This is a genomic window from Mycobacterium sp. GA-1199 (genome assembly GCF_001500045.1).
Taxonomy (GTDB): Bacteria; Actinomycetota; Actinomycetes; order Mycobacteriales; family Mycobacteriaceae; genus Mycobacterium.
Genome location: NZ_LQIX01000013.1, coordinates 1 through 57,671, shown reverse-complemented (window position 1 = coordinate 57,671; position 57,671 = coordinate 1). Strand labels below are relative to the sequence as shown.

At 66.8% G+C, this 57,671-nt stretch carries 57 protein-coding genes (1 of these 57 running past the window's edge); 31 read left to right on the top strand and 26 right to left on the bottom strand.

Features of this window, described 5'->3' with window-relative positions:
* Window positions 1-175, bottom strand: partial view of a hypothetical protein gene (locus tag AU198_RS11650; protein ID WP_064348287.1) — the beginning only. Its footprint begins 425 nt before the window's first position; the window shows 175 of its 600 coding nt (coding positions 1-175); it begins with the start codon at window positions 173-175; the stop codon falls past the left edge of the window.
* Between the two features lie 93 nt (window positions 176-268).
* On the opposite strand from AU198_RS11650, the gene AU198_RS11645 reads away from it, so the two are divergent.
* The 3 genes from AU198_RS11645 to AU198_RS11635 all read left to right on the top strand — a co-directional run bounded on the left by AU198_RS11645 (window position 269) and on the right by AU198_RS11635 (window position 2,926).
* Window positions 269-1,564, top strand: coding sequence for an adenylosuccinate synthase (locus AU198_RS11645; RefSeq protein WP_064348286.1), 1,296 nt, complete (start codon window positions 269-271; stop codon window positions 1,562-1,564).
* A complete protein-coding gene (locus tag AU198_RS11640; RefSeq protein WP_064348285.1) occupies window positions 1,561-2,193 on the top strand; it encodes a PaaI family thioesterase in 633 nt (210 codons plus the stop codon). Before AU198_RS11645 ends, AU198_RS11640 begins: the two co-directional genes overlap by 4 nt.
* 91 nt (window positions 2,194-2,284) lie before the next feature.
* Window positions 2,285-2,926: a hypothetical protein gene (locus AU198_RS11635; protein WP_502689284.1), complete on the top strand. Its 642-nt coding sequence runs from the start codon at window positions 2,285-2,287 to the stop codon at window positions 2,924-2,926.
* On the opposite strand, the gene AU198_RS11630 is transcribed toward AU198_RS11635, so the two are convergent.
* The 3 genes from AU198_RS11630 to AU198_RS11620 are packed head-to-tail and all read right to left on the bottom strand — an operon-like array spanning window position 2,923 to window position 6,402.
* The gene (locus tag AU198_RS11630) at window positions 2,923-3,114 is read right to left on the bottom strand and encodes a ferredoxin (protein WP_064348334.1); all 192 of its coding nucleotides are present in this window, start codon (window positions 3,112-3,114) and stop codon (window positions 2,923-2,925) included. The genes AU198_RS11635 and AU198_RS11630 overlap by 4 nt on opposite strands.
* 5 nt (window positions 3,115-3,119) lie before the next feature.
* On the bottom strand, window positions 3,120-4,328 hold the full coding sequence (locus AU198_RS11625) for a cytochrome P450 (protein WP_064348284.1): 1,209 nt from the start codon (window positions 4,326-4,328) through the stop codon (window positions 3,120-3,122).
* A 55-nt stretch (window positions 4,329-4,383) separates the two neighbouring features.
* Complete coding sequence (locus AU198_RS11620; protein ID WP_064348283.1) at window positions 4,384-6,402, bottom strand: MMPL family transporter; 2,019 nt, start codon at window positions 6,400-6,402, stop codon at window positions 4,384-4,386.
* Between the two features lie 123 nt (window positions 6,403-6,525).
* Here AU198_RS11620 and AU198_RS11615 point away from each other — a divergent pair, with 123 nt between their 5' ends.
* From AU198_RS11615 to AU198_RS11590, 6 genes are read left to right on the top strand one after another with little or no spacing between them, the layout of a single operon-like run.
* The gene (locus AU198_RS11615; protein WP_064348333.1) at window positions 6,526-6,957 is read left to right on the top strand and encodes a MarR family winged helix-turn-helix transcriptional regulator; all 432 of its coding nucleotides are present in this window, start codon (window positions 6,526-6,528) and stop codon (window positions 6,955-6,957) included.
* 60 nt (window positions 6,958-7,017) lie between these two features.
* Window positions 7,018-8,271 (top strand): formate-dependent phosphoribosylglycinamide formyltransferase, encoded by a 1,254-nt coding sequence (purT, locus tag AU198_RS11610; protein WP_064348282.1) that lies wholly within the window; start codon window positions 7,018-7,020, stop codon window positions 8,269-8,271.
* Between the two features lie 2 nt (window positions 8,272-8,273).
* Window positions 8,274-8,732, top strand: coding sequence for an Rv0361 family membrane protein (locus AU198_RS11605; protein WP_064348281.1), 459 nt, complete (start codon window positions 8,274-8,276; stop codon window positions 8,730-8,732).
* 20 nt (window positions 8,733-8,752) lie between these two features.
* Window positions 8,753-9,172 carry a rhodanese-like domain-containing protein gene (locus tag AU198_RS11600; RefSeq protein WP_064348280.1) on the top strand — a complete coding sequence of 140 codons (420 nt, stop codon included), beginning with the start codon at window positions 8,753-8,755 and terminating at the stop codon, window positions 9,170-9,172.
* Window positions 9,169-10,395, top strand: a complete 1,227-nt coding sequence (locus AU198_RS11595) for an O-succinylhomoserine sulfhydrylase (RefSeq protein WP_064348279.1) — start codon at window positions 9,169-9,171, stop codon at window positions 10,393-10,395. The genes AU198_RS11600 and AU198_RS11595 overlap by 4 nt, the downstream gene beginning before the upstream one ends.
* Window positions 10,396-10,812 (top strand): hypothetical protein, encoded by a 417-nt coding sequence (locus AU198_RS11590; protein WP_064348278.1) that lies wholly within the window; start codon window positions 10,396-10,398, stop codon window positions 10,810-10,812.
* A gap of 75 nt (window positions 10,813-10,887) precedes the next feature.
* On the opposite strand, the gene AU198_RS11585 is transcribed toward AU198_RS11590, so the two are convergent.
* Entirely contained in the window at window positions 10,888-11,739 is an 852-nt protein-coding gene (locus AU198_RS11585; protein ID WP_064348277.1) for an SDR family oxidoreductase, read from the bottom strand.
* A 114-nt stretch (window positions 11,740-11,853) separates the two neighbouring features.
* Here AU198_RS11585 and AU198_RS11580 point away from each other — a divergent pair, with 114 nt between their 5' ends.
* The 3 genes from AU198_RS11580 to AU198_RS11570 all read left to right on the top strand — a co-directional run bounded on the left by AU198_RS11580 (window position 11,854) and on the right by AU198_RS11570 (window position 13,410).
* Entirely contained in the window at window positions 11,854-12,342 is a 489-nt protein-coding gene (locus AU198_RS11580; protein ID WP_064348332.1) for a GNAT family N-acetyltransferase, read from the top strand.
* A 91-nt stretch (window positions 12,343-12,433) separates the two neighbouring features.
* Complete coding sequence (locus tag AU198_RS11575; protein WP_064348331.1) at window positions 12,434-12,712, top strand: hypothetical protein; 279 nt, start codon at window positions 12,434-12,436, stop codon at window positions 12,710-12,712.
* Between the two features lie 35 nt (window positions 12,713-12,747).
* Window positions 12,748-13,410 carry a GntR family transcriptional regulator gene (locus AU198_RS11570; protein WP_064348276.1) on the top strand — a complete coding sequence of 221 codons (663 nt, stop codon included), beginning with the start codon at window positions 12,748-12,750 and terminating at the stop codon, window positions 13,408-13,410.
* A 59-nt stretch (window positions 13,411-13,469) separates the two neighbouring features.
* Here the strand turns inward: AU198_RS11570 and AU198_RS26165 are convergent, their stop codons facing one another.
* Entirely contained in the window at window positions 13,470-13,904 is a 435-nt protein-coding gene (locus tag AU198_RS26165) for a hypothetical protein (protein WP_156431570.1), read from the bottom strand.
* 284 nt (window positions 13,905-14,188) lie between these two features.
* Between AU198_RS26165 and AU198_RS11555 the strand changes: the two genes are divergently transcribed.
* The 3 genes from AU198_RS11555 to AU198_RS11545 all read left to right on the top strand — a co-directional run bounded on the left by AU198_RS11555 (window position 14,189) and on the right by AU198_RS11545 (window position 17,128).
* The gene (locus tag AU198_RS11555; protein WP_231744651.1) at window positions 14,189-14,869 is read left to right on the top strand and encodes an RNA polymerase sigma factor; all 681 of its coding nucleotides are present in this window, start codon (window positions 14,189-14,191) and stop codon (window positions 14,867-14,869) included.
* Between the two features lie 32 nt (window positions 14,870-14,901).
* The gene (locus AU198_RS11550) at window positions 14,902-15,771 is read left to right on the top strand and encodes a helix-turn-helix transcriptional regulator (RefSeq protein WP_064348273.1); all 870 of its coding nucleotides are present in this window, start codon (window positions 14,902-14,904) and stop codon (window positions 15,769-15,771) included.
* A 103-nt stretch (window positions 15,772-15,874) separates the two neighbouring features.
* A complete protein-coding gene (locus tag AU198_RS11545) occupies window positions 15,875-17,128 on the top strand; it encodes a condensation domain-containing protein (RefSeq protein WP_231744650.1) in 1,254 nt (417 codons plus the stop codon).
* A gap of 20 nt (window positions 17,129-17,148) precedes the next feature.
* Here AU198_RS11545 and AU198_RS11540 read toward each other — a convergent pair whose 3' ends face one another.
* A complete protein-coding gene (locus tag AU198_RS11540) occupies window positions 17,149-18,303 on the bottom strand; it encodes an acyl-CoA dehydrogenase family protein (protein WP_064348330.1) in 1,155 nt (384 codons plus the stop codon).
* Window positions 18,304-18,462: 159 nt separating this feature from the next.
* Window positions 18,463-19,200 carry an MBL fold metallo-hydrolase gene (locus tag AU198_RS11535; RefSeq protein WP_064348271.1) on the bottom strand — a complete coding sequence of 246 codons (738 nt, stop codon included), beginning with the start codon at window positions 19,198-19,200 and terminating at the stop codon, window positions 18,463-18,465.
* A 55-nt stretch (window positions 19,201-19,255) separates the two neighbouring features.
* Here AU198_RS11535 and fgd point away from each other — a divergent pair, with 55 nt between their 5' ends.
* From fgd to AU198_RS11520, 3 genes are all read left to right on the top strand, one after another.
* Window positions 19,256-20,257, top strand: coding sequence for a glucose-6-phosphate dehydrogenase (coenzyme-F420) (gene fgd, locus AU198_RS11530; RefSeq protein WP_064348270.1), 1,002 nt, complete (start codon window positions 19,256-19,258; stop codon window positions 20,255-20,257).
* 27 nt (window positions 20,258-20,284) lie between these two features.
* Window positions 20,285-21,265, top strand: a complete 981-nt coding sequence (locus AU198_RS11525) for an endonuclease/exonuclease/phosphatase family protein (protein WP_064348269.1) — start codon at window positions 20,285-20,287, stop codon at window positions 21,263-21,265.
* A gap of 174 nt (window positions 21,266-21,439) precedes the next feature.
* Window positions 21,440-22,699, top strand: coding sequence for a glycosyltransferase (locus tag AU198_RS11520; protein ID WP_064348268.1), 1,260 nt, complete (start codon window positions 21,440-21,442; stop codon window positions 22,697-22,699).
* A gap of 13 nt (window positions 22,700-22,712) precedes the next feature.
* Here the strand turns inward: AU198_RS11520 and AU198_RS11515 are convergent, their stop codons facing one another.
* The 7 genes from AU198_RS11515 to AU198_RS11485 all read right to left on the bottom strand — a co-directional run bounded on the left by AU198_RS11515 (window position 22,713) and on the right by AU198_RS11485 (window position 32,432).
* Window positions 22,713-25,058 (bottom strand): glycosyltransferase, encoded by a 2,346-nt coding sequence (locus AU198_RS11515; RefSeq protein ID WP_231744648.1) that lies wholly within the window; start codon window positions 25,056-25,058, stop codon window positions 22,713-22,715.
* Complete coding sequence (locus AU198_RS11510; RefSeq protein ID WP_231744647.1) at window positions 25,048-26,190, bottom strand: glycosyltransferase; 1,143 nt, start codon at window positions 26,188-26,190, stop codon at window positions 25,048-25,050. The genes AU198_RS11515 and AU198_RS11510 overlap by 11 nt, the downstream gene beginning before the upstream one ends.
* A 43-nt stretch (window positions 26,191-26,233) precedes the next feature.
* Window positions 26,234-27,181 (bottom strand): hypothetical protein, encoded by a 948-nt coding sequence (locus tag AU198_RS11505; RefSeq protein WP_064348328.1) that lies wholly within the window; start codon window positions 27,179-27,181, stop codon window positions 26,234-26,236.
* Between the two features lie 76 nt (window positions 27,182-27,257).
* Window positions 27,258-29,291 (bottom strand): O-antigen ligase family protein, encoded by a 2,034-nt coding sequence (locus tag AU198_RS11500; protein WP_064348266.1) that lies wholly within the window; start codon window positions 29,289-29,291, stop codon window positions 27,258-27,260.
* On the bottom strand, window positions 29,288-29,977 hold the full coding sequence (locus AU198_RS11495) for a YveK family protein (RefSeq protein WP_064348265.1): 690 nt from the start codon (window positions 29,975-29,977) through the stop codon (window positions 29,288-29,290). Before AU198_RS11495 ends, AU198_RS11500 begins: the two co-directional genes overlap by 4 nt.
* Window positions 29,978-31,504, bottom strand: coding sequence for a lipopolysaccharide biosynthesis protein (locus AU198_RS11490; RefSeq protein WP_064348264.1), 1,527 nt, complete (start codon window positions 31,502-31,504; stop codon window positions 29,978-29,980).
* Between the two features lie 109 nt (window positions 31,505-31,613).
* Entirely contained in the window at window positions 31,614-32,432 is an 819-nt protein-coding gene (locus tag AU198_RS11485; protein ID WP_156431569.1) for an FkbM family methyltransferase, read from the bottom strand.
* Window positions 32,433-32,517: 85 nt separating this feature from the next.
* On the opposite strand from AU198_RS11485, the gene galE reads away from it, so the two are divergent.
* The 4 genes from galE to AU198_RS11465 all read left to right on the top strand — a co-directional run bounded on the left by galE (window position 32,518) and on the right by AU198_RS11465 (window position 39,122).
* Complete coding sequence (gene galE, locus AU198_RS11480) at window positions 32,518-33,513, top strand: UDP-glucose 4-epimerase GalE (protein ID WP_353612087.1); 996 nt, start codon at window positions 32,518-32,520, stop codon at window positions 33,511-33,513.
* A gap of 240 nt (window positions 33,514-33,753) precedes the next feature.
* The gene (locus AU198_RS11475; RefSeq protein ID WP_064348261.1) at window positions 33,754-35,700 is read left to right on the top strand and encodes a hypothetical protein; all 1,947 of its coding nucleotides are present in this window, start codon (window positions 33,754-33,756) and stop codon (window positions 35,698-35,700) included.
* A gap of 195 nt (window positions 35,701-35,895) precedes the next feature.
* Window positions 35,896-37,980, top strand: a complete 2,085-nt coding sequence (pta, locus tag AU198_RS11470; protein ID WP_064348260.1) for a phosphate acetyltransferase — start codon at window positions 35,896-35,898, stop codon at window positions 37,978-37,980.
* Window positions 37,980-39,122 (top strand): acetate kinase, encoded by a 1,143-nt coding sequence (locus tag AU198_RS11465; RefSeq protein ID WP_064348259.1) that lies wholly within the window; start codon window positions 37,980-37,982, stop codon window positions 39,120-39,122. The genes pta and AU198_RS11465 overlap by 1 nt, the downstream gene beginning before the upstream one ends.
* Here the strand turns inward: AU198_RS11465 and AU198_RS11460 are convergent.
* Window positions 39,057-39,479, bottom strand: coding sequence for an STAS domain-containing protein (locus tag AU198_RS11460; protein ID WP_197416098.1), 423 nt, complete (start codon window positions 39,477-39,479; stop codon window positions 39,057-39,059). The two genes, AU198_RS11465 and AU198_RS11460, sit on opposite strands and share 66 nt — an antisense overlap.
* 388 nt (window positions 39,480-39,867) lie before the next feature.
* On the opposite strand from AU198_RS11460, the gene AU198_RS11455 reads away from it, so the two are divergent.
* The gene (locus AU198_RS11455) at window positions 39,868-40,233 is read left to right on the top strand and encodes a group I truncated hemoglobin (RefSeq protein ID WP_064348257.1); all 366 of its coding nucleotides are present in this window, start codon (window positions 39,868-39,870) and stop codon (window positions 40,231-40,233) included.
* A 3-nt stretch (window positions 40,234-40,236) separates the two neighbouring features.
* Here AU198_RS11455 and AU198_RS11450 read toward each other — a convergent pair whose 3' ends face one another.
* Genes AU198_RS11450 through glnX form a run of 3 tightly spaced genes read right to left on the bottom strand, consistent with a single transcriptional unit; the run spans window position 40,237 to window position 44,779 of the window.
* Window positions 40,237-42,498 carry a serine/threonine-protein kinase PknG gene (locus tag AU198_RS11450; protein ID WP_064348256.1) on the bottom strand — a complete coding sequence of 754 codons (2,262 nt, stop codon included), beginning with the start codon at window positions 42,496-42,498 and terminating at the stop codon, window positions 40,237-40,239.
* Window positions 42,498-43,460 carry a glutamate ABC transporter substrate-binding protein gene (locus tag AU198_RS11445; RefSeq protein WP_064348255.1) on the bottom strand — a complete coding sequence of 321 codons (963 nt, stop codon included), beginning with the start codon at window positions 43,458-43,460 and terminating at the stop codon, window positions 42,498-42,500. Before AU198_RS11445 ends, AU198_RS11450 begins: the two co-directional genes overlap by 1 nt.
* Complete coding sequence (glnX, locus tag AU198_RS11440; RefSeq protein ID WP_064348254.1) at window positions 43,460-44,779, bottom strand: protein kinase G-activating protein GlnX; 1,320 nt, start codon at window positions 44,777-44,779, stop codon at window positions 43,460-43,462. Before glnX ends, AU198_RS11445 begins: the two co-directional genes overlap by 1 nt.
* Before the next feature lie 111 nt (window positions 44,780-44,890).
* Here glnX and AU198_RS11435 point away from each other — a divergent pair, with 111 nt between their 5' ends.
* Window positions 44,891-45,391, top strand: a complete 501-nt coding sequence (locus AU198_RS11435; protein WP_064348253.1) for an NUDIX hydrolase — start codon at window positions 44,891-44,893, stop codon at window positions 45,389-45,391.
* Here the strand turns inward: AU198_RS11435 and thiE are convergent.
* A complete protein-coding gene (gene thiE / locus AU198_RS11430; protein WP_064348252.1) occupies window positions 45,375-46,058 on the bottom strand; it encodes a thiamine phosphate synthase in 684 nt (227 codons plus the stop codon). The two genes, AU198_RS11435 and thiE, sit on opposite strands and share 17 nt — an antisense overlap.
* Before the next feature lie 155 nt (window positions 46,059-46,213).
* Between thiE and thiO the strand changes: the two genes are divergently transcribed.
* From thiO to AU198_RS11400, 6 genes are all read left to right on the top strand, one after another.
* Window positions 46,214-47,224 carry a glycine oxidase ThiO gene (gene thiO / locus AU198_RS11425; protein ID WP_502689283.1) on the top strand — a complete coding sequence of 337 codons (1,011 nt, stop codon included), beginning with the start codon at window positions 46,214-46,216 and terminating at the stop codon, window positions 47,222-47,224.
* Window positions 47,225-47,298: 74 nt separating this feature from the next.
* Window positions 47,299-47,496, top strand: coding sequence for a sulfur carrier protein ThiS (gene thiS / locus AU198_RS11420; RefSeq protein WP_064348250.1), 198 nt, complete (start codon window positions 47,299-47,301; stop codon window positions 47,494-47,496).
* A 10-nt stretch (window positions 47,497-47,506) separates the two neighbouring features.
* Window positions 47,507-48,280 carry a thiazole synthase gene (locus AU198_RS11415; RefSeq protein ID WP_156431575.1) on the top strand — a complete coding sequence of 258 codons (774 nt, stop codon included), beginning with the start codon at window positions 47,507-47,509 and terminating at the stop codon, window positions 48,278-48,280.
* A complete protein-coding gene (locus AU198_RS11410; RefSeq protein ID WP_156431568.1) occupies window positions 48,277-49,041 on the top strand; it encodes an SGNH/GDSL hydrolase family protein in 765 nt (254 codons plus the stop codon). Before AU198_RS11415 ends, AU198_RS11410 begins: the two co-directional genes overlap by 4 nt.
* Before the next feature lie 28 nt (window positions 49,042-49,069).
* Window positions 49,070-50,584: a M28 family metallopeptidase gene (locus AU198_RS11405; protein ID WP_064348247.1), complete on the top strand. Its 1,515-nt coding sequence runs from the start codon at window positions 49,070-49,072 to the stop codon at window positions 50,582-50,584.
* Window positions 50,581-52,053, top strand: a complete 1,473-nt coding sequence (locus tag AU198_RS11400) for a M28 family peptidase (RefSeq protein WP_082690978.1) — start codon at window positions 50,581-50,583, stop codon at window positions 52,051-52,053. The genes AU198_RS11405 and AU198_RS11400 overlap by 4 nt, the downstream gene beginning before the upstream one ends.
* Here AU198_RS11400 and AU198_RS11395 read toward each other — a convergent pair.
* From AU198_RS11395 to AU198_RS11380, 4 genes are read right to left on the bottom strand one after another with little or no spacing between them, the layout of a single operon-like run.
* On the bottom strand, window positions 52,007-53,296 hold the full coding sequence (locus tag AU198_RS11395; RefSeq protein WP_064348246.1) for a uracil-xanthine permease family protein: 1,290 nt from the start codon (window positions 53,294-53,296) through the stop codon (window positions 52,007-52,009). The genes AU198_RS11400 and AU198_RS11395 overlap by 47 nt on opposite strands.
* Entirely contained in the window at window positions 53,293-54,513 is a 1,221-nt protein-coding gene (locus tag AU198_RS11390) for an APC family permease (RefSeq protein ID WP_156431567.1), read from the bottom strand. The genes AU198_RS11395 and AU198_RS11390 overlap by 4 nt, the downstream gene beginning before the upstream one ends.
* 14 nt (window positions 54,514-54,527) lie before the next feature.
* Complete coding sequence (locus AU198_RS11385; protein ID WP_064348245.1) at window positions 54,528-54,869, bottom strand: hypothetical protein; 342 nt, start codon at window positions 54,867-54,869, stop codon at window positions 54,528-54,530.
* Between the two features lie 13 nt (window positions 54,870-54,882).
* Window positions 54,883-55,107, bottom strand: a complete 225-nt coding sequence (locus AU198_RS11380) for a hypothetical protein (protein ID WP_064348244.1) — start codon at window positions 55,105-55,107, stop codon at window positions 54,883-54,885.
* A gap of 104 nt (window positions 55,108-55,211) precedes the next feature.
* On the opposite strand from AU198_RS11380, the gene AU198_RS11375 reads away from it, so the two are divergent.
* A complete protein-coding gene (locus AU198_RS11375) occupies window positions 55,212-56,453 on the top strand; it encodes a TetR/AcrR family transcriptional regulator (RefSeq protein WP_064348243.1) in 1,242 nt (413 codons plus the stop codon).
* Here AU198_RS11375 and AU198_RS11370 read toward each other — a convergent pair.
* On the bottom strand, window positions 56,420-56,698 hold the full coding sequence (locus AU198_RS11370) for a DoxX-related protein (protein ID WP_064348242.1): 279 nt from the start codon (window positions 56,696-56,698) through the stop codon (window positions 56,420-56,422). The two genes, AU198_RS11375 and AU198_RS11370, sit on opposite strands and share 34 nt — an antisense overlap.
* Window positions 56,699-56,718: 20 nt before the next feature.
* The coding region (locus AU198_RS11365) for a flavin-containing monooxygenase (protein ID WP_064348241.1) at window positions 56,719-57,671 on the bottom strand (953 nt) is incomplete at its 5' end.

Genomic DNA, 57,671 nt, shown 5'->3' with positions numbered 1-57,671 from the left:
CGAGCCGATCGGTGCGCAGCAGCCGGGTGAGCACCGTGGCCACATCGGCCTCGGAGCCAACGACGATCAGGCGACGACAGGGGGTGTCCGGTGTCTCGGCGACCGGGAGCCCGCGCAGCGCGGTCGGTATCCGACGTCGGCCGAACCGCAACACCACGACGTCAGCGGTGCTCAAGTTCGGCTCCTCGCAAGTTGCTGGGATAGGGTGTCTCACCGGCTGCAACAAGGTTTTGGGTGCAAGAGTAGCCGGAATTGCGAGGACCAAGTCATGCCGGCAATCGTGCTCATCGGCGCGCAATGGGGCGACGAGGGCAAGGGTAAGGCCACCGACCTGCTCGGTGGACGCGTCCAGTGGGTGGTGCGGTATCAGGGCGGCAACAACGCCGGCCACACCGTCGTACTGCCGACGGGTGAGAACTTCGCCCTCCACCTGATTCCGTCGGGGATTCTCACCCCGGGGGTGACGAACGTCATCGGCAACGGCGTGGTGGTCGACCCGGGGGTGCTGCTCACCGAGCTGAAGGGGCTCGTCGATCGCGGCGTGGACACCGAGCGGTTGCTGATCTCCGCGGACGCGCATCTGCTGATGCCTTATCACGTCGCGATCGACAAGGTCGTCGAGCGGTATGCGGGCAGCAAGAAGATCGGCACCACCGGCCGCGGTATCGGCCCCTGCTACCAGGACAAGATCGCCCGGATCGGCATCCGCATGGCCGACGTGCTGGACCCGGTGTTGCTGGCCGAGAAGATCGAGGCCGCACTGGAATTCAAGAACCAGGTGCTGGTCAAGGTCTACAACCGCAAGGCGCTCGACGCCGCCGAGGTGGTCGACAGCCTGCTGCACCAGGCCGAGGGTTTCAAGCACCGCATCGCCGATGTTCGGTACCTGCTCAACGCGGCGCTGGAGAAGGGTGAGACGGTGCTGTTGGAGGGCTCCCAGGGAACTCTGCTCGACGTGGACCACGGCACGTATCCCTATGTGACGTCGTCGAATCCGACGGCGGGTGGCGCCGCGGTGGGATCGGGGATCGGGCCGACGCGGATCACCACGGTGCTCGGAATCCTCAAGGCCTACACGACGCGCGTCGGCTCGGGTCCGTTTCCCACCGAACTGTTCGACGACAAGGGCGAGTACCTGTCCAAGACCGGCGGCGAGTTCGGCGTGACGACCGGCAGGCGACGCAGGTGCGGTTGGTTCGACGCCGTCATCGCCCGCTATGCCACCAGGGTCAACGGCATCACCGACTACTTCCTCACCAAACTCGACGTGCTGTCCAGCCTGGAGACCGTGCCGGTGTGTGTCGGGTACCGGGTGCACGGCCGGCGTCTTGACGACATGCCGATGACCCAGTCCGAGATCGCGCTTGCCGAGCCGATTTACGAAGAACTGCCCGGCTGGTGGGAGGACATCTCCGGGGCGCGCGAGTTCGACGACCTGCCCGCCAAGGCGCGAGATTACGTGCTGCGAGTGGAAGAGCTTGCCGGAGCTCATGTTTCGTGTATCGGCGTCGGTCCCGGCCGAGACCAGACGATCGTGCGCCGAGATATCCTGGCGCAGTCGTGACGGATCCGCACCGCGAAGATCCCGACTACGACAAGCACGGCGGATTCCCCAACTATCAACGGGCCGAACCCGGCCCGGGATTCGGCCGCTTCCTGGCGGCGATGCGTCGCGCCCAAGACCTCGCGGTGTCGGCCGACCCCGACGGTGACACCTGGGAGCGAGCCGCCGACCAGGCCGAGGCTCTGGTGGCACTGCTCGACCCCTTCCGGGCCGCCGAGGGCGTCGGCCCGGCCAACCGGGTGCCCTCGCTGCCCGGCGCCGGCAGCCTGCTCATGCCCCCGTACCGGGAGGTCGAGCTCGACCCGACCGGGGTCACGCTCAAGGTCCAGTTCAGCCGGTATCACGTCGGAGGCAACTCCGCCGTGCACGGCGGAGTGCTGCCGCTGCTGTTCGACTCGGTGTTCGGCATGGTGATCCACGCCGTCGGGCGCCCGATCAGCCGCACCGGTTTCCTGCACGTCGACTACCGCAAGGTGACCCCGATCGACACCGACTTGACCGCCCGCGGCTGGCTGCGGGAAGCGCAGGGACGCAAGGCGTTCGTCAACGCCGAACTGCGCGACCCCGACGACAGCCTGCTCGCCGAGGCGAACGGGTTGATGATCCAGCTGCTGGCCGGACAGCCGTGACACTGGCGCGCCGGAACTGCTGACGAACCGTCACCAGCGAGAATCGGCGATCCGCCCGCACCTTCGTGCACCCGATGTCACGATCACGGACGTGACAAGCGACCGAACCAGTCAGCGGCCCCGAAGCCTGACCGCGCCCCGCTCGGCCGCCCTGGCCGGTGTCGCGTTCGCGCTGCTGTTCGCGACGGCGCTCGTGCTGATCCGCATCGCCCTGCCCGAGGGCGGGGAGCCGGGTTCGCAGTGGGTGGGTGAGCACAGCGTCAACATGCGGATCGCGGCGATCCTCATGCCGTTCGCGGGGATCGCGTTCCTATGGTTCATGGGTGTGCTGCGGGACGGCATGGGCCGGTACGAGGACAAGTTCTTCGCGACCGTCTTCCTCGGAAGCGGCCTGCTGTTCCTGGCGATGATGTTCGCCGCCGTCGCCGTGGGTGTGGGACTCGAACGCAGCGGTGCCGCAGCGCATCCCGATGTCGCTGCGTTCGGACAGATGACGCTGCTGACGTTATCGAAGACCTACGCTCTGCGCATGGCGGCGGTGTTCATGATCTCGCTGGCCACGATCTGGGTGAGGACGCGGCTGATGCCGCGGTGGTTGGGCATCGCCACCTACGTGGTGGCCGTCGCGGTACTGCTGGCCGCCGACCTCAGCATGTGGTCGGTGCTGATCTTCCCGGCGTGGGTCGCAGTGGTCAGCGTGCAACTGCTCGCGCACCGACCCGGCCCCGGCTAGTCGACGAGCCGCAGAGCCTGTGCCGGACAGAGCTTCACGGCCTCGCGGGCGTGGTCGAGCTCATCGTCGGGCACCTCATCCACCAGCACCACGACGATGCCGTCGTCGTCCTGGTCGAAAACGGCGTCGGCCGACATCACGCAGTTGCCGGCCTGGATGCAGACGTCGCGGTCGGCATGTACCTTCACAACCGTCACCTCCAATCCACTGACAGCGACTTGAGACCGTAGATGAAGTGGAACGACCGGAACTGCACATCGACGAAGTCCTCGGCCAGTCGCAGGGCCGGGAAACGTTGCAGCAGAGCGGGAAACGCGATGCGCATCTCCATCCGCGCCAGCGGCGCCCCGAGGCAGTGGTGTACGCCGTGACCGAACGCGAGATGCCCGGCGGCGCCGCGGCCGATGTCGAGCACGTCCGGGGCGTCGATGAACCCGGGATCGCGGTTACCCGACGGCAGCGACGCGAACACCAGCTGTCCGGCCGGGATCGCCACACCCGCGATCTCGACGTCGGTGGTGGTGATTCGCGGTATCGCGGTGTGCACGATGGACAACCAGCGCAGCAGCTCCTCGACCGCGGGTCCGATGGCGTCGGGATCGTCGCGGACGACGGCGAGCTGCTCGGGATGGCGTAGCAGGGCCAACGTGCCCAGGCCGAGCATGTTCGAGGTGGTCTCATGGCCGGCCAGAAGCAGCAGCCCGGCGGTGCCGACCAGTTCGTCGTCGCTGAGCTCGGTGCCGTGTTCGCGGACCAGCATGCCGAGGATGTCGTCGCCGGGCCGCCGCCGTGCGCGTTCGACCAGCGACCGCATGTACACCCGCCCCGCCCGCTGCAGCTCCAGCCGCTCGGTGATCGGCAGCGACAAGTCGAGCTGGCGCGCGCTGCGGTGCTGGAAGTCGTCCCGGTCCTCGTAGGGCACCCCGAGTAGCTCGCAGATGACCAGCGACGGGATCGGCAGTGCGAAGTGTTCGACGAGATCGACGGGGGCACCGGCGGTTTCCATCATGTCGAGGTGGGTTTGAACGATCTCGACGATGCGGGGCTCGAGCCGTTTGATCCGGCGGATCGTGAACTCCGGGGTGAGCATGCGGCGTAGCCGCTGGTGCTCCGGCGGGTCCAGACCGAGCAGGTTGCCGGCCCGAGCAGTGGCGAGCTCCTCCTCCGACAGCGTCGGCGCCCCGGGCACGACGAAACCCGGGGGACGGCCGTTGGAGAACCTCTCGTGATCGGACAGCACCAGCTTCACGTCGTCATGGCGGGTGATGAGGTACACCGTCATACCGAAGGAATTGACCACCGTGCGGACGCCGGTGGTGTCGCGGATCTCGGCCAGCGCGGGGGTCGGGTCGAAGGCGTCGCGACGCATGTGCAGAGGCGGCAGCTCCGGTGCTTGCGTCATGACCCGACGCTACCCGCGGAGCGCGAACTCCTCGAGATCGACGCTTTGGTCGCTTCTACTCGCGCTGATCGACCGAAACGTCCCGCTCGGCGTCGCGGTCCTTGAGTGCCGGCCACCAGATCCGCGGCCCGATGAGCGTGAACAACGCCGGGATGATCACGGTGCGCACGATGAACGTGTCGAGCAGGATGCCGAGGCCGACGATGATGCCGATCTGGGTGAGCACGATCAACGGCAGCACGCCGAGCACGCAGAACACCGAGGCCAACACGATTCCCGCGCTGGTGATCACCGCTCCGGTCGCGGACACGGCGCGCACGATCCCGCCGCGCGTGCCGTGTTCGGGCGTCTCCTCACGCGCGCGGGTGACCAGGAAGATGGTGTAGTCCACCCCGAGCGCGACGAGGAACAGGAACGCGAACAGCGGTGTGGTGTTGTCGAGGGCGGGAAAGCCGAAGACGTGCACGCTGGCCCAGCCGCCGAGGCCTAGGGCGGCCAACGCGCTCAACACCGTGACCGCGACCAGGATCAGTGGTGCCAGCGCAGCGCGGAGCAACACGTACAGCACCGCGAGCACCACGACGAGGATGGCCGGGATCACGACCGCCCGGTCGCGCGACGCGGCGGCGCTGGCGTCGCGGGCGGTGGCGTCGGAACCGCCGACCAACGCCTCCGGATCGGCGGATCGTACCGAATCACGCAGCGCGTCAACGGCTTCGAAGGCCTCATCGGAGGCGGGTTCGGCGGCGAGGACCACCGACCACTGCGTCAGACCTTCGGGGGTCTGCCCCGCGGGGTCGGCCGACACCACGCCGGGGGTTTCGGTGATCGCACGCTGCACGTCTGCGGCGCGGTCGGTGGACGCGATGACGCGGGTGGGGTCGGTCAGGCCGCTCGGGAAGTGGTCGGCCAACCGTGAGTATCCGCTGACCGACTCGGCCTGCACCCGGAACTGTTCGGTCTGCGACAGCCCGATCGGGGTGGCGACCAACCCGATGCACAGCACCGCAAGGCCGCCGATCGAGATCGTCGCGACGGAACCGGGCCTGCGGGCCACCGCTTCGGCGATGCGGTGCCAGATGCCGCTGTCGGTGAGCGCCCGGTCGCCGAGCTTGGGGATGAACGGCCAGAACAAGCGCTTACCGAACAGGCCGAGCAGCGGTGGCAACACCAGCAGCACGAACACCGCGGCGACGATGAGGCCCGCTGCGGCCTGCACGCCGAGGCTGCGCACGCTCGGCGACGACGCGAACAGCAGCGTGAGCAGCGCCAGCACCACCGTCGCATTGCTGGCGATGATCGCCGGCGCGGCCCGTCGCACCGCCGTGTCCAGTGCGTCGTGATAATTTTCGGTGCGGCCCAACTCTTCCCGGTACCGCGAGATGAGCAGCAGCGCGTAGTTGGTACCGGCGCCGAACACGAGCACGCTGGTGATGCCCGAGGTCGAGCCGTCCGGGCTCATGCCGGCCGCCTGGGCCACGGCGGTGCCGAGCACGGCGGCCACCCGGTCGGCGAATCCGATCACCGCCAGCGGCACCAGCCACAGCACGGGGGAGCGGTAGGTGATGATCAGCAGCAGTGCGACCACCGTGGCGGTGACCGCGAGCAGCGTGAAGTTGGCGCCGGAGAACGAGTTCGCGATGTCGGCGCCGAACGCGGGGCCGCCGGTGACCTCGCTGCGCAGGTCGGCGGGCAACCCCTCGGCGGCCTCCGCGCGCACCTTCTCGACCGCGTCGGTCAGGTCGAACCCGGAGAGGTCGGCGTCCATCGGCACCACGGCCAGACCGGCCGCGCCGTCCTCGGACAACTGGGCCGCAGGCCATTTCTGCTTGACGACGTCGACGTCGGCCGGGCTCAGCGGCGCTTCGTCGGTACGGGTGATCACGACGATCGCGGGAACGCGGTCACCGCCGGGGAACTCGGCGCGCAGGGCGTCGAGGCGCGCGGACTCGGCGGATGCGGGCACGGGCACCGGCGAGCGCGCGCTCGAGTCGTCGCTGCCGACGAGGCCCATCAGGGCGCCCGACACGAGCACCACGAGCACCGCGAGGATCCAGGAGAGGCGGCGGGACATGCCTACGAATATTTCAAAAACTTAACTAACAATCAAACCACTCCCGCCGACTCGGCCTATGCTTTCGGCGTGTCAGAGGACCGTGAGGCGCTGGAGTCGACGATCGCCGCAGACGTGCGCGCGATGAACGCCGAGTCCGATGAGATCGGCAGGCTCTTCGCGAGCCGACATGATGTCGCGGCCAACGACTTTCGTGCCTTGCTGCATGTGATGGTGGCCGAGACGGAGGGTGTGCCGTTGACGGCGGGGGACCTGCGCAGACGGATGGGTATGTCGGCCGCGGCGATCACCTACCTGGTCGAGCGGATGATCGCTTCGGGGCACTTCCGTCGCGAGTCGGATCCTCGGGATCGCCGAAAAGTGATCCTGCGTGTGGCAGATCACGGAGTGGACGTCGCCCGAGGGTTTTTCACCCCGCTCAGTGAACGCACCCGCGCCGCGTTGGCGGGTTTGTCGGATGACGAATTGGCTGCCGCGCATCGCACGTTCGCCGCGCTCATCGAATCCATGCGCGAATTCCGCGGCCAACTGGAGCAGTCCGCCATCCCGAATTGAGGTTCGCTTACCCGACGGCGGTGGCCGGTCGGCGAAGACGTCTGGCAGGCTGGAGCCCCGATGACTGATACCCCGCAGACAGCGGTCGATCCCGGCGATCCGGTGACCGACCCCGAACCGGTCGCCGGCACCCCCGGCGCCTCATCGGTGATGCTGCTCGGCTCGGGCGAACTGAGCCGGGAGCTGGCATTGGCGTTCCAGCGGCTGGGCGCCGAGGTCATCGCCGTCGACCGCTACGCCGACGCGCCGGCGCACGGTGTCGCCGACCGCCCCGTCGTCGCGAAGATGAACGACGCAGAGGAACTCACCGCGCTCATCGAGAAGGAGAATCCGCGCTTTGTGGTGGCCGAGGGCGGCGTCATCGCCGCCGACGCGCTGATCGCCGTGGCCGAGCGCGGTGTCGCCGACGTGTTCCCGACCCCGCGCAGCACCCGGCTGTCGCTGGATCGGGAGGGCCTGCGCCGGTTGGCCGCCGACGAGCTGGGCCTGCCCACCGCACCGTTCTGGTTCGCCGGATCGACCGAGGAACTCGGTGCGGTCGCCCAGCACGCCGGTTTTCCGTTGGTGGTCAAACCGATCGCTTCGGCCGCGGGTGAGGGCGAGTCGGTGCTGGTGCGCGCCGAGGACGTCGAGCCCGCGTGGCAGCGCGCGGTCGCCGCGGGCCGGATACCGCACAACCGTGTGATGGTCGAGTCGGTGGTCGAGGTCGATTTCGAGGTCACGCTGCTGACGATCCGCACGGTCGGGCCGACGGGACCCGCGGTGCACTTCTGCGAACCGATCGGACACCGCCAGGCCGACAGCGATGTGCTCGAGTCGTGGCAGCCGCAGCGGTTGGCGCCGGCCGCGCTGGATGCCGCGAAATCGATCGCCGCACGCATCGTGAACTCGCTCGGCGGTCGCGGCGTGTTCGGCGTCGAACTGTTGGTGCGTGGCGACGAGGTGTACTTCGACCATGTGCGCCCCCGGCCGCATGACAGCGGCCTGGTCACGCTGCGCTCGCAGCGGCTCTCGGAGTTCGAGTTGCACGCCCGCGCGATCCTGGGACTGCCCGTCGACACGATCATGATCTCGCCTGCCGCCGCGGAGATCGTCTACGCCGGCGCGGAGGCGAGGCCCGCGACCGGACAGGATCCGCAGGCGGTGCTCGCCGAGGCGCTCGCCGTGGCCGAGAGCGACGTCGCCCTGTTCAACCGCCCCGACGAGACCGAGGACAGGCGACGGCTCGCGGTGGCGTTGGCGACCGCACCCGATCCGATCGTGGCCCGTGACCGCGCACGCCGTGTCACCGCCGCGCTGCGCAGGCTCTGGTAGCGGTGGCCGAATCCCAATCCGAATCCGGAGCCACACCCGGGGACCGGCCCACGGCCGCGCCGTTTCTGATCGGGCTCACAATCTTTGTGCTCGTGGTGATCGTAATCGGGCTGTTGAACCTGTTCGGCGGTGAGCAGGAGCCCGCCGACCAGCAGGTGGCCCGGGCCGCGGTGGGGCAGAACGACGCGCTGCAACGGCAGAACTATTCCGACTACCGCGGCTACACCTGCCCGGAGCAAGCCGGCACCGAGGCGCAAGTTCTTGCCGCGCAACGGGATTCCGTCGCTCAACGCGGTGAGCGGTTCGTCGATGACGTCACCGATGTCGCGGTCGCCGGCGCCCGTGCCACGGCCAAGGTGACCTACCACTTCGACGAGGCGCCCGACGACAAGAAGACCGTCGAGATGACGTTCGTACGCGACGGCGACGCCTGGAAGGTCTGTTCCCCCGGTCCCAGGTAGCTGTGGGACACTCAACGACCGTGAGTTACGCCGGAGACATCACGCCCGAAGAGGCTTGGAAGCTGCTGACCGGCACCCCGAACGCGGTGCTGGTGGATTGCCGCACCGACGCCGAGTGGCGCTTCGTCGGCGTACCCGACCTGTCGTCACTGCAGCGCGAGGCCGTGTTCATCGAGTGGAACCGCGTCGACGGTACGCACAACGACGCGTTCGTCGCCGATCTCCGGCGCGCGATCGGCGACGCCGGTTCCGACGTAGGGCCGGTGGTCTTTCTGTGTCGCTCCGGCAACCGGTCGATCGGCGCGGCCGAGGCCGCCACCGAGGCCGGGATAGGGCCGTCGTACAACGTGCTCGACGGCTTCGAAGGTCACCTCGACGAGAACGGACACCGCGGCGGCACCGGGTGGAAGGCTGTCGGGCTTCCCTGGAAGCAATCATGAGTACGGGTCCCGACGAAACCGTCCCGTCTGTCCGCATACCCGCCGAACTGCCGGAGGGAGTCAGCCAGGCGACCATCGGGGTGCGCGGCGGGTTGTTGCGATCGGAATTCGAGGAGACCGCCGAGGGACTGTTCCTCACCTCCGGCTACGTGTACGCGTCGGCCGCCGACGCCGAGAGGGCGTTCACCGGTGAGATCGACCGCTATGTGTACTCGCGCTACGGCAATCCGACCATCTCGATGTTCGAGGAGCGGCTGCGACTGATCGAGGGTGCGCCCGCCTGCTTCGCCACCGCCACGGGCATGGCGGCGGTGTTCACATCGCTGGGGGCGCTGCTGGGCGCCGGTGATCGGCTGGTCGCCGCGCGCAGCCTTTTCGGCTCGTGCTTCGTGGTGTGCAACGAGATCCTGCCGCGGTGGGGTGTGGAGACGGTGTTCGTCGACGGCGACGACCTCTCACAGTGGGAAGAGGCACTCTCGGTTCCGACGCAGGCGGTGTTCTTCGAAACCCCGTCCAACCCGATGCAGTCGCTGGTGGACATCGCCGCGGTCTCTGAACTCGCGCATGCCGCTGGCGCAAAAGTGGTGCTGGACAACGTGTTCGCGACGCCGATCCTGCAGCAGGGCTTCCCGCTCGGCGCGGACGTCGTCGTCTACTCGGGGACCAAGCACCTCGACGGACAGGGCCGTGTGCTCGGCGGCGCGATCCTCGGCGACAAGCAGTACATCGACGAGCCGGTGCAGAAGTTGATGCGCCACACCGGGCCCGCACTGAGCCCGTTCAACGCGTGGACACTGCTCAAAGGACTGGAGACGCTCGCGGTGCGGGTCGACTACCAGAACACGTCGGCGCAGCGGATCGCCGAGTTCCTTCAGGACCACCCCGCGGTGAGCTGGGTGCGCTATCCCTTCCTCGAGTCGCACCCGCAGTACGACCTGGCCAAGCGCCAGATGACCGGCGGCGGAACGGTTGTCACGTTCGAGGTCGTCGGCGGTACCAAGGAGCGCGCGTTCGAGGTGCTCGACAAGCTGCGCATCGTCGACATCTCCAACAACCTCGGCGATGCCAAGTCGTTGGTCACCCACCCGGCGACCACCACCCACCGCGCGATGGGTCCGGAGGGCCGCGCCGCGATCGGACTCGGTGACGGCGTGGTGCGAATCTCGGTGGGCCTGGAGGGAACCGACGACCTGCTGGCCGATCTCGATCAGGCGTTGCGCTAAGTGTCCAAGCGCAGTGACGCGAAGAAGGCCCGCCGCCGCAAGCGGCAGGCGGCCCGCAACGAGCGCTGGATCCCCGACACGGTGATGGACGCGCTGACCGAACAGACCGCGACGGCGGCGGTGCTCGAGGCCTTCGACGAGCGAATCACCGAGCGCGGCTGGGTGTTCGACGACGAACTCTCCGACGAGGAGTCCGCGCTGTGGTTCTACCCACCGTCGCAGGCCGAGGTGGCCGATGAGGATCTGGTGTCCGTCACCACGGTCGTGCTCACCGCTGACGACGCCGCGGACGTCGCGCATGTGGTGTTCGTCGGCACGGCCGACGACTACCAGTTCAACTTCGACGAGCTGTTCGAGTGCCTCGACGTCGTCGAGGCCTACCGGCTGGGTGATCCGGCACCGACGTTCCCCGTCTGAGAACCCGCCGAGCGCTCGCCCCTGTACGGTCTGCTGCACATCTTCTGTACAAGGCTGCGCTCGGCAGGAGAGGAGTCAGTCCTCGACGACGCCCTGCGCGGTCCGCGCGCGGTCCTCGTACTTCTTGCGGGCGGTCGTGTCGAAGTCGAGGAACACCCGGTCCAGTCCGAGCTTGTTGTTGAGCCACCGGCGCCCGCGCGGGCCGAGCATCTGTGCGGCCTGAGCGGTGAAGCGGAGTGGGGGTGGCACCGACACATGGGTTTTCGGCTTGTCGAGCGTCTTGACGATCGCCGCCGCGATGTCCTCGGGTTCCACCGGCTTGATCGCACCGCTGCTCTTGGTGCCCGAGATCAACTCGGTGTTGGTGAACGGCGGCATGATCACCGAGACGTCGACGTTGTGTGGCGCGACCTCGTCGGCGAGCGCTGCGGTCAAGCCCACCACACCGAACTTCGCGCCCACGTACACGACCTGACCCGGCACCGGGATCAGCCCGGACAGCGAGGCGATGTTGATGATGTGTCCGCTGCGCCGCGCGATCATGTCCGGCAGCACCAGCTGACAGCCGGTGATCACGCCGTAGAGGTTGACCTCGAGCGTGGACCGGATCGACTGCTCGGTCTCGTCGACGAACGGTCCGATGGGCATCACGCCGGCGTTGTTGATCAACACGTCGATGCGTCCGCCGCCCTCGGTGCGGGCCTTGTCGAGGAACGACGCGAACGACTCGCGGTCGGTGACGTCGAGCGGATAGCCTGACGCCTGCCCCAGGTTGCCCAACTGGGCGACGGCCGATTCCTGAAGCGCCACGTCGCGGTCGCCGATCACCACGCGGGCACCGCGCGCCAGCAGCGCCTTGGCGGTCGCAAAACCGATACCGCGGGCGGCGCCGGTGATCACGATGGTCTTGCCGCTGATGTTGTCCATGCGGCCGAACTTTACACGTGTCAAGTTTGGCGGGGAAGTGGCGATCGCCGGATCAGGTCGAGCCGGCGTGCGGCGCCGGAATGCATGGGCCCGGTTGGCGTTGACAGTTAGATGATGCCCGTGTCGACGCCGCTGAAATTCGTCGCCGTCCGCCAGGACGACCCCCTGGTGGAGCCGCTGCTGGCCGAGTTGACGGTCGAGTATTCGCAGCGCTACGGCCCGCCCCAGGACACCGTGAGCCGGTGGCTGCGCGGGCATCCGGCCGACGCGTTCGCCCCGCCGCACGGCGACCTGGTCGTCGGCCTGCTCGGCGACCGGCCGGTGACGGGCGGGGCGTTCTGCCGGTTCGACGACACCACCGCCGAGCTGAAGCGGATCTGGACCGACAGTCGGCACCGTCAACAAGGGCTGGCCAAGGCACTGCTCGTCGAACTCGAGGCCCGGATCGTCGGGCGTGGCTATCGACGGGTCTACCTGACCACCGGCGACCGCCAACCCGAAGCCGAGGCGCTGTACGTCTCCGCGGGCTACGAGAGGCTGGCCGACCCGCTGCCCGCCGAGGGCGATGTGTTCCCGGTGGCGTTCGCCAAGGAGCTCGGATGAGCTTCGCACCGCGCCGGCGGCTCATGACCGGCGATAGGCTGTGCTTCAGGTGTCGCGGACACCGGGGGTGAAGGTGGCGTTATCGCAGACGATGGTCGGCTGGCTGCTGGTCGCGGCCGGCCTGCTGACGTTCTTGTTCGGGGTGGCGTCGCGGGTGTTCATCGGCCGGCGTCGGGAGAAGAAGGCCGTCCGGGTCATGGTCCACACGTTCCGCCGGACGGGCGTGGCGCGGGTGTTGTTCGGCCGTTTCGAGAGCGACGTGCTCGACGACGACGAGCTCGACGCCATGATCCTGATGCCGACCGTCGTGATCGCGTCCGGGCTGTGCCTGACGGCGGTCTTTCTGCTCGGCTACCAGAACCTGGTGTGAACGAACACGCGCCCTAACGACATACAATATTCCGCATGCCGGTTCCCGCCGAAAGCGGAAAGCACAAGCGATCCCTACTGCGAGAGCAGGCCTACGAGTCGCTGCGGGACGCCATCATCAACGGGACCTTCCTGCCGGGCGAGAAGCTCCGCGACGCCGAGCTCGAAGAGTGGCTCGGCGTCAGCCGTACACCCATCCGCGAGGCGATCGGGCGACTCGAGGCCGCCGGCCTGGTGCACACCACACCGGGCCGATCCACCGTCGTCTCGACGATTGAACGAAAAGCCGTGCTCGACGCCCAGGCCGTCGCCGCTGCGATGCACGCGCTCGCCGTCCGCACCGCGGTGCCGCTGATGGGAAGTGCGGAAATCAAGGCGATGACGAAGGCCAACAAGGATTTCGCCGCCGCGTTGGCAGCCGGTGACGCCGAAGCCGCCGTGCGAAGCGACGATGAGTTCCACGGGGTAGCCGTCGAGGCGAGCCGCAACGAGACCATCAAATCGGTGCTCGAACAGGTGACGCCCGTGCTGCGAAGGCTGGAATTCCTACGCTTCTCGTCGCTGACCGGCAGGCAGTCGATCTCACAGCACAAACGGATCATCGAGCACTGCCGACGTGGCGATGCCACCGCGGCAGCCGAGGCGACACAACGGAATTGGGAGACCCTGTCGTCGGTGGTCGATATCGATACTCCGTGATGTCCTTGGCGGCACGGTTGTCCACCGGCGCGGAACCCCACGCAGATGTCCCGCCACGGTCACAGCGCAGCGAGTGCTGCCGCGAGGCGGCCGACGAGATCACCCGCGTTCCCGTGATAGAGCGGACCCCTTCCATCAAAGAGGATTCGCCGCAGTCGAGCCATACCCATGGCGTCGACGCTGTGCGGCGCATGTAATCGCAGGGTGATCGCGTCGATCAGTTCGGCCGACGCCCTGACCTTTCGGCGGTGAACCGGGATCCTCGCACCGCCCGGTGCGCGATCCGACCGAGCCTGCTCGACAATTCGCCGCAATGCGCGGGCCACCGCATAACGCTCGCGATCGGACCGGATGCGCGCGGAATGGATGGCAAGAGCGCTGCGGGCATGAGGAATCGCCCCAACCGCGAGCTGGTGATCCAGCTCAACGGCGTACAGGCGCGCTACGAGGTGAGCCGTGACCGTCGGACCCTCGGTGACTGGTTGAGGATTCATGTGATCTCCGTGCATTCGACTTCCAGGAACACTTCGAAGACGGTCGAAATCGCGAAGCCGTTCGCATCTGTGGGGCGCGTCACCTAGGGGCTCGCGCGTTTGGCGGATCCCAGGCACTCGGAGGTCCTGGCTGGGCGCTGTGTGCCTTGCGACTATTGCGCCGGGACACCTGTCGGACACTCCGCGAAGATTCCTTTGTGCAATGTGCAATATATTGGATGTTGCAAGTGTTGCGTTGGTGCAGACGTCAACCACGTCGCATGCCCCCCGATCGAGGACTCGCGATGAACCCGACACCCGATGAGGACGCTGAGCGGCGATTCGTCCGCGACGTCATGCCCCACTTCGACTACTTGCGCAACAAGGCACGGGCGATGACACGCTGCCGCGCGGACGCCGAAGACCTCGTGCAGGAGACGATGCTCAAGGCATATGTCGGCCTGAGGACATTCGAACCCGGCGGGAACATGCGCGCCTGGCTGCACCGCATCATGTCCAACGTCTTCGTCGACAACTACCGAGGCGCACTGCGTCGCCCCCAGACGTGGTTGATCGGTGACCTTGCGTTCGAGGTCACGCAATCCGAAACCGTGACAGAACACCCCGAGGTGCGATCGGCCGAAACGCGCGCGCTGGAATCACTGCCCGGCGAGGTCGCTTGCGCGGTACGAGCGCTTCCCGAGGACCTGAAGTTGACCGTGTTCTACGCCCATGTGCTGGAGTACCGCAATGTCGAGATCGCCGCGATCCTCGGTATCCCGGTCGGGACGGTGGCGTCACGCCTGCACCGTGCACGAAAACGGATACGGGAGCTGCTGGCACGCCGGCCCTTCGGACACGTGTCGGCCGCGGAACCGATCCCGTGTGGCGGCACAGGTGGTGCGCGACTACGCAGTCGCGTTCCAAGTGATCAGTCGCACGTGGGAGACAGTCGGTCGCCAGAAACGCGATGCGGACGATGGTGAACCCAAACGGCCCCGGTGTCGTTGGAAGACTCGTGTCGTCCTCGTCCGCGAATCCGCTCGGGCAGTTCCTCCGTCATCAGCGCGCTCGGCGGCGACCCGAGGAGGTCGGCATCAGCAGCGCGGGCATGCGCCGCGTTCCAGGGCTTCGGCGCGATGAGGTCGCCGCTCGCGCCGGTATCAGCATCGAGTATTACAGCCGCCTCGAGCAGGGCCGGGTCACCAACCCGTCACTCGTCGTGTGCGAAGCCCTCGCCCGTGCGCTCGCTTTCGATCACAGCGAGATGCGGCACCTGCTCGAGTTGGTCAACCCAAGCAGGTGTTGCTTCGGCGAGGGAGACCCCACCGTGCCCGACGGCGTCCGCATCCTGGTGAACAGCCTCTCGGTGCCGGCGGTCGTCCAGAACAGGTACACCGACGTGATGTGGACGAATCACCCTGCCCAGCAGTTGTTCCCGAACCTCCATGTTGGTGTGAACCGTATCCGCGCGATCTCCACCGATCCTCACGACCGCGCGATGTTCGTCGACTGGGACCGGGCAGCGGCAAACTCCGTCGCGCAATTTCGGCTGGCGATCGGGGGCGACGTGACGGCCGAGCGATCGGCGCAGCTGATCTCGGAATTGTCGGCGGAGAGTGAGCAATTCCGCCAGCTGTGGTCGCGCGTCGAAGTCGACGACGCGTCGATGAGCCCGGTCCGGTTGCACCATCCCGATGTGGGGTTGCTCGAGCTCTTCACCGAGAAACTGCACATCGCAGCCGCTTGCGGTCTCACTCTTGTCGTGTACCACGCCCCGCCCGGTACGACGTCATGGTCGGCGCTGCATCGGTTGCTCATTGATGGCGCCGAAGGAGTTGACGGCGGGAGTGTTTCGACTTCAGCACGGTGTTGCGTCGGAGCGTAAGTGATCGCTGTGATGTGAAGCTCACAATCGAACGCTCGGCTTCAGATGGACGTAATGCTTTGTGTCCGAACAAGTGAAGCGACCTGGAGATGTGATGTCGAGTATGAGAACAACTGAGACCCCGGCGTCATCCGCCGCCGCACTCGTCCGGCCGATTGGCACGACCGAGCGGCTCTTCTACCGCTATAGCGAGGCCAATCCGACGCACTTTTTGCTCGTCGCGGAGTTCGACAAGAGTCTGGCAGAGGACCGACTGCGCATTGCACTGCACGCACTTCAAAGGCGCCACCCCCTGCTTGCCGTACACGTGCAGGACCACCCCGTGTCGCGCCTCGGGTTCTATCGGCGCGCCGTGGTCGCGCCCATCCCCCTGGCCGTCCGGCACGCGACTGACGTCTCGTGGCAGACGGTCACCGCCGACGAGTTGAGCAAGCCGTTCGACCGGTCGACCGCACCGCTGATCCGCGCCACGTTGCTGCGGAGTCCGTCGGCATCGACATTGCTGCTTACCTTCGATCACACGATCGCCGACGGGATTTCGTCCGTGCGAGTGCTGGAGGACCTGGTGGCTGCGCTCAACGACAAGCCGTTGCTGCCACGCCCCATTCCGCAGCCACTGGAGGATCTTCTCATCCAGAACGTGCGATCGTCCGATCTGGGATCGGGCGCCGACCGCGATGCCAGAATGGCGGAGCCCTCGACGCTTCGGACGTTCGACGGGACGCGTCCTCGCGTGTACGCCGTCAGCCTTCCACGAGACGACACCGCGCGATTGGTACGGCGCTGCCGCGACGAATTGACCACCGTGCACGCGGCGCTGCTGGTCGCAGGCTCCTCGGTGCGCGGCCGCATGCACGGTGAGTCGTTCGTGCGCTCGCTAAGCCCCATCGATGTCCGCAAACTGATAGGCGAGCCAGATGACTGCGCCATCCGTTTCAGCTGTACCACAACGGGTTTGGCGACCACCGACACCCAGCCCTTCTGGAGCCGCGCCCGCACGATGACCCGTGAACTCACCGCGTCCCGCTCTGCAGCCGGCGTGCTCGCGGCATCGGCCGCACTGGCCCAGGCCATCGGCACCGACGCCGATCGAGCCGACGCGGAAGACGTGTTCACCCGGCAGTTGCCCTGGGAGCTCTTGATGACGAACCTTGGGCGGCAACAAATCGCACGTACCGGACCGCTCCACCCGACCGCGCTGTGGGGACCGATCGTGCAATCACAGACCGCGGGCGAGTATGTCACCGGAATCGTGACCTATGAGCGGCGGATGCGGTTGGTCGCCGTCGGATATCAGCCGACCGGCTTTTTCCTCGACGGCATCGTCGCGGCACTGGCGGAGGCCGTCCGGGAGTAGGGTGCACCTCGATCGCCTGCTCACATCCTCGCGACGTTGGCCGGGCGGTGCACCAGGATACGACCGGTCGACTCGAAGGACGTATCACTGACCTGGAAATGCGCCGAGGCGGTGAACGCATCACGCAGCTGTCGTTGTAGGGGAGCGTCGTCGTAGATCGCGCTGGCCCCCGCCAGGTCGTATACCGTACGCACGACATCGGTGGCTGTCCGGACGCTGTGGGTGGCTGCAAGCCGGAGCTGAACCCGATCATCGGCCGTGAGCGCATCGGCTTGACTTGCCGCCCAAGCGTTCTCGATCGCCTGATAGAACAGTGCGCGGGCCGACCGCACGGACGCCTCCACGGCGGCGACGGCACCCTGTACGGTCTGGCGCTCGGCGAGTGTGCGTGACGATCCGCCGGCCTTCTTCGTAGCCGCCAAACCGATGAAGCCGTCGATCGCTGCGCGCGCGTTGCCCAGCGCCGCCGCGGCGATACTGCACGCGAAGTACCCGAAGATCGGGAAGCGGTACAGCGCACGGTTGATCAGCGGCCCTTCGGTCAGGGAAATCACCCGGTCGTGGGGCACGAACACATCGGTGGCAACGACGTCGTCGCTGCCGGTTCCGCGCAAGCCCAGAGTGTGCCAGGTATCGATGATCTCGAGATCCGCGACGGGGATGGCCACCACCGAGTGCTCGGGACCCTCATCGACGATGCATCCACCGAAGAACATGCCGGAGTGGTTGACTCCGCTGCAGAACTGCCACCGGCCGGTTACTTGGATCCCTCCGGGCACGCGGCGTGCCCTGCCTCGCGGTGCCCAGACACCGGCGGCGACGCCGATTCCGTTGCCGAAGAATGTGGTTCGGCTGCTCTCGGGCATATATGCCTGCAAGAGGCTGCTTGCGGTCGCGATCGACACGCACCATCCGACCGACGCATTGCCGCGAGCGATCGTTTCCGCGCACCGCAGCGACGTGCCGGGGTCGAGTTCGAGCCCGTCGGTCTCGATCGGTGCGCCCGCGCGCAGCAATCCGGACACGGCGAGTTCGGTGAGCACCGGGTTGGGTAGTCGCCGGTGGCGGTCGATGACGGCGGCCATGCTCGCGGCCGTGTCGGCGATGCGTGTCGCGGTCGCTTGCAGGTGCTCCGTCCCGTTGGTGGGCAGCACTGCGGCATGGGTGTAGGTCATCAGGGCCTCGCTGATCAGAAATATCGAGAACCACCGGGGGCGGCGGTTCGCCAACTGGTTCATCTGGTGAACCACCAAACGCGCTTTCTCATCACTGGGCGGTCGGGTGGCTCTGAGGACAACGACGACTGCCGACGCCGAATGGTTCGACCGAGTTGTTCAGCTTTTTGCGGCGGCCCGGTCGGCCGCGTCGCGAATCGACCCGCGCCATACCGGGCCGTGCCCGGGCAGCAGCACCTCGGCATCCAGTAGGCCGAGCGCGGACAGGCTGCGCACGCAGCCGTCCTGGTCGTGATTGAAGAGCCCCGGCAGAAGCTGCGGCCCTCCGCGTGTCGACAGCGGGTGCCCGGTGACCAGCGCATCGCCGCTCACCAGCACGCCGTCGACCAGAAACGAACAGTGTCCGCCGGTGTGACCCGGCGTCGGGATGGCCATCGGCTTGCCGGGCAGGGTTGCCGCCACCTGCTCGGTCAGGGCCTGCGCGGTGGGTATGCCGTCACGCACCATGGCGCCCTTGCGGGTGATCGCCACCGACCACGTGAGATAGCGCGGCCGCCAGATGTGCTTGGCGATGTCGGCCGGAGAGGCTTGTTCGAGGTACTCCCGCTTGGCGTGACCCACTTCGGCGGCGTGGCAGTAGACCGGGATGCCGTAGGTCGTGGCGAACCAGATCGCCGAGCCGAAGTGGTCGATGTGGGCGTGGGTCAATAGGATTGCGCGCAGATCCTCGACCCCGAAGCCGAGCTCGCGCAGCGATGCGAGTACGTCGTCGCGGCTGCCGGGAAACCCCGCGTCGATCAACATGACGCCCGTGCCGTCGGTTACGAGCGTCCAGTTGACGAGGTCGGTGAACGCGAAATGGACGGCGTCGGAGATGGCGCTCAAGCGTGCTGCCATGTCGCGAGTCTAGGCAAGGGAGTAGAAACGAGTCGTGGCTGAACTCAAACCTGGATTGAAACTGGGCTACAAGGCGTCGGCGGAGCAGTTCGCGCCGCGGGAACTGGTCGAGCTGGCCGTGGCGGCCGAAGAGCACGGCATGGACAGCGCGACCGTCAGCGATCACTTCCAGCCGTGGCGCCATGAGGGTGGCCACGCGCCGTTCTCGCTGGCGTGGATCACCGCGGTGGGCGAGCGCACCAAGAACCTCCTCCTCGGGACATCGGTGCTGACACCGACGTTCCGGTACAACCCCGCGGTGATCGCACAGGCGTTCGCCACCATGAGCTGCCTGTATCCGGACCGGATCTTCCTCGGCGTGGGCACCGGGGAGGCGCTCAACGAGATCGCCACCGGTTACGAGGGCGACTGGCCCGAGTTCAAGGAGCGCTTCGCTCGGCTGCGGGAGTCGGTCAAGCTGATGCGCGAGTTGTGGCTGGGCGACCGGGTCGACTTCGACGGCGAGTACTACCGCACGAAGGGCGCCTCGATCTACGACGTGCCCGAGGGCGGTGTCCCGGTGTACATCGCCGCGGGCGGGCCGGTTGTGGCCAAGTACGCCGGCCGTGCCGGTGACGGCTTCATCTGCACCAGCGGCAAGGGCGAGGAACTCTACAAGGACAAGCTCATTCCTGCGGTGCGTGAGGGCGCGGAGGCCGCCGGGCGCGACCCCGACAGCATCGACCGGATGATCGAGATCAAGATCTCCTACGACACCGATCCCGAGTTGGCGTTGGAGAACACCAGGTTCTGGGCGCCGCTGTCGTTGACCGCCGAACAGAAGCACTCCATCGACGATCCGATCGAGATGGAGAAGGCCGCCGACGAGCTGCCCATCGAGCAGGTCGCCAAGCGTTGGATCGTGGCGTCGGATCCGGATGAAGCCGTCGAGAAGGTGAAGGACTACGTCGACTGGGGTCTCAACCACCTGGTGTTCCACGCCCCGGGTCACGATCAGCGCCGGTTCCTCGAACTGTTCCAGCGCGACCTCGAGCCGCGTCTGCGCCGCCTCGGCTGACTCTGTCGATAATCACTTCGACACAACATGATTCGAGTACCGGCGACGATCGTCGGTGCGCTGGCATTCGTGTTGGCATTCGCAGGGCTGGTGTCTCGCTATCTGCCGGTCGACAACGAGGTCGTGCTGGTGCTCGCGGCGGCGTCGCCGTATCTGACGATCACGGCGATCGCGTCGATGGTGCTGTTCGCGGTGGCGCGGCGGTGGGCGGCGACTATCGTGGCCGCGGCGCTGTGTGTGGTGATGCTCGCGGTTCTCGCCCCGCGCTACCTCGGTCCCGAGGAGACCGGTGTGCCCACGGTCGCGCTGCGGGTGCTCACTGCAAATCTCGGAATGGGAGGCGCGGAGCCGCGCGCGGTGGTAGCGTTGGCGGCCTCAGCGGCCGACGTCCTCGTCGTCCAGGAGATGACTCCACAAGCGGCCGAGGCCATGTCGGCCGCCGGACTTGACACGGTGTTCGGCCACCGGGTGATCGACCCGCGCCCGTTGGCCGACGGGATCGGGGTGTGGAGCCGACATCCGATCGTGACGTCGGGCGCCGTCGCCGGCTACCGGATGCCGATGCTGAACACCCGGATACGCGTGCCGGGGGTCAGATTCGACGTCAGCGTGCTCGCCGTGCATCTGGCCGCACCGTTGGTCCAGCCGTTACGCAGTTTCGCCGACGACATTGCGCGGCTCCCCGAGACGCTGCGGGCGTTGGCCCACAGCGCCGGCTCCGGTGCGGTCATCGTGGCGGGCGACCTCAACGCGACCTACGACATGAAACCCTTCCGTCAGCTGCTGGACGAGGGTTACCGCGACGCGGCCGAACAGGCCGGGGCGGGCCTGACCCGCAGTTACCCGAGCAGGCGTTGGCTACCGTCGGTGGTCGGCATCGACCATGTCCTGCTGCGCAATTGCGCGGCCTCGTCGGCGTACACCGTGGAGGTGCGCGGGTCCGATCACCGCGGGCTCGCCGCCGTCGTCGACATTCCCGCGGATCCGACCGCGAGCTATCCGGTCTAGACGTTTCTCCAACGTAGTTGAGAGAGGCAGCGTCAGCGGTCGCGTCGGCGCGAATCTGAGGCCGGTACCGAGCTCAGGTCAGAGCCGGTTACTGTTCGGCTATTGTGCGCTGAGCGTCTACTGGGTAAGGCAGAGTCATTACCTGAGAGAATCTCTCGAGAGCATCGGAGCGTCATGCCCGCGTCTGTCGCATTGATCAGCCCGGTGAATCCGTACCCCACCGATGCCGGCAAGAAGATCGTTCTAGCCGGATTCGTGGACTATCTGACGGATCGGGTCGGCGCGAACAACGTGTACTACATGATGGTCGGCGGTGAGTTCCATGGTCACTTTCCGGCGGTGCTTCGCCGACTGGAAAAGCCGCGTGGCCGCGCGGCGATCGCCACCCTGATGACACGGACGCTCACTGGGCGGTCCAGTATGCAGGAGTCCCTCTTGAACACCCCGCGGCTTCGCGGTGCCATCCACCGCACTCTGCGGGACATCAAGCCGGACCTCGAGATTTACGACACTGTCCGGATGGCGCAACACGCGTCCGACACGAACGGTCGTGCGGTCTGCTATCTCGACGACCTGTTCTCAGAGCGGTACCGCGGGATGCTTGAAGCGGCCGCACGGTATCCCGACGTCAAACTCCAAGCGATCGGAAATTTCGGGGTTCACGTACCAAGGGGACTGCGCCCTTTAACTTCGTGGCAGCTCAGCCAGCGTGCGCTGCTTCGCCTGGAACAGCGACTCGTGCGACGAAGCGAGGACAGGGTCGCCCACCGCTTCGACACCACGCTGTTGATCAGCGAGCAGGAGGCGGCGCTGCTCCGCACACGCGCTGGCGTCGACGACACTCGCATCCACGGGATACCGCCGCTGCTGAGCGATCGCCCGTCGCCGGTGCGCAAATATCGGGGCGCACCGGGCTTCGTTTTCCTGGGGCAGCTCTCGCTGACGCACAATGACGACGGTCTCAGACACTTCCTCACCGCGATATGGCCGCTCGTGCTCAAGCAGCGGCCCGACGCCAGGTTGACCGTTATCGGCCGCGACCCTCTCCCGAATCTGACTCCGCTGGCAGTGCAGTACCGGCACAGCGTGACCCTCGAAGGCTATGTGCCGGAGTTGGCGAGCATCCTTTCGCGCAGCGCTGCGCTGGTGAATCCACTTCGATTCGGTTCGGGCGTCAAGCTGAAGGTCATCGAGGCGCTCGGTGCGGGCATACCGGTGGTTTCAACGTCAATCGGCGCCGAGGGTGTGGCGACAGGCGCCGATCATGGTGTCCTAGTGAGTGATTCGGTAGCCGATTTTGCGCAGCTCATGCTCGAGACAACGGGTACTGCCTATAACGCCGATCTGTCAGCGGCGGCGCGGGAGCACTTCGACAACACCTACTCCCGCCGAGCGGTCTTCGCTCGATACGACACGGTGTTCGGTCTGGGGTGACGTCGACGTAGCGTCACCGTCGGCGGTCAGGCAGCGCCTCTAGGAAACGGGCGGCGACTTCGTCCCAGGACGCTCGCGTCGAAAGCGCCTCCGCCCCCGCATCCCCCATCCGCCTCGCCTCCGCGGGATCGGAGAGCAGGCGGACCAGAGCGTCGGCCAGCGCCTCTGGATCCTCCGGAGGCACCAGCAATCCGGAAACACCGTCGTCAACCGCGGACGGGATGTCACCGACGCGCGAAGCCACCACCGGCCGAGCAAAGGTGTGCGCCAGATGTGCCACACCGGACTGACTGCTGCGCTTGTAGGGCAACACCACACAGCGGGCCACTGCGAAGTAGGACGCCACGTCGGGGGTCGGCACATAGCCGAGGTCCAGTCGTACCCGCTCGAGGCGCGAAACCCTCGCCCGCAGTTCGTGTTTGTCGATGTCGGTGTCGGCCGCACCAGCGATGACAAGCTCTGCTTCGGGCAGGGTTCGCAACACCAACGGCCAAGAGTCACACAGCGTATCGGTTCCCTTGTAGCGTGTGATGACCCCGAACGCCAGGGCCACCGGCTTCGTGGTGTCGGCAGGCGGGACCGATGCGGCGAGCAGTCCTTCGTCGCCATGCGGGATGATATGCACCGGAGCGCTGACCGGCCACGTCTGAAGCAATGCCCGGCTTGCGGTCTCGCCCAGCACGAAGGCCACGTCCAGGTCGGCGTACGCCCCGGTGAGTGCGCTTCGGGTCACCGATGCGGTGTGATACATCCCCTCTAGCTCCCGACGCCGCACCAGCGGTCGCGGTTCATGCGAGACAAGTGCCAGGACGGCTCGAGGAAGGACACGCCGGATGGTCTGCACGCCAACGCCGTCGAGCGGGAATTGCCAGTACGACCACACGATCACATCGGGTCGCTTGGCAAGCAGATAACCGAACAGCACGGCCCAGGCCATTGTGTGCTGAACACCCCGCACCCCACGCCGGGTGCGGCGCCACCATTCCGGTACGTTCTCGCCGGCGTTCGGATGCCATGTGGGCAGAATGCTGCGGACCCGGCAGCCAGGCACTCGCGACGCGAATTCCGGTGTGGGTCCGGTGATGACGTCGACCTCTTCGCCGGCTCGGGCCAGTCCCTCACCGAGCTGTAGCGCGAAATGAAACAGTCCGCCGGAAGGCTGGAACTGCACCAGCGCGACGCGCCGACGGTTCGCTGCGTCATCGCCCCGAATGATCTGGTGGTACAGGTTCTGCAACTTGGCTGCCCAAACCTGTGCGCTGAATATGGTTTCGTACCGCTGCCGGGCCGCATCCGCGATGCGCTGCAGCCTGGGCCCGGCTTCTTCGACGATCGTCGCCATATCGGTGATCGCCGCGGCAAGGGCGGCCGGTGCGCCGGGTTCGACGAGCAACCCGCAGTCGTCGGTGACGATGTCGGTGATTCCTCCCGCCGTGGTCGCGACGATCGGTCGCGCCGCGGCCAGCGCCGAAATGAGCGCGGTAGGTAATGCGTCTTCCCGGGAGGGGTGCACGACGAAGTCGCAGGCCGCAATCAAGTCGTCGACATCAGTACGGAATCCGAGTACGCGGACCCGCTCGCGGAGAGACGGTTCCGACTCAACGGTCGCGGTGATTTGGTCGAGTAGAGGGCCGTCACCCGCCAGTGCCAATGTCAGAGGCAGGTCGCCGGGGACCGTGCGCATGGCTTCGAGAAGATCGGAGTGGCCCTTCTCGGGCCGTAGGAGGCTGACGCACAGCGCCAGCAAGCCGTCGGGCGTAACACCCAGCTCCGTTCTAACGGTCGCCCGGTCCCGCGTTGCCTCGGGCTCGTTCACGCCGTTGGGCAACACGGTGATCGGTACGTCCTCGCCGGCGATCTCGGTGTACCAGCGGCATTGGGCCTGCGAAAGCGCGATGACTGTCCGCGCCAGCCGCCGCCGGGCGCTCAATGCCGCACGGACCCGCACCCGGTGTCGGGGTGAGGCGGCCTTGTCGATGACGTGCAGGGTGGAGACCGCAGGCACACCGGCCAACCGCGCCGCGAGCCCGCCCACCACGTCGGCATGTTTGAGGTGGGTATGCACGATGTCGACCCGCTCCGCACGCAGGATCCGTGCCACGCGAAGCGCTGCCAACGCGTCGTATCGTGGCGAGTGCAGCTCAAAGACGGCCACGCCTTGCGCCCGCAACAGAGGGACGACCCGGTTGTCGACACCCTCGGATGTGTGGACGTCCGACAGGCCGATCACGACCATCCGCAGCCCGGCAGCCGGCGCGACCCGTGCGAGTTCGACGAGCACCGCTTCCGCGCCGCCGGCGCCAAGCGAGTGGATGACATGGGCGACGGTGATCGCCGTTTCCACGCGGTCAGGCCTCACCGATCACCTCTGCATACAGGCGGTTCAGATTTTCGATCCAGCGGGTCAGTGAATACTTCTCATCGATCAGGGCCCTCCCGGCGCTCCCGTATTCAGCCGCGCGCACCGGATCGCCGATGGTGCTCACCAATGCTTCGGCGAGTGCGCGGACATCGCGAACCGGAACGAGGCGGCCCGTGACGTCGTCGATGACGATCTCACGGGTACCCCCGGCGTCCGCGGCCACAACCGGCAGCCCGCAGGCCGCGGCCTCGAGTAGCGCGGTGGGCAGCGCTTCCTCGACCGACGCGGAGACCACACCGTCGACCGTGGCGAGCACGGCGGCGACATCTTCGCGACGTCCCAGCAGACTCACCGAATCCTGCAGGCCCAGTTCGGAAAGCGCGCGTTCGATGTCCGGGCGGGCAGGGCCGTCGCCGACTACCAGTAGGCGCGCGCCGGGATGTGCGACCACCACTTCGGCCCATGCCCTCAGCAGATCGGCGTGGTTCTTGTCTGGGCGTAGCGCCGCCACGCATGCCCAAACGGGCGCATCGGTATGGGCACCGGAGCGCTCAGCGCTGAAGCGATCGGTGTCCACACCGTTCGGGATCATTCGCCAAGTGTGCCGGGCGGGGCCGTGCAGCTTGGCGTACTCGTCGAATGCGTGCTGTGACACCAATATCAGCCGGCCCAGTCGACCCGGGATCCGCACCGACAGCCGCTCCTTGAGCCACTCCCGTCGTTTGGAGTGCTTCTGTGGGATGAGGTGAAGGGTGGCGACGACGGGTTTGCGCGCCAGAGCGCCCGCAAGCGGCACGAGGATCGCCGAGTATCCGAGGTGGGCGTGCACGATGTCGGCGGAACTCCGCCGCAAGGTGCGCACCAGGTGGACGAAGCCCCTGATATCGGTCAACTTATTCACACCGAGGTAGGTCGGCTCCAGCCCGGCTTCCGCGATGCGACCGAAGAGCGCGGTGCGGGTACCGACGGGAGGAGCCAGGCTTGCGGCCGAGATCCTCATCGAGGCGGGGGCGTGCGTCCCCAGTTCGGCGACGAGGTTCTCTGCGCCCCCGAAACTGAAGGAATCCAACACCATCAATACATGTATCGGACGTGATGCGGCGCCGTCGGCCCGCATGGGTTCTGACATCCTCAACCTCCAGGGCTTGATCGATGGGTGAACGAACGAGGTGTCAGGCCAAGACCTCCAGGTGCTCCCAGGGAACCTCGATCATGCTGTAATCCCACGGCATGCCGAGCTGCCCGTAGGTCTCGCCCGGATGATGGCGGGCGGCCGCGGGGTCACGTTCGAACGCGACGCTCAGCGGCGCGCCGCCGTAGTCGACGACGAAGGCGCCGTAGGTCTGCAACGCCTGGGCGATCACCCGCGTTGCGGGCGCGAGTCCGAGTGCGTCGATGTCGACGTCCGGATCGAGGCGAAGGCGAGCGCCCTCGGGAATGCAGTCCGGCCCGTCGTAGGTGCCATCCGTCTTCACTGCCGGCGCCCGGAAGACCTCGGCGCAAACACTGTCGCTCTGCAGCGCCAGCGCATGTGGGATGACACCGCGGCGCATTTCGTCGAGGCGGATCACACCCCCGAGCCGCGATGCGCCGGAAGCCGTGCTGAAACCGTTCTCGTATGTGCCCCACCCGGAGCCGTCGAGGTCGTTGATTGCACCGAAACTCGTTGTCCAGTGGTCGCCGTGACGTTGCGCCTGCCAGAACTCGAAGACAAGACGCCTGCCGTGGTCGATCACGACCATCGCACCGTCGGACCCGGGCGATGGAACGGCGTCCTCGGGTATCGGCACGCGGTGACCGTCGAACGGGCATGGGCCCCAGTCTTTGATCCTGCATGACACGCGAGTGTGCGGGGTGTCATCGCCCGCGGAGTAGATGGGAATCGCGAATTCGTCGAGGTTGGCATACATCACGCCGTCTCTGGATATCCGCGCCACCATCGCTGCGCTGTTCGGGTCGACAGGCGCGTCGGCCGCGACAGGTGTTCGAAACGGACTGTCGTCGGCGAACGGCTCACTCGGTGGCCTCGTGCGTGAGGAGTCGGTGACGATGCCCACCGCCAGGACAAGAACCAGACACACGCCGACGATGACCGGCAGCGCGGATCTGGGCCGACCCATGGCCTGCATTGGGGCACTCCCATCCGCACCGCTATTTCAGAGCCAGAATACGCAGGCTGCTGTGGTGCCATCCGGGTCAACGAAACGGCAGCGCAACCGGTAGTGGCGCGACCGGGCCCGGACGACGGGCCCGCGGGTGCAGACGGCGATACACCAGCGCGAAAGCGCCCACCCCGACCATCACACCAGCGCCCAGCGCCAGTGAGCTCGCCAGGAGTGAATGCTCGTTCTTGTCCCGCTGGACAATCGGTCCTACAGGACGGACGACGTACAACGAGTCGGCGCCGAATCTCTTGAGGTTGGCCTCTGCGTCCGTGAGCGCGATTCGGAGGGATTCGACTGCGGCCTCGCGGCTGGCAGCGGTTACCTCGATCGTGATGATGCCGCGTACGGTGTCGGCGACCGCGGAGGTTTCTGGGCTGCCGGCGACCATCAAGGCGGCGTAGCTCGGCAGCACGACCTCTCGGCTACGGATGTCGAGGACATAGGCCTTGCCCCATTCAACGTCGGCGCCGGGCAACAATGTGAGGCGCTGACTCGCGGTATGTGTGCGCGTGGTCGAGGCCGTGAGGAATGTTGCGACGACCACCACTGCGAGCAGCACCGCGGCGGTGGCTGCGCTGATGAACCGCCCGCACTCGCGCAGCGGATCCCGCCATTGGCTTTCCGTTTGCGCCGCGATCGCCCCGGCAAGCGCCAAAAGAATGCCGAAGGTCCGCAGATATGTCAGGTGGATGAAGATGCTCGCGATCGACCAGGCGACGATGGCCGCCAACACGGCAGCCGCCAGCGAACGTTCGACGGTTTCAGACTGCAGCGCGAGCTGTGACACCCGAATGGCAACACAGAGGACGACGCCGATGACGAGGACTGCCCACCCGAACAGGCCGACAATGCCCGCCTCGCTGGCGATTTGGGCGTACAAATCGTGCGCCGCGGCAGTCGGGGGATTGGTCACGGCGGTCGGCACGAGGCCCGAATAGCGCTCCACCAGGAGCTGGAATCCGCCGGGTCCGAAGCCGAATGCCGGGCGGTCGTCGAACATCGCCCAGGCAACCTCGCCGGCGGCCATGCGACTCGCAACCGACGGGTCGATGGAATAGCTCGGCTGTGACCCGTACACGTCGGCCAACAGAGCGATCAGTCGGTTGCCGATGCCGGGTATCAGCAGGAACAGCAACGCAACGGGCAGCACCTTCACCGCTGCGCGCCGGGTGGTGGGACCGCTGAGAACCGTCCACACGGCGAGCGCTGCGAAAGTGGCGATGAAGGTTCCGCGGGATTGCGTGAGGTAAATCCCTGCCAGTAGTGCGAGCATCGCTGCAGCCCAACCGATCACCGTCCACCGCAGGCCCGTACGTCGGGCGCGCACGATGAGTGCGCCCGCCAGCGGCAGCCCCATGATCAGGTGACGACCCCAGAAGTTCGAGTCGGGAAGCGGACCCCCGTAGCGCAAGGTGGTCACCAGCTCGCCGCTTGCTTGTGTGACGGTTGCGAACCCGCCGAAAGACATGGCTCCGCTGAAGAGGACCTGGTTCAACAGGGTCAGCACGCTGAGCACGGCGAAGGAGATCACCACCGCGGCGGCGACTGTCCACTGGCGCTGGGTAATCTGCAACAACACCATGACGATGACGACGAACGCCAAATCGGCGACTTCGTTCTTCAGCAGGCCGAACGCGCCGCCGACGTCAGCAGCACCGATCGAAGCGAGGAACCGGGTCGTCAAGAAGACGCCCACGAGGCCGATGAACGCCAGCGTCCAGCGGTTCAGCCGGCCGCGGGCGACCGGGTCGCGGAGCGCCAATCCCAGAGTGAGGAGCCCGATGAGAAGTGAGATGCGGAAAAGCGAGATCGGTCCCCAGGTGCCGACCACGCCGCTGATGTTGGCCACCTCGCACACGGCCATCGCCACCACGGCCCACTGCGGTCGGCGCACCAGGTAGATGGCCGCGGCCGCCGCGCAGGGCAGGCCGACGACGAGAAGGACCGGTGCGATCCCGATGACCCACGCGGCGGCTGCCAAGACGGCCGCACCCACGGCCGCGCCGCCGAGGATCTCACTTCGCCCCCCCAACGCGGTGATGTGGTCGGGCCCGGACGGTTTCACCGCGAGGACGACTCGGATGTCATCGGCTCGGTGTGAAGGGTGGTCTCGTCCGCGGCGTCGGCGTAGCGAGATCCGGCGGCGTGACGTGCGTATTCCGAAGACTCGGAATTCCTGTTTCCTGCCCGTCGGCCGACAAGCAGTCCTACGCCCGCGCCCAGCGCCAGTCCTACGAGACCCGCAGCGCCGTAGGTTTGTAGGCTGCCGGGCCCTAGGGCCTGGGCGCTGCCGGCGGGCTGCCTGACCACCTCGAGGCGGAATGGACCGGCGACAGCGGTCGCGGGCCCACCCGCGTCGCTGAGAACGGAACTGAGTGCGGCCTCCGCGGCTTCAGGGGAACTCGCCTCGACGCTGACCTCGATCAGAGTGGTGTCACGGACGGCCCCGGCTGACAGGGTCAGCTCGGACACCGGAACGTTGGCGGCGGCTGCCGCAGGCTGTAGCCAATTGCTCTGACCGAACACGATCGCCGCGGACCGCGTCGCCTGTCCGTGATTGAGCACATCCCAGTACTGTGCGGCTTCGCTGGTGGGAATGTAGGAGGCCGGCAGCATGGCAAGGGAGGCCTGCGCTGCGTATCTCTTCGAATGCCCAAGCAGCACATAGGCAATCAGGATGCCTGCCACCATCCCGATGACCGCGCACAACGCTGCGACCAACCACCGCCGCCCGGAAAGCGTCTTGACCACTCAGGTGTCCTTCCCCGACTCAGGTGCACTGATCGCAGCAGCCGACTGCGCCGATCGCCGCCGCAGCGAGCGAACGACCATTAGTCCCTGGGCATAAAGCTCGCGAGCGGTCAGCCTCAGCATCAATAGGTAGCAGATTAACCCGACCGGCACGGCCAGACTGAGTTGAACGGGCGCGGGCCAGTGATCGGTGGCGGATGTGGTGCCCAGCATCGCGAACGCCATGACCGCCGCCGCGGGCATCGGACGCAGCGTTGCGGTGATCAGCGGTCTGAACCGCAGCCCGGTAACGGTGCGCACCAGCACCATATTCGCCACCAACGGAACCAGTTCGACCAGCAACAGAACTACGGCGACCATCACGATGCTGTGGCCGGCCGCCCACCAGATCGGCCAGATAAGCAGGGCGAGCTTCACGGCGCCGGTCGCCGTCAAGAGTCCGGGACGTCCGATCGCTTTGAACACGTCACCGGCGTGATAGGAGGCCGAGTGGATGAGGCCGTACACCGCCAGGATCGACAACACCGGAGCCGCGTCGGCGTAATTCGATCCGTATAGGGTGCCGATCACCGCCGGCGCGGCTGCGCCCAGGATGACACAGATCGGTGCAGTCAGCGGCACGACGATCGTCAACACCTGCAGATAATGCTCGCCGACACGGCGACGGTCGTGCTGGAGCCGGGACAGTGAACTGAACAGCACCTCGCTGATCACGATGCACAGGCTGAGCACAAGCAGGTCGGGGACGCGAAATGCCAAGGTGTAGAGCCCCAGCGCAGTGTCGCCGAGGCGGATCCCCACGACCGCGTAGTCGACGTTGGCGATTCCGAATGCAAGAAACGTGACCCCGGTGACGGACAGCCCGTACAGCACCAGCTGTCGCGCCTCGTGGGCATCGAAGCCGTACTTCAGGGGGGTGCGGGCCACAAACCAGTACAAGCATGTCAGGGCGATGGTTCCTACGAGCTGCCCGTAAACCAGGCTCCACACGCCAAAACCGGTGGCGGCGAGCGCAATAGTCAGGACGGCCTTGAGGATGGCAGCGATGAACTCCGGCCAGAGCCTGCGCTTGAAATCAAGCCGTCTGCGTAAGAGAGCTGCCGGTAGCACACCGACGGCGGAGATGGTGACCGCGATGGAGAGGACCCGCACCATGTTCGTGAGTTCCGGCTGGTCGAGCAGCGCGGCCGCCAGGGGCGCCGCGACGGCGAGGGCTGCGCCAGCCAACGCGCCGGTCACGGTGACGAGGGTCAATGCTGTGGGCGCGAACCGTTTCCACGAACCGGGGCTCTGCACCAAGGCGGCGCCGACACCGAGGTCTTTGAGGTAGTCGAAGAGATTGATGATGAGAAGGGCCAGTGCGAACAAACCGAAGTCGGCGGGGTCGAGTAGGCGGGCCACGATGACCGTCGTGATGAGCGCGGAGCTCTTGCTCAGACCGAAGACCAGATAGTTCCAGGCGGCTTGGCGCCCCGTCGGGGGCGTTGACGCAGTGACACCGGCCGAAACTTCCGCATCGCTGATCATGTGGGATACGGCGTGCGTGGGCCGTGTCTTCCTGAACCTCATACGATGCCGGCTCCCGCATCAGCCGTACCTGATGGACAGCACCAAACCGCCTCGCCAAGTTGACGATTCACCGGGAGGCAAACAGGTAATCCCTCGCCCAGGGGCGGGGATCACCATCCCGCCGACGCACGGTGAATCCTGCATTCACCAACAATTCATAGATGGCTTCCTTGGTTCGGTAGGAGTCGTCGCCGGTTTCCTCCGCCAAGAAATCGTGACATCCGATCGCCGCGTGTCGTACCAGGGGCAGCATATCCGCGCTGCCCTGCAGCGCCGGAAGTTCTGCGCCTTCGATGTTCATCTTCAGGAAGTCGACCCGATCGAGGTCGTACATCTCGACCAAGCCCGCAAGGGTCATCGCGGCGACCTCGACACCCTCGGACCCGATCCTGTTCTCGTAGCTGACCTCGGCGGGGAGGTCGCTGATCATAACGGGCTTGTCCGAATCCATGATCGCCGCGTTGACCAACTCGACATTGCGCACACCGTTCAGTCGCACAGTGCGCTCCAAGGTCGCGAATGTAGCGGGATGAGCTTCGACCGCAATCACTTTGCCCGATGCTCCCGCCCATCGGGCAAACGGCAGAGATTCCGATCCGATGCCCGCGCCGATGTCGAGTACCACGTCACCGAACTTCACCGTGTAGTCGAGCAGGAACACGTCCTTGGTGAAAGTCTCGCATTCCTCGATGCCCATTCCCTGCAACCGCTCCGGCAGGAGCATGACGCCGCCCGGCGTGCGCTTGGACCACAGCCCAGATGGACGGTCATAGGCGAATCGGGCCCGTTGCCCTGCCGCGCGCGCCCGTCGATTGGCCACGACACCTATCAGTGGTCGACCGGGCCCACGATCGAGCGCCCGATACACCACATGCTTCAGCGCCACGGCGCGACCCTAACATCGCTGTTGGCGCACAACTGTGCCAACGATGGATCCGCCAGAACAACTGCGGTGGTTGGGTACATCTGATGTGATTCCGGCATTCAGCATTGGAGAAGCGGTGAGAGTGCTCGTCACTGGTGGGGCCGGATATATCGGAGCGCACGTCATGAGGGCCCTGCGCCGCGTCGGGAATGACGTCGCCGTCCTCGACGACTTCTCCACCGGGAGTCGTGATCGCCTGACGCCCGACACTTCGGTCTACGAAGGCTCGTTGCTGGATACCGCGTTCGTCGAGTCGGCGTTGCGCTCTTTTTCCGCTGACGCTGTCGTGCACATCGCCGCCAAGAAGGCCGTGGACGAGTCGGTCGCCAACCCGCTGTTCTACTACCGTCAGAACGTCACCGGCATGCATAGCGTGCTCGAGGCGATGGTCGGCACGGGGACGCGCCGCGTCTTGTTCTCGTCGAGTGCGGCGGTTTACGGAGAGCAGGCCGTCAGCCCAGTGACCGAAGCAACGCCCACCAGTCCGTCCTCTCCCTACGGCTGGACGAAATTGATTGGTGAACAATTGCTCTCCGACGTCGCGGCAGCGCACGGACTCAGCTGGTCGGCACTGCGCTATTTCAATGTGGCCGGCGCAGCGACGCCGGAGTTGGGCGACCGCGGGGAGAACAACCTGATACCGAGAGTTTTTCGGGCGATCAGCTCGGGCGTACATCCAAAGGTCTTCGGGGCCGATTATCCGACGCCGGACGGATCGTGCGTCCGTGACTACATCCATGTCGAGGATGTCGCAGACGCCCACGCCGCTGTCCTGAACCAGATGGCCGTCGACGATCTTGCCGCCATCTACAACATCGGCACCGGAAGGGGTACGAGTGTCTTCGAAATCATGACGGCGGTACGGCAAGCCACCGGCATCCATTTCGAGTGCGACGTCATCGACCGTCGTCCGGGTGACCCTCCCGACGTCGTCGCCGATCCCGCGAAGATCCAACGTGACTTCGGTTGGAAATCGCGCCACGATCTAGCCAGCACCGTTGACAGCGCCTGGAAGGCGTGGGTCGCCAATGACCAGACCTGAAGCTGCCCTTCGGGGCCCGTGGTGTGCTCGCACATGCAGCGTTCGCGAACACCGCACGGCCATCGCGCGAGTATCGCGCGCCTTGAGCCGCGGGACCGTTAATATCGAGCGACTCTGTGGTTTGCGTGGGTGTCCATTCGTCGAGCACGTGACGTCGCCCGATCCTGCGTAGGAAGGTACGTGTTGATACGGCGTATAGCGTCATCGCTCGTCGCAGTCGGATGCGTGGTTGCCATCTCCATGACCGGGCCCCCCGGTCTGGCCGTCGGTCAGCCCGCTGACGACGCCCCGCCGCAGGTCACCGCCTTCGGCTGGCAGCAACTCGGAATCAAGCCGCAGTTGTCCTTCGTCGGCCACGACATGACGCAGAGAGTCTCCATACCCGTGCCGCAGGGGCTTGCGCCCATTACGCTCTCGGGGTTGATCGGAGCGGTCAGCAATATTCCGTCGGGATTCGTGGAAGCTCAGACCCAAGACGGGCGGTTCGTGGGGTCGGTGCCGATACCCATCGTCCCGCCCGGTCAACCCCCGGCGCCGTTCACCTTCGACATCGGTTCAGTTCCGGTGGTGCGCGGCGAGATCCAATTGAACTTGGTGTTGAGGGTCAACGACGACGATGTCTGCGATCCACTGCCCAATCTGGTCATGAGCGAATTGAGCGCGGCCTTCACCGGTGCCGTACAGCCCCCCAGGACTATCGAGGAATTCCTTCCGGCCATCGCCCCTGTGATCGACTTGTACGTCGACCCAGTGCCCACTGACGCCGAGAAGTCCACGACGCTCACTCTCGTCACCGCATTGTCCACGTTCTACCAACCGGGGGTCGTCGCGGTGAATGTGCGCGCGCTGCCCCGAACCGATGTGGGACCACCGCCGGATCGTGATGCCTCGGTCCGTGCGATCGTCGTCCGTGACGTTGCCCAACCGGAGCCCGGCGTGCGGCTGGTCACCGATGCCGGCGCACCTTTTCTCATCCTGAGCGGACAGGGCGACGACCTCGTCCAGCAGGTCGGTCTGTTCCGGGATGGACTACAGAAGGTGGCCCAGACCGACACCGTCACAGTCGAATCGACCGAAGGGGCGTCGAACGAACAAGCAGGATCGGCCTCGACGTTCGGGCAGCTTCGTATCGGTGGTAACACGGCCGTTCTAGGCGAGTCGTACATCTTCTTGAACATCGCTCCCGCATTGTCCAGGGCTGACGATCCGGGCATCGTCGACATCCGTCTGTTGGCGAATTACACGCCGGTTGACGACAACGAGAAGGGGACGATGGTCGTCACCGCCGGCGAGCTCGTGCTCGCCACCGCGCGTCTCGACGCGTCTGGTCAGGTGGACAGCCGCTTTTCGATTCCTGCCGATGTCGCCGCCCGAGATCAGGATCTGACCGTGACGGTCAGGTACGAGCCCGGACCCGGGTGTAATCCGCTCACCCTGCCGATGGAGTTCGAGATCGATCCGATGTCGACTGCGAGAGTTCGGCGGGGCGGCGTGGTAGAGATGGGCGGGTTTGCCGCCCTGCCCCAAGGATTCGTTCCGAGGTTTCAAGTAGCTTTCGACGGCAGCGACCCCGATCAGCTCGCCCATGCGGCCAAGATCGTGGGGCTGATCCAAAGGCTTACGTCGACGGCTTTGAGACCGGAAGTGGTCAGCGTCGAGCAGGCCGCAACGAGCGATACCAGCGCGCTGATCATCGCCGGCGCACAAACAGTCGAGGAGAACAAACTCGATCCGCCGATAGCGCCGCGGGGCGGCATGTCCGAGGTTGACCTGCCTTCTTCGACCGTCATCGACATCTCTACCGGGCTAGCGGCCCTTCAGAGTTATGCGCAGAACAACCGGACGATCGTTCTACTGACCACCTCGGGGCCGTGGAGTCTCGGGGTCTCATTGCTCGACTACCTCGCGGGTCTTTCCAATGGCTGGCGAGACCTGGAGGGTGACGTGCTGGTGGTTGGCCAGGCTCAGGTCCCCCAGCAGCTGACGGTACGGGCCGACGGTCCGGTGATGGCAGGGTCATCTGGCGTCAACGCGGATGCGGTCGCGCAGGAATCGGACAAGCGCGGATGGTACGAGTGGATACTGCTGGGGGCCGGACTGCTGGTGATCCTCACCCTCATCGGGGGCACAGTCGTGTTGCTGAGGAAGCAATCTCACCCCAGCGCGGGCGTCGGTCCTCAGTCCTGACCGCAGTACCCCGGCGCCTCATGCCGACGCCGGCGCTGCTGAGGCGTGGATCAACGGCGGTGTGTGCATACGTCGACGCTCGAGACGCCGCCTCCGCGGCCGTACGCTAACGTCGCGTCAGCACGTTCTACCGTGAAAGCAGCAAGGCACCCACACCGTGGTACGCCCTGTGGGCCGACCAGGAGTTGCAGGCGATTGAACAGTCCACCAGAGCGCAAGCCGGTGTCCGCCGTTTATGTCGCGTCCCCGGAAGGCGACACGGGAAAATCCACCATCGCGCTGGGCATCCTGCACCGCTTGACGGCCACGGTGGCCAAGGTCGGCGTCTTCCGGCCGATCACCCGGCTGGGTGAGGACCGCGACTACATCCTCGAACTGCTGTTGAAACACACGACGGCGGGCTTGTCGTACGACGACTGCGTCGGCGTCGGCTACGAGCAACTGCACGAGGATCCCGAATCCGCCTTGGCCGAGATCGTCGACCGGTATCACCGGGTGGCCGACCAGTGCGATGCGGTGCTGATCGTCGGAAGCGACTACACCGATGTCGCCACACCCAGCGAGTTGTCGACCAATGCGCGCATCGCGGCCAATCTCGGCGCTCCGGTGGTGCTGGCGGTCAAGGCCAAGGATCGCAGCCCCGCCGATGTCGCGAACATCGTCGACATCTGCCTCGACGAAATCGCTGCCCAGCATGCGTACACCGCGGCGGTCGTCGCCAACCGCTGTGACCCCGCCCAACTGACCGCGGTGCTCGACGCGCTGAAGGGCTTCGACCTCAAGTGTTACGCGCTGCCGGAGGAGCCGCTGCTGGTCGCCGCGTCGGTCGCCGAACTGCAGCAGGCCGTCGAGGGTGAATTGATCAGCGGCGATCCGGCGCTGCTGTCGCGTGAGGCGATGGACCTGATGGTCGCCGGGATGACGGCCGAACGCGTACTCGAGCGGCTCAGCGAGGGTGTCGCCGTCATCGCCGCAGGCGACCGCTCCGACGTCGTCCTCGCCCTTGCGAGCGCCCATGCCGCCGAGGGCTTTCCGTCATTGTCGTGCATCATCCTCAACGGCGGGCTGGAATTGCACCCCTCGATCGCCGCACTGGTCGCCGGGCTCGGACTGCGGTTGCCGATCATCGCTACCAGGTTCCGGACGTTCGAGACGGCCAGCCGGGTGGCCTCCGCGCGCGGCAGGGTGACTGCCACCTCCCTGCGCAAGATCGACACGGCCATCGCGTTGATGGAGACCCACGTCGACGTCGCAGACCTGTTGGATCAGTTGGCCATCCCGATTCCTCAGGTCGTCACCCCCCAGATGTTCACGTACAAGCTGCTGGAGTGGGCTCGGTCGGACCGCAAGCGCATCGTGTTACCTGAGGGCGACGACGACCGCATCCTGACCGCGGCCGGCCGACTGCTGCACCGCGGCGTCGCCGACCTGACGATCCTCGGCGAGGAATCTCAGATACGCGCGCGCGCAGCCGAATTGGGTATCGACCTCGCCGATGCCGCCGTCCTCGACCCGCAAACCAGCGACCTGTGCGATAAGTTCGCCGAACAGTACGCCGAGATGCGCAAGCACAAGGGCGTCACGGTCGAGCAGGCGCGCGAGATCATCCACGACGTCTCCTATTTCGGTACCATGCTGGTGCACAACGACATGGTCGACGGCATGGTCTCCGGCGCCCGGCACACCACCGCCCACACGGTGCGACCCGCCTTCGAGATCATCAGGACGCTGCCCGACGTGTCGACGGTCTCCAGCATCTTCCTGATGTGCCTTGCCGACCGGGTGTTGGCCTACGGCGACTGCGCGATCGTGCCGGATCCCACCGCTGAACAACTCGCCGACATCGCGATCTCGTCGGCGCGCACCGCCGCCAGCTTCGACATCGAACCGCGCGTCGCGATGCTGTCCTACTCGACCGGCACAAGCGGATCCGGTGCTGATGTCGAAAAGGTCCGGCAGGCAACCGAACTGGTCATCCAGCGGGAGCCGGACCTGTTGGTCGACGGTCCGATCCAATACGACGCCGCGGTCGACGCCTCTGTTGCGACGTCCAAGATGCCCGACTCGAAGGTGGCCGGCCGTGCGACGGTGCTGATCTTCCCCGACCTCAACACCGGGAACAACACGTACAAGGCGGTCCAGCGCAGCGCGGGCGCAATCGCGATCGGGCCGGTGCTGCAAGGGCTGAAAAAGCCGGTCAACGACCTCTCGCGCGGCGCGTTGGTGGAGGACATCGTCAACACCGTGGCAATCACCGCGATCCAGGCGCAGACGCTCTGATGGCGCGCAGCGTACTGGTACTCAACTCAGGGTCGTCATCGCTCAAATACGCTGTCATCGAACCGGACTCGGAGACGATGGTGGTTGACGGCATCGTCGAGCGCATCGGTGAGGGGCAGGTGGGTGACCACGCCGAGGCGCTGCAGACGGCGTTCGGTCAGATGGCCGAAGCCGGCCGGGGCCTCGACGCCCTCGACCTCGTCGCCGTCGGGCATCGCGTGGTCCACGGCGGCCCGGACTTTTACGAGCCGACGCTGGTCGACGACGCCCTGGTCGCCAGGATCGACGAACTGTCTCCCCTTGCCCCGCTGCATAATCCGCCGGCGCTGCTGGGAATCGAAGAGGCACGCAAGGCACTGCCCGATCTCCCTCATGTCGCGGTCTTCGACACCGCCTTCTTCCACGACCTGCCGACTGCCGCGGCGACGTACGCGATCGACCGCGACATCGCCGAGCAGTGGCATATCCGGCGCTACGGCTTCCATGGCACCTCACACCAGTACGTCAGCGAGCAGGCCGCCGCCTTCCTGGGGGCCCCGCTGGACTCGGTCCGTCAGATCGTGCTGCACCTGGGCAACGGCGCCTCGGCATCGGCGATCGACGGGGGCCGTCCGGTGGACACCTCGATGGGACTGACGCCGATGGAGGGGCTGGTGATGGGAACCCGGTCCGGCGACATCGATCCGGGGCTGATGTTCTATCTGTGGCGCGCGGCGAACATGAAGGTCGAGGACATCGAGACGATGCTCAACCGTCGGTCCGGCGTGCGCGGCCTCGGCGGCGAGGTCGACTTCCGGGTCCTGCATCAGCGCATCGAATCCGGGGACACCGCTGCGCAATTGGCGTACGACGTCTACATCCACCGGCTGCGCAAGTACATCGGTGCCTATCTTGCGCTGCTGGGCGGTGCGGACGTCATCACCTTCACCGCCGGAGTCGGGGAGAACGACGCGGCGGTGCGGCGTGACGCCTTGAGCGGCATGGCGCCGTTGGGCATCGAACTCGACGAGATGCTCAACGCCAGCCCCGACAAGAAGGCCCGGCGGATATCGGCCGACCGATCTCGAACGACGGTTCTAGTTGTTCCCACTGATGAGGAGCTTGCGATCGCCCGCGCTTGCACGAACCTCGTCGAGCAGTGAGCGCGGCTTCTCGAGCGGCAATTCCTGGGCGGAATCGCAGATGGCGAGCAGTCGGCGGACCTGCCTGCCGCAGCGCACCTGCCAGTCGATTCCGTTGCGGGAGCAGATGACGTTGATGTAGTGCAGCGCCGCGAAGCCGGCGGTGCCGAAGAAGTCAACGAGCCGCAGGTCGATCACGAGACGCCGCGTGCCGGCGACCTGACCTTCGATATAGGTGGCCAGCGCTCGGCTGTTGGTGGCATCGATCTCGCCCTCGACCGTCACGAGGACCGTCGAACCATGCCGGTGGGAGGCGGTGAAGTTGGCGCGATGGTGGTGTTCGCACTGATCGAAGGACCGAGGGTCGGGACGAAACACCCGGCAGGTTCCTACAGCGGACACGGCGCACTCCTGTTGTCGAGATGCGATGGAAACCGCGGAGGCCGTCGGTGACGCCTGACAGCTGCTCACCCGCACACGGGGAATGGTCCCCGATGACCTCTGCAGTTTGGCTGTGACCTCAACCTGTGATGCAGATTACTACGAAATCCGCGGTGCCACCATCGAGTGTTACGACATGGGCAAATCCCGTAAAGTCGAGGCCTCCTGCGGTGCGGTTTGCTGTAAGGGCCACTGAATCCGTAGTTCTGACGCCGCTCGGGGTGGCGGCGGTGAGGATGAATTTGCCCCGCCGGCAACATGCCGAAATCTCGCCGCAACCGCCGTCGGCTGCAATGGGCCCATCCGGTGCGGCGAAGGGGCACACATGCCGAACATTTACGAGCAGATCGGCGGCCACGAGGCCCTCGAAGGCGTGGTCGAGGACTTCTACAACCGCGTGCTGGCCGACGATCAGCTGGCCGGTTTCTTCACCGGAACCAACATGGCGCGACTCAAGGGGCGGCAGGTCGAGTTCTTCGCCGCCGCGCTGGGCGGGCCCGAACCGTATACCGGTGCGCCGATGCGCCGGGTCCACCAGGGCCGCGGGATCACCGTCCACCATTTCAACCTCGTCGCGGGCCATTTGAGCGCAAGTCTCGCCGCTGCTGGAGTGCCTGCCCAGACGGCCGGTCAGATCCTCGAAGCCATCGCCCCGCTGCGCGACGAGATCGCGACCGCCAGCGTCGCCTGACCGTCAGAACGTGCTGGTCGGGCGGACGCTGTTGGCCAGGTCCACCAGCGCGTAGCGGTGCGCCTGCGTCGGTGCCACTCGCGCCAGCGCACGCAGCGAGGCCTCCACACCCAGCTGCAATCCGTGTTCGGTGAACGGGAACCCGAGGATGTGATTGGTGCTGGCGGTGTTGTCGGCCAGCCAGTCCATCGCGGTACCCAGCACGAGCGCACGGATCTGAAGCACCCGCGGCTCGCTGTCGGGCAGCGCCTCGACGCGCCGCGCGGCGTCCCGGATCTGCTGTTCGGTGATCTCGCTCGACGACCGACCGGACAGCAGAGTGACCGCGCTGGTCAGCCGGGCCGTCGTGAAATGGCGGGACATCGCGGGCACCTTGTCGAGTGTCTTCACCGCATCGTCGCGCTCACCGGCGGCCGATTGCGCGCGGGCCAGGCCGAACCCTGCCGAAATCACTCCGTTGTCGGTCGACCACACGGTGTTGTAGAACTTGCCCGCGTCTGCGGTGCCCGCCAACTCAGCGGTGGCGGCCAAGGCCAGTTTGGGGGCCAGCTCGCCGGGCATCGTGTCGAGCACCTCGGTGAAATGCTTTGTCGCCGAGTCGTAATGGGCGGTCAACAGTTCGGAGACGGCCTTGAACCAGACGAGCCGCCACGGCCAGCTCACCCGCTCGGCGAGGTCGTCGAGTTTGCGGGTGGCCTTGGCGACGTCGCCGAGGTCGAGCAGCGCGCGCACCTCCATCAGCGGCAGTTCGACCGAATCCGACAGATCGATGCCCTCGGAGTCCAGCGCCCCGTGCCTGGCCGCCCGCAGCTGGTCGAGGGTCTGCACGGGCTGGCTCACCACGCTGGCCGACAGCACCGGTGCGCCGACGTCGGTCGGGTCAACCAGGGGTACGGGCAGGGCCCTGACGATCTCCTGTGCGGTCAGCCGTTCGGAGTGCACCTGCCCGTCGAGATAGACATCGGTGTGCGCTACCAACAGATCGATGCCGAACGTGGACCGGGTGGGCGAAAACACCGTGGACAGACCGGGTCTGGGTGATCCGGTGTCCTTCGCCACGACTTCACGCAGCACGCCGAGCAGCTGTCCGGACATCTCGTCCGCACTTCCGAAACGCCGCCGCGGATCGGGGTCGATCGCCCGGCGCAGCGCACGGCCGAACGAGTCGTACTCGGCCAGCACCGGATCGTCCTCGGGCAACCCGTCGACGTAGCGGCCCTTGCGCGTGCGCAGGTTCAGCGTCAGCGCTGCGAGGGTGCGGCCCACGGTGTAGATGTCGGTGGCCACCGTCGGCCCCGTCCGCACGATCTCGGGAGCCTGATACCCCGGGGTGCCGTACAGGTAGCCGAACGAGTTGATGGTCGACACCGCACCGAGGTCGATCAGCTTGAGCTGTTCCTCGGTGATCATGATGTTTTCGGGTTTGAGGTCGTTGTAGGTCAGGCCGAGCGAGTGCAGATAGCCCAGCGCGGGCAGGATCTCGAGCATGTAGCCGATGGCCTGGGCCACCGGCAACTTCTCGCCCCTGGCCTGTTTGAGCGATGTGCCGCCGACGTACTCCATCACGATGTAGCCGACGGGGTTGCCGTGCTGGTCTGCGTGCTCGACGAAGTTGTAGATCTTCACGATGCCGGGATGGGTGACCTCGGCGAGGAACTGTCGCTCGGCCATCGCGATCTTCTGCGCCTCGGCGTCGCCGGAATGCACCAGACCCTTGAGCACGACGGGTCGTTCGTTGACGTTGTGGTCGAATGCCAGATAGACCCAGCCGAGGCCGCCGTGTGCGATGCAGCCCTTGATCTCGTACTGGTCGGCGACCATGTCACCCGGATTCAGTTGCGGCAGAAACGAATACGGACTGCCGCAGTGCGGACACCAACCTTCCGACCGGGCAGGTTTGCCCTCGCTGGAACGGCCGACGGGGCGGCCGCAGTTCCAACAGAAGCGCTTCTTCTCCGCGACCACCGGATTGGTCATCAGCGCTTCGAGCGGATCCTTGGCCCGCACCCGCGGGATCTCGACGAGCCCACCGCCCAGGCGGCGCGTCCGCGACAACGCCCGCGTCGTGGTGGTGGTCTGCTCCTGCGGCTCGGTGTCTCCGGTGCCCGCCGACCCACCGTCATCGTCGTCGAGATGGGGCCGGAACACAGCCTCGGTCGCCATCGGGCGGATGGTCGAGGCCGAATCCATGCCCATATCGTCGAAGCTCGCCGGCTGGGTGCCCGGGCCCTCGTCGTCGTAGTCGTGCAGTTGGGTCTCAGACATCAGTCGGAATACCTCGCGACGGGAGGAGCCGGCGCCGGCCCGAGCACCGTCAACCATTTGCGGTACAACGTGTTCCAGGTGCCGTCGCGGCGAATACGTTCGAGCGTGCCGTTGACGAACCGGACCAGGCCGGTGTTCTCCCGGTTGACCCCGATGCCGTAGGGCTCGCGGTTGAGGCTTGGACCGACGATGTGCAGATAAGGATCCTGTGACACCAGACCGGCGAGGATCGAGTCGTCGGTGCTGACGGCATCGACCTGCCGCTGCTGCAACGCCACCAGGCAGTCGGCCCACGCGACCACCCCGACGATGATCGGCGGCGGCGTGATCTCACGGATCCGCTCCAGCGATGTGGTGCCCTTCGCGACGCACACGCGGCGTCCCGAAAGGTCCGACGCCTGCCGGATCGTCGAGTCGCGCGGCGCCAGGATGCGTTGATTGGCAGTCAGATACGCCGTCGAGAACCCGATCAGCTTCTTGCGTTCGCACGTGATGGTCATGGTCTTGACGACGACGTCGACCTGATTGTTCTGCAACGCCGCGATGCGGTCCGCCGACGACAGGATCCGGTACTCCACCTGCGACGGGGTTCCGAAGATGTCGCGGGCGATCTCACCGGCGATGTCGACGTCGAACCCGGTGATCTGCCCGGTGATCGGGTCGCGGAACGAGAACAGGTTGCTGCCGATGTCCAGGCCGACGATCAGACGGCCCCGGGCGCGGATGTTCGCGACAGCCTCCTCGGCCTGGGCCCGATCGCTGAACGGCCGAAGGCTCGCCGTGCGGTCACAGTCCTCCGTGTCGTCGACGGGCGGGCGCACCGGTTGTGGCGGCAACTCCTCCATACCCGCCGGGGTGGGCGGCGGAAGCGTCACGCCGGGTGTGGAGGTCACCGACGTCGCCTGGCCGCATCCGGTGAGGACCAGCGCGGCGGCGACGAGCAGGCCGAAGAACGTCTTCATTACCGGTACTCACTCAACCTCGGCCACAACCCCAGCGCCACCGCGACCGCCGCGACGACGCTGAGCACCGCGGCGCCCACGGTCGCGCCGGACAGCACCCGGTGCGCGTTGATGATGTCGTCGCGCAGTTGCCCGCGGCTCTCTTCGATGCCCTGGCTCAACGCCTCGTCGAGTTTGTTGAACGCGGGCGTGGAATCGTCAGCACCGGTGCCCAGCGCCACCTGCGTGGCGGCTTGGTAGTTGCCGACGCTGATGTAGGCGTTGATCCGGTCGTCGGCGGCGCGCCAGCGCTTCAACAACTGCTCGGCCTCGGCGAGGTCGGTCTTGTCGATGGCGTCCTCGCGGGCCAGGTAGTCCGCAAGCTGCTGTTGCATCATGTCGATACGCTGGTAGTACGACTGTTTGCGCACCGTCTCGTCGCCGCGCCGGATCAACGACAGCGTCTCGTCGGCACGGGCCTGCTGCGCGGTGATCGCCAGGTTCGTCACCGTCTTCAACGACTCGGCGGCGGTGTCCTTGGCGCTGCGGCTGTCGGAGGTCGAGATGACCAGGGCCGTGCCCACCCAGATCAACATGGTCAGAACGGCCAGTCCGCCGGCGACGAAGCCGATGTTGATCCGCCTGCGCGTGCGCCGGGCCAGCCAACGGTTGGCGAACACCCCGAACAGCAAGGTCGCCAGCACCACCAGGATGACCGGGCCGGGGATCCGGGTGGACGCGCTGGTCTCGGCGTCGACGCGCTGCGAGGTCTCCTCGTAGAGCCGTTGGGCCCCGGGCAGGATCTGCGTCTGCATCAGAGCCGACGCCTCCGACAGGTACGACGAACCCACCGGATTACCCGAACGGTTGTTGGTGCGGGCGGTCTCGACCAGGCCCGTGTACACCGACAACTCCGCGTTGATGCGGCCGAGCAACTGCACCAGGTCCTCGTCGGTGAGCCCGCTCGACGCCCGGGTCACGGCCACCGACGCGTCCGTGATCGCCTGTTCGTACCGTTGTCGGACGTCGCGCGGTTCCGCCCCGGCGATGAAAGCCGTGGCCGCCGCGGCGTCGGCCACCGACAGCGTCGTGTAGAGCTGGCCGGCGGCAAAGGACAGCGGCTCGGTGTGGTTGAGCACCGTCATCAGCGCCTGCTGGCGGTCGTTGATCGTCGTCGACGTGGCGAACGCGCTGGCGATGACGAGCGCAGACAGCACCACCCCGATGGTCAGGATCCGGCCGGGCGTGGTCCACAGAAACCACCAGCGTTGTTGTGCCGGCGTCGACGGCGACCGCGACGCGAGCGGCTCCGTCGACGGGTGCGCCAACTCCACAGTCACGTGCGCGCGGACCTCATCAGCATCGCTTTCCGGCTCGTCGTTTCGACCGCTCCCACTGTATGAAAGAAGTCTAAGAGTTTCCGGCAGGCCGGGCGGCCCTATTGTTGAGGCGTGCGTGGCGACGGTGACGGATGGGTGGTTTCCCACGGCCAGGCCTACTGGGGCAGGTACGGTGCGGCCGGTCTGCTGCTGCGGGCGCCCGGCCACGACGGCAGCCCGGTGGTGCTGCTCCAGCACCGGGCGGCCTGGAGCCACCAGGGCGACACCTGGGGTCTGCCCGGCGGGGCTCGCGACAGCCACGAGACCGCGGAGCAGGCCGCCATCCGGGAGGCCCATGAGGAAGCGGGGCTGCCTGCCGAGCAGTTGACCGTGCGCAAGGTGGTGCAGACCAAGATCGTCGCGGGCGACGGGGTCAGTTGGAGCTACAGCACGGTCATCGCCGACGCCCAGGAGATGCTGCCCACCGTGCCGAACCGGGAGAGCGCCGAGTTGCGCTGGGTTGCCGTCGACGACGTCGCGACGCTGCCGCTGCACCCGGGATTCGCCGCCAGCTGGCAGCGGTTGCGCGACGAGTTCACGTCGATCCCGCTCCTGGTCAACCCCCAGCTCTGAGCGCCGCCTGCAAAGCCACCTTCAACGACGAGGCCGCCGCACCAGGGTCCTCGGCCGCCGTGATCGCCCGCACCACGACGACGCGTCGCGCGCCTGCGTCCAGCACCTGCGGTAACCGGTCGGCATCGATTCCACCGATCGCGAACCACGGCTTGGCCGTAGCAAGTTGGGCGGTGTGCCGGACCAGCTCCAGCCCGGGCGCAGCGCGGCCGGGTTTGGTCGGCGTGGGCCAGCACGGGCCGACGCAGAAGTAGTCGACGGCCTCGTCCACCGCCGCCGCGACCTGAACGACGTCGTGGGTGGACCGCCCGATCACCGGCCCCTCGCCGACGATGCCGCGCGCCACCGCCAACGGAAGGTCGTCCTGGCCCAGGTGAAGCACGTCGGCGCCGGCGGCCAACGCGATGTCGGCGCGGTCGTTGACGGCCAGCAGCGCGCCGTGGCGGCGGGCCGCGTCGGCGAGCACCTCGAGGGCCTCGAGCTCCTGACGCGCCTCCAAGGGGCCGAACCGCTGTTCGCCCGGCGACCCCTTGTCGCGCAGCTGGATGAGGTCGACCCCGCCGGCGAGGGCGGCGTCGGCGAACTCCGCGAGGTCGCCGCGCTCGCGCCGGGCGTCGGTGCACAGGTACAGCGACGCGCTGGCCAGGCGTTCTCGAGGTTGGTGCACACCGCGACGCTAGCGGCTCGTCGTTGGGGGCCTAACCAGCGGGTACTGTGGGTTGACGAACGCGGGAGTCCCGGGAGCGGGGACTGAGAGTGGGCATTCGAACCTGCCCTTACCGTCGCACCTGATCCGGGTCATGCCGGCGAAGGGAGGGGATGTTGACCGCAGCAAGCCTGGCCGTGATCGGCGGCGGCGTCATCGGCCTGGCCGTCGCGCGGCGTGCGCTGAGCGCCGGCTGGGATGTCCGCGTGCACCGCACCGGCGAGCGCGGCGCGTCGTGGGTCGCAGGCGGCATGCTCGCACCCCACAGCGAGGGCTGGCCCGGTGAGGAGAAGCTGCTGCAGCTCGGCCTGGAGTCGCTGCACCTGTGGCACGGCGGCTTCCTTGACGGGCTGCCCGACGATGTGGTCACCGCACGCGAATCGCTGGTGGTCGCCGTCGACCGCGCAGATGCGAGCGACCTCAAAACAGTGGGGGAGTGGCTTGCGGCCCAAGGGCATCCGGTGACGGCCACGGCGTCGGCCCGCGACATCGAACCGCTGCTCGCCCAGGGCATCCGGCATGGGTTTCGCGCCGAAACCGAACTGGCCGTTGACAATCGGCTGCTGGTGCGAGCCTTGGCCGTGCAGTGTGAAGGGCTTGGTGTGCAGTGGGCGCCCCCCGTGTCCGAACTCGCCGAGGTGCAGGCGAACGCCGTGGTGATCGCCAACGGCATCGACGCCCCGACGCTGTGGCCCGACCTGCCCATCCGGCCGGTCAAGGGTGAGGTGTTGCGGTTGCGGTGGCGGCGCGGCTGCATGCCGGTGCCGCAGCGGGTCATTCGGGCCAGGGTGCACGGCAGGCAGGTGTACCTGGTTCCGCGCGCCGACGGGGTCGTCGTCGGCGCCACGCAGTACGAACACGGCCGCGACACCGCGCCCGCGGTGACAGGAGTGCGGGAACTGCTCGATGACGCCTGCGCGGTGATGCCGGCGCTGGGCGAGTACGAACTCGCCGAATGCGCCGCGGGCCTGCGGCCGATGACGCCGGACGGATTACCGCTCGTCGAACGCCTCGACGAGCGCACACTGGTCGCGGCGGGCCACGGGCGCAACGGCTTTCTTCTCGCGCCCTGGACGGCCGAACGGATCGCGGCCGAACTCGATGTCACGATTGGAGCAATGAGATGACGCGCACGCGAGGAGCAATGAGATGACGCGCACGCGAGGAGCAATGAGATGACGCGCACGCGAGGAGCAATGAGATGAAGGTACTCGTCAACGACGAAGCGGTGGAAGTGGACGCCTCGACGACGGTCGCCGCGCTGCTGGAGCGTCTCGGCTTTCCGGAGAAGGGCATCGCCGTCGCGGTCGACTGGTCGGTGCTGCCGAAATCGGACTGGGACACCGCACTCTCGGACGGCGCTCGTGTGGAGGTGGTGACGGCGGTGCAGGGTGGCTAGCCCCGATACCCTGCGCGCGAGCGCAGCATCGGTCGCGAAGTTGACCATCGCGGGCCGCGAGTTCGGTTCGCGGCTCATCCTCGGCACCGGAGGCGCGGCGAATCTCGCCGTGCTCGAAGAAGCGCTTGTCGCATCGGGCACCGAGCTCACGACGGTGGCGATGCGGCGCGTCGACGCCGACGGCGGCACCGGCGTGCTCGAGTTGCTCAACCGGCTGGGAATCACCCCGTTGCCGAACACCGCGGGCTGCCGCGGGGCGGCCGAGGCGGTGATGACGGCGCAACTCGCCCGCGAGGCGCTGCACACCGACTGGGTGAAACTGGAGGTCATCGCCGACGAGCGCACGCTGCTGCCCGATGCCGTCGAACTGGTCAGGGCGGCCGAGCAATTGGTCGACGACGGTTTCACGGTGTTGCCGTACACCAACGACGATCCGGTGCTTGCACGCCGGCTCGAGGACATCGGGTGCGCGGCGGTGATGCCGCTGGGTTCGCCGATCGGAACGGGATTGGGAATCGCCAACCCGCACAACATCGAGATGATCGTCGATGCCGCTTCGGTACCGGTGGTGCTCGATGCGGGCATCGGCACCGCCAGCGACGCCGCGATGGCGATGGAGTTAGGTTGTGACGCCGTGCTTTTGGCCACCGCCGTGACGCGTGCCGCCGATCCGCCGACCATGGCGGCGGCGATGGCCGCTGCGGTCAGAGCCGGACGCCTGGCTCGGCAGGCCGGCCGTATCCCGAAGCGGTTCTGGGCGCAGGCATCCAGCCCGTCCCGATGAGTCGCTATGTGGCGCTGGGCAGTTCGATGGCAGCGGGTCCCGGGATCGGACCCCGCGCCGACAGCGCACCCTGGGCCGCCGGCCGGTCGTCGCGCAACTATCCGCATCTGGTAGCCGCCAGGCTGAATCTCGACCTCGTCGACGTGACGTACTCCGGTGCGACCACCGCGAACGTCCTGTCCGAACCGCAACACGGTGCGCCGCCGCAGATTTCGGCCTTGACCGGGTCAGAAGAACTGGTGACGGTGACCATCGGCGGCAACGACGTCGGCTACGTGCCGATGCTGTTCGCCGCGGGCCTGCCACGGGCTTTCCGCAGGTTTCCGCTGCTGGGAAAGGTCCTGCGCGCCCAGCTCGACTCGGGGGCGCGCGAGGACGCGCTGAGGGAGGTCGCGGTGGCTCTGGAGGAGGTCGGCCGGACGGTGCGGGCCCGCGCACCGGGCGCGACGGTGCTGTTCGTCGACTACCTCACGCTGCTACCACCGCCGGGTGTGCCGGCACCGCCGCTGTCCGACACCGATGTGGCGACCGGTCGCCACGTCGCCGACACGCTGGAACGGCTCACCGCGGAGGCGGCCGCGGCCACCGGCTGCGGACTCGTGCGGGCCGCCGAGCACAGCCGCTCGCATCATGCGTGGTCGCCCGAACCGTGGACGACCCGGTTCGGGCTGCCGTTACCGGGCAGACCCGCGCCGCTGCATCCCAACGCCGCGGGCATGCGCGCCGTTGCCGACCTCATTGCCGCGCAGGTGGCGGGCTAGCGCCCTAGCGACGCTAACGTAGTGGGCAATGAGCCACACAAAGCTTTTGAAGACAATCGCCCTGATCTCGACCGGCGTCATCGCGCTCGGGGGCTGCGGCCGTGACGAGGAGCAACCGGCGGTGCAGCCGCCCACCACACAAGCGGGCGTGTCACCGGCCGCCGTCGACTTCGCCAGGTCGCTCGCCCAGCGAACCTCCGCCGATGCGATGTACCAGCATCTGGTCCGGTTGCAGGAGATCGCCGACGACAACGAAGGTAATCGTGCACTGGGCACGCCGGGTTACGACGCCAGCGTGGATTACGTGGCTAACATCCTGCGCGACAAGGGGTTCGAGGTCCAGACGCCGGAGTTCGAGGTGCGGCTGCCGTTCGCCGACGAACCCGCGCTGACCGTTGGCGGCGCCGCCGTCAAGGCCAGACCGCTGAACTTCACGATCGGCACGCCGCCGGACGGGGTGTCGGGTCCGCTGGTGCCCGCCCGCGTCGAGGACTCTCCGGGCTGCACCGTCTCCGACTACGACGGCTTACCCGTCGAGGGCGCCGTCGTGCTCGTCGACCGCGGCACGTGCCAGTTCTCGGACAAGGAAGAGGCGGCCGCCGAACGTGGAGCGGTCGCGCTGATAGTCGCCAACAACGAGGACAACGACGAGATGGGCGGCACGCTCGGTGAGGACACCGATACGAGCATCCCGGTTGTCAGCATCACCAAGACCGAGGGCGACCGGCTACGCGCCGAACCACGTGACGTCACCCTCAAGCTCAACGCGGGTGTGCGTAAGGAGCGGACCCGCAACGTCATCGCCCAGACCAGAACGGGTGACACCGCAAACGTCGTGATGGCCGGTGCGCATCTGGACAGCGTCGCGGAGGGCCCAGGTATCAACGACAACGCATCCGGCGTGGCGGCCGTGTTGGAGTCCGCAGTGCAGTTGGGCGGTTCCCCCAACGTCCATAACGCGGTACGGTTCGGTTTCTGGGGTGCGGAGGAGGTCGGGTTGTTCGGATCGAACAACTATCTGGAGTCGCTGGATGTCGATGCCCTCAAGGACATCTCGCTCTACCTGAACTTCGACATGGTGGGCTCGCCGAACCCCGGCTACTTCACCTACGACGGGAACCAGTCCCTACCGCCCGACGAGGAAGGCGCGATCACCCGGGTGCCGGAAGGGGCGGCGGGCGTGGAACGCACGCTGGTGGACTACCTCGACGCGGCCGGAAAACCGGCCGAGGACACCAGCTTCGACGGTCGCTCCGACTACGACGCGTTCACCCTTGCGGGCATCCCGGCGGGTGGCACCTTCTCGGGCGCCGAGGCCAAGATGACGCCCGAGCAAGCCGAGCTGTGGGGCGGTGAGGCGGGTCAGCCGTTCGACCCCAACTACCACAAGGAATCGGACACCCTCGAACACATCGACCGCACCGCATTGGGCATACATGGAGCGGGTGTGTCCTATGCCGTCGGTATCTACGCCCAGGACCAGGGCGGGCCGAACGGAATTCCCACGCGCGATCTGCGCGTTCGTCACCCGCTCGCGTCATGAGGACATGGGCGGCCCGCGCGGGAGTCGTTGTCGCAGTCGTCGTCGGGGTCGTCGGCGCGATGACCTCGTGCTCGTCGCCGGATCCGACAACGCCGTCCCCGCAGGAGATGGCTGACAAGGTCACCGCCGACGCGATGTACACCCACCTGCAGCAACTGCAGCAGATCGCCGACACCCACGGCGGTAACCGCGCCAACGGCAAGCCGGGATACGACGCCACCGTCGATTACGTTGCGCAATTCCTGCGCGACAAGGGATTCGACGTCCAGACTCCGGAGTTCGAACTGCTCGACCGCAGTCAGGGCGGCAACCCGTCGATGCGGGTCAGTGGGCGCGAATATCCCGTCGACCAGGCCTCTCTCCTGATCACCACGCCGCCCGGCGGACTCAACGCCGTGACACTTCGGCCGACGAAGCCGGCCGGTTGTCGTACCGGCGACTACGACGGCGCTTCGGTGCGGGGCGCGATCGCCGTCGTCGACGACACGGGGTGCTCGGTGGTCGCCAAACAGAACGCGGCCGTGTCGGAGGGCGCCGTCGGCCTACTGGTCGTCAGCTCGCCGGGTGGCAGCGGAAGCCCGGCGGGTCTGTTCACACCCGGTTACTACCAGGACCTGACCGTGCCCGTCGGGGTCATCGGCCGCGAGGCCGACGCCGCCCTGCGGCGTACCTCGGCACCGGTACGCCTCGTACTGGACCGCAAACCGGTGATGAAGAAGACCCGAAACCTCGTGGCGCAGACCAAAACCGGCGATGCACGGAACGTCGTGCTGGCGGGCGCGCATCTGGACAGCTCGGCGGCGAGCCCGGGGATCAACGACGACGGGACCGGCATCGCGGCGTTGCTCGAGACAGCGGCGGCACTAGGTTCGCAGCCCCGGGTGACCAACGCCGTGCGCTTCGTATTCTGGGCCTCGGAAGAGAACGGTTTGGCCGGACCGACGAACTACGTCCAGGGACTCTCGCCCGACGAACTTCGTGACATCGCACTGTATCTGGGCTTCGACATGCTCGGTTCGCCCAATGCGGGCTACTTCACGTATGACGGTGACCAGTCCGCTACGCCCAACCCGGCGATCCCCGCACAGTCGGTACCCATGGGGTCGGCCGGTATCGAGCGGATGCTGGCCGGCTACCTCAACACGGCGGGGGTACGACCCGCCGACATGCCACTGAGCGAATTCACCGACTATTACCCGTTTCTCGCCGCCGGAGTGCCGATCGGCGGTCTGACAGCCGGTTCGTCGCAGCGTAAAAGCGAGATACAGGCCCGGCTTTGGGGCGGCCGGGCGGGGGTCCCCTTCGACCCGAACTACCGCACCAAGCGCGACACGGTCGAGAACGTCAACCGAGACGCGCTCTCGGTTCTGGGTCCCGCGGTCGCCTACGCGGTCGCGAGCTATGCGGCCTCGGTCGACGGCGTCAACGGTGTTCCGCCCCCGGACCAACGGCAGCGGGCCGCTCGCTAGCCTGGCGGAATCCCAACAGCCGCATACCGTGATAGACCGCCAGCGCGGCTATCGAACCCAACGCGATTCCTGTGAAGGTCAATGTGCCTGCGTGCCAGGTGAAGTCGGCGATGCCGATGATCAGCGGTATGGCCGCGGTCATCTGATTGATCGGGCGGGAGAAGTCGACGCGGTTGGTCAGCCAGATCCGGACTCCCAGCACACCGACGAGCCCGTAGAGCACCACGGTCGCGCCGCCGAGCACGCCGGCGGGGATCGCCGAGATCGCCGCGCCGACCTTCGGGCACAGTGAGAGCAGAATCGCCACGGCGCCCGCAACCCAGTACGCCGCGGTGGAATACACCCGCGTCGCCGCCATCACACCGATGTTCTCGGCGTAGGTGGTGGTCGCAGACCCGCCGCCGAAACCCGCCAGCGTGGTGGCCACGCCGTCGGCAGCCAACGCGCGGCCCATCACGGGGTCGACATCGGTGTCGGTCATCTGGCCGACCGATTTCACGTGCCCGATGTTCTCGGCGACCAAGGCGATCACCGCCGGCAGGAACATCGGCAACACCGCGAGGCTGAACGTCGGGGTCTGGAACTCGGGCAGACCGAGCCACGGAGCGGCGGCGATCGGTGCGGTGTCGATCTCGCCGAGCATCAGCGCGAGAACGTATCCGGCGAGGACGGCCAGGAAGATGGCCAATCGGCTGATGATGCCGCGGAAGAACGCGAGCGTCACCACCAGGAGCACCAAGGTGACGAGTCCGACCACCGGACCCTGCTCGAAGTTGGCCTTGGCCGAGGGCGCCAGGTTGAAGCCGATCAGCGCGACGATTGCGCCGGTGACCACCGGGGGAAGTGTCACGTCGAGCCAGCGCGTGCCGACCAGGTGGACGACTCCCCCGATCGCCACCAACGCGAGGCCCACCGCCACGAGACCGCCCAGGGCGCTGCCCGTTCCGTGCGAGGCGACCGCGGCCGTGACCGGTGCGATCACGGAGAAGCTCGAACCCAGGTAACTGGGCAATCGATTGCCCGTGATGAGCAGAAACAGAATCGTCCCGACGCCTGAGAACAACAGCGTCGTCGCCGGTGGGAAGCCAGTGAGCACGGGGACCACGAAGGTGGCGCCGAACATGGCCACGACATGCTGGGCGCCGAGCCCGATCGTCCGGCCCCACCCGAGTCGTTCGTCGGGTGCGACGACGAAGTCATCGCCGGTGTCGGCCTCGACGCGCTTCCAGGTCAGCTCGATCACGGTCTAAGACGGTAAGCCAGCGCGCCCGCGAGCACCACGCAAGCGCCGGCCAGGACCGACGACGCCGGAAGCAGGAACGCCAGCACCACACAACCCGCCAGCCCGACCGCGGGGACCACCCGGCGGCCGAGTGTCCATGCCGAGGCGTTGGCGATCGCGTAGTAGACGAGCACGGTGAACGACGAGAAGCCGATCGCGGTGCGGACGTCCACGGTGGCCGCCAGCGTGGCCACGAGGACGCCGACGACGACCTCGGCGCGGTGCGGGCTGCCGAACCTCGGGTGGACGCGCGCCAGAATGTTCGGTAGGTAGCGGTCGCGCGCCATCGCCAGCGTCGTACGCGACACCCCGAGGATGAGCGCCAGCAGCGACCCGAGCGCGGCCACCGCGGCGCCGGCCCGCACGACGGGCTCCAGAGCGGCAAAGCCGGCCGCGGTCACCGCGTCGGCAAGCGGTGCGGCAGCTGACGCCGTTGCCGCACTTCCCAATTCGGCGATGACGGCGGTGGCGACGAGGGCGTACACCACGAGCGTGATGCCCAAGGCCAACGGTATCGCGCGGGGGATGGTGCGGGCGGGGTCGCGGACCTCTTCGCCCAGTGTCGCGATCCGTGCGTAGCCCGCGAACGCGAAGAACAACAATCCAGCGGCCTGCAGGACGCCGGCGACGGAAGCGTCGGCGTCGACCGACAGGCGGGTCCACTCGACCTCCCCGAAGCCCAACACGGTGACCACCACTGTGCCCAGCACGGCCAGTACCACGGCGACGATGACGCGCGTCAGCATTGCCGACTTCCGGATGCCCGCGTAATTCAGTGCGGTCAGCGCGGCGACCGCCCCGACCGCGATCCCACGGGCGGCCTCGGGCCACACGTAGTTGCCGACCGTGAGTGCCATCGCCGCGCACGATGCGGACTTGCCGACGATGAAGCTCCACCCCGCGGTGTATCCCCAGAACCGGCCGAGCCGCTCACGCCCGTAGACATAGGTTCCGCCGGACTCGGGGTATCGCGCGGCCAGCCAGGCGGACGAGGTGGCGTTGCAGTAGGCCACCACGGCGGCGACCGCGAGGCCGATCAGCAGTCCCGAACCGGCCGCCGCGGCGGCGGGTCCGACCGCGACGAAGATGCCCGCGCCCATCATCGACCCGAGCCCGATGACGACCGCGTCGAAGGTGCCCAGCCGGCGTGGCAGCGCGGGGCCGGCCGGCGTGCTCACGCCGGAATGCTAGATCAGGCGTTGTTGTGGTGCGGCTGCAACGAATCGCGGGCCGAGGTCGTCGCCGAGGCGACGAGCGCCACGAGCAGACCGGCACCGCCGAACAGGGCCAGCGGCACCGTCCACAGCCGTCGCATCAGCAGCGCGGACTCACACTGCTCGACGTAGTTGGTGTCGCTGCCTGCCGCGGCCGCCTGGGTCATGTCGGTGAGGTATCCCGTCCCGCATTTGACCTGCCAGCCGTACTGGTCGTAGCTGTCCAGGAACACCGGGAAGTTCATCGCCAGCAGGGCAGCGCCCAATACGACGGCGGCGATGATCCCGGTCCAGGCGAGACGGTGGTGGTGGTCGGACAAGGTGTTCCCCCGTTCATGTCATGCAGACGTCAGCAAACAGCAGCACCGGCCATGAGGCGATCGACCCCAGATACGAAACCACCAGGTCAGCACCGGTCATCCCCTGCAGGTGGTCGGTGTGGGTGGTCGACCAGAACACGCCGACCAGCAGGTACGGGGTGCCGAGCACGAGCGCCACCGTGATCAACTCCCCGATCGTGACCTGAAAGCCCAATAGCTTGCGGAGCGCGCCGAACACACCATTATGTTAATCGTCATTCTGCGTGGGCTGACAAGTTCGCGCGATTACCGGCAACGGTACTGGACCGGTACGGACGAGATCGTTCCGATATCGTGTCTGCCATGTCGCGCACTCGGCCGGCGAGCGGTGACGCGGTCCGGCGCCGGCCGAAGGACCGTAAGGCCCAGATCGCCCGGGCATCCGCCGAGGCGTTCAGCACCCTGGGCTTTTACGGCGTGAGCATGGAGTCAATCGCATCGCGGGTCGGGATCTCGGCGGCCGCCCTCTACCGGCACTATGCGAGCAAATACGACCTGTTCCGCGATGCCGTGCTCAATCTGGGGCAGCAGTTGGTGGATGCGACCGCGTTCATCGACGAGAGCGATCTCGAGGACCCTGGACTGGAACTGCACCGGGTGGCCGCGGCGCTCATCGAGACCGCGATGGCGAACCGGGAGTCCGGCGGGCTGTATCGCTGGGAGGCGCGATATCTGCGGGGCGACGATCAAGCGTCCCTGATTGCGCAGATGCGCACCGTCAACCGCCGCATCCAACGCCCCATCTGCGCGATGCGTCCGGATCTGACGTCGCATCAACGGTGGACGTTGTCCATCGCGGTCCTGTCGGTCGCCGGCAGCATCGTCGACCACCGGGCGAAGCTGCCCGCCGGCCAGGTGCGCGCGCTGCTGTCCGATCTCGCCGAAACGCTTGCCGCCACCGAGTTGCCAGACTGCGACGACGTCACCGAGCGGCCGGTCGCACCGGTTCCCACCGCCGTCGAGCCGTCGCGATATGAAGCGCTGCTCAACGAGTCCATGCGCTTGTTCAACACCAAGGGATACCGCGACACGGGTATGGAGGACATCGCCGCGGCGGTCGGCATGCCGGCATCGGGCATCTACCGCTATTTCGCGGGCAAGAGCGACATCCTGGCCGCCGTCTTCCGGCGCGCGGCCGACCGGCTCTCCGACGAGTTGACCGCGATCACCGCTGCCAACGCCGACCCCGAGGACGCCCTTGCCGCGGTGATCGACGCCTATGTGGCCAGGTCGTTCGCACATCCCGAACTGGACTACGTCTACTACTCCGAGCGGCTGCACATGTCACCGACGGACCAGAAGATTTTGCGCAACATGCAGCGCACCACCGTGGAATCGATGGTGGAGTTGGTGGTCGTCGTGCGCCCGGAATGGACGCCGGGTCAGGCCAGGTTCGCCGTGCACGCGGCCATGGCGTTGGTGATCGACCTGGGCCGGCTGATGCGGTACGAGAACTCGACGCAGAACCGGGCGATTCTGCAGCGGATGCTGGATGTGACGCTGTTGGGCCGCTACCGGTTGCGCGCGACGTTGCCGGCCAAGTAGGCGAGGTAACCGACGGTGCCGACGACCGCGAGTTTGCGCGTTCTGCGGGCGGCCAGCCCGAGTCCCAGCGCCGTCTCGATTCCGCCGTTCACGTAGATGAACTGGCGGGTGTTGCGTGGGAATGCCTGCACCGTCATGGATTCGAACAACTCGGGTTTGACGAAGTGGCTGAGCCCGACGCCGGCCAGGCCCAGGCCGGCCAACGTGGCCGCGCGCGAACCGCTGCTCGATTCCTGAAGTGACACAGCTAGGTGTTCCTCTCTGCTCACGCAATCCGGTAGTCGCTCAGAGGATACTGTGACGCCTCTCTGATGGCTCTGCGGGTGGATACCGGCTGCAGCAACGTGGCCTCGCCGTTGGGGTCGAAATAGTACGATCGTGAACCCGCGCAGTTGCCGGCCATGAACACCGAGTTGCCCATCAGCTTGGTCATCCGATCGAGGTAGCGGGCGTTGGCTTCCTCGGTGACCTCGAATGTCGTTGCACCCCGGCGCTTCATCTCGCCGAACAGCCTATCCATGTGACGCATTTGATATTCCACGGTGTTGAAGAAGTTCAGCCCGAGGAACGCATAAGGACTCGCCAAACTCAGATAGTTGGGGAAGTAGGGCACCGTGACGCCCTGATAAGCCTGGAACCTCGTGTCGCGCCACCACTTCCCCAGGTTGCGACCCTTGCGTCCGATGATCTCGATCGCCGGGATGTTGGCCTCCCACAGATCGAAGCCCGTCGCCAGGATGAGCGTGTCGATCTGAATCTTCGTTCCGTCGGCGGTGACGACGCCGTCGGGTTCGATGCGTTCGATTCCCGAACTCTGAAGGTGCACATTCGGTCTCGTGAATGCGCGGTTGTAGCTGTTGGAGAACGTCGGGCGTTTGCAGCCGAAGTCGTAGTCGGGGGTCAACTGCCTGCGGAGTTCGCGATCGCGCACGGAGAAGAACCGGTGCATCTTGGCCACATCGGACGCGGCGATGTTGAGCCGGCGGAACAGGAGCTGACGGTGGCGCAGCCCGACGAAAAGGAAGAACTCGTAGATCACATCGGTGACGGCCCGAAGTGCGCGCTGCGTCAACGGAATCCGCGCGAACAGTCGCTTGACAGGCGCGGGGATCGGGAAGTCGAGCCTGGGTACCACCCAGACCGGCGTTCGCTGGTAGACGGTCAGGTCGGCCGCCTTCTTCGCCAGTTCCGGAATCAGTTGCACCGCGGTCGCGCCGG

Bases quoted from the DNA above. Each gene is read 5' to 3' on its own strand.
- AU198_RS11450 (WP_064348256.1), bottom strand. From the start codon at position 42,498: ATGTCTGAGACCCAACTGCACGACTACGACGACGAGGGCCCGGGCACC.
- AU198_RS11505 (WP_064348328.1), bottom strand. From the start codon at position 27,181: ATGGGTCGGCCCAGATCCGCGCTGCCGGTCATCGTCGGCGTGTGTCTG.
- AU198_RS11465 (WP_064348259.1), top strand. From the start codon at position 37,980: ATGGCGCGCAGCGTACTGGTACTCAACTCAGGGTCGTCATCGCTCAAA.
- AU198_RS11490 (WP_064348264.1), bottom strand. From the start codon at position 31,504: ATGATCAGCGATGCGGAAGTTTCGGCCGGTGTCACTGCGTCAACGCCC.
- thiS (WP_064348250.1), top strand. From the start codon at position 47,299: ATGAAGGTACTCGTCAACGACGAAGCGGTGGAAGTGGACGCCTCGACG.
- AU198_RS11520 (WP_064348268.1), top strand. From the start codon at position 21,440: ATGCCCGCGTCTGTCGCATTGATCAGCCCGGTGAATCCGTACCCCACC.
- AU198_RS11620 (WP_064348283.1), bottom strand. From the start codon at position 6,402: ATGTCCCGCCGCCTCTCCTGGATCCTCGCGGTGCTCGTGGTGCTCGTG.
- AU198_RS11555 (WP_231744651.1), top strand. From the start codon at position 14,189: ATGAACCCGACACCCGATGAGGACGCTGAGCGGCGATTCGTCCGCGAC.
- AU198_RS11645 (WP_064348286.1), top strand. From the start codon at position 269: ATGCCGGCAATCGTGCTCATCGGCGCGCAATGGGGCGACGAGGGCAAG.
- AU198_RS11570 (WP_064348276.1), top strand. From the start codon at position 12,748: ATGCCGGTTCCCGCCGAAAGCGGAAAGCACAAGCGATCCCTACTGCGA.
- AU198_RS11525 (WP_064348269.1), top strand. From the start codon at position 20,285: ATGATTCGAGTACCGGCGACGATCGTCGGTGCGCTGGCATTCGTGTTG.
- AU198_RS11575 (WP_064348331.1), top strand. From the start codon at position 12,434: ATGGTCGGCTGGCTGCTGGTCGCGGCCGGCCTGCTGACGTTCTTGTTC.
- AU198_RS11405 (WP_064348247.1), top strand. From the start codon at position 49,070: ATGAGCCACACAAAGCTTTTGAAGACAATCGCCCTGATCTCGACCGGC.
- AU198_RS11455 (WP_064348257.1), top strand. From the start codon at position 39,868: ATGCCGAACATTTACGAGCAGATCGGCGGCCACGAGGCCCTCGAAGGC.
- AU198_RS11535 (WP_064348271.1), bottom strand. From the start codon at position 19,200: ATGGCAGCACGCTTGAGCGCCATCTCCGACGCCGTCCATTTCGCGTTC.
- purT (WP_064348282.1), top strand. From the start codon at position 7,018: ATGACTGATACCCCGCAGACAGCGGTCGATCCCGGCGATCCGGTGACC.
- AU198_RS11400 (WP_082690978.1), top strand. From the start codon at position 50,581: ATGAGGACATGGGCGGCCCGCGCGGGAGTCGTTGTCGCAGTCGTCGTC.
- AU198_RS11625 (WP_064348284.1), bottom strand. From the start codon at position 4,328: ATGACGCAAGCACCGGAGCTGCCGCCTCTGCACATGCGTCGCGACGCC.
- AU198_RS11580 (WP_064348332.1), top strand. From the start codon at position 11,854: ATGCCCGTGTCGACGCCGCTGAAATTCGTCGCCGTCCGCCAGGACGAC.
- AU198_RS11475 (WP_064348261.1), top strand. From the start codon at position 33,754: ATGACCGGGCCCCCCGGTCTGGCCGTCGGTCAGCCCGCTGACGACGCC.
- AU198_RS11510 (WP_231744647.1), bottom strand. From the start codon at position 26,190: ATGTCAGAACCCATGCGGGCCGACGGCGCCGCATCACGTCCGATACAT.
- AU198_RS11615 (WP_064348333.1), top strand. From the start codon at position 6,526: ATGAACGCCGAGTCCGATGAGATCGGCAGGCTCTTCGCGAGCCGACAT.
- AU198_RS11375 (WP_064348243.1), top strand. From the start codon at position 55,212: ATGTCGCGCACTCGGCCGGCGAGCGGTGACGCGGTCCGGCGCCGGCCG.
- AU198_RS11595 (WP_064348279.1), top strand. From the start codon at position 9,169: ATGAGTACGGGTCCCGACGAAACCGTCCCGTCTGTCCGCATACCCGCC.
- AU198_RS11585 (WP_064348277.1), bottom strand. From the start codon at position 11,739: ATGGACAACATCAGCGGCAAGACCATCGTGATCACCGGCGCCGCCCGC.
- AU198_RS26165 (WP_156431570.1), bottom strand. From the start codon at position 13,904: ATGAATCCTCAACCAGTCACCGAGGGTCCGACGGTCACGGCTCACCTC.
- AU198_RS11540 (WP_064348330.1), bottom strand. From the start codon at position 18,303: ATGACCTACACCCATGCCGCAGTGCTGCCCACCAACGGGACGGAGCAC.
- AU198_RS11545 (WP_231744650.1), top strand. From the start codon at position 15,875: ATGAGAACAACTGAGACCCCGGCGTCATCCGCCGCCGCACTCGTCCGG.
- AU198_RS11445 (WP_064348255.1), bottom strand. From the start codon at position 43,460: ATGAAGACGTTCTTCGGCCTGCTCGTCGCCGCCGCGCTGGTCCTCACC.
- AU198_RS11410 (WP_156431568.1), top strand. From the start codon at position 48,277: ATGAGTCGCTATGTGGCGCTGGGCAGTTCGATGGCAGCGGGTCCCGGG.